The 56434-nt window shown below is 61.6% G+C and carries 54 protein-coding genes (2 of these 54 cut by a window edge); 21 read left to right on the top strand and 33 right to left on the bottom strand.

All coding sequences use genetic code 11. The features are described from left to right. The 3 genes from AC1DVE_RS15815 to AC1DVE_RS15805 all read left to right on the top strand — a co-directional run. Positions 1 to 745, top strand: the 3' end of a protein-coding gene (locus AC1DVE_RS15815) for an ABC transporter permease (RefSeq protein WP_477784029.1). Its footprint begins 1727 nt before the window's first position; 745 of the gene's 2472 nt are visible here — the last part of the coding sequence; its start codon lies off the left edge, out of view; its stop codon occupies positions 743 to 745. After that, positions 735 to 1808: a lipocalin-like domain-containing protein gene (locus tag AC1DVE_RS15810; RefSeq protein WP_223537705.1), complete on the top strand. Its 1074-nt coding sequence runs from the start codon at positions 735 to 737 to the stop codon at positions 1806 to 1808. Before AC1DVE_RS15815 ends, AC1DVE_RS15810 begins: the two co-directional genes overlap by 11 nt. A gap of 132 nt (positions 1809 to 1940) precedes the next feature. After that, complete coding sequence (locus AC1DVE_RS15805) at positions 1941 to 2519, top strand: hypothetical protein (RefSeq protein ID WP_223533724.1); 579 nt, start codon at positions 1941 to 1943, stop codon at positions 2517 to 2519. Positions 2520 to 2870: 351 nt separating this feature from the next. On the opposite strand, the gene hglS is transcribed toward AC1DVE_RS15805, so the two are convergent. The 3 genes from hglS to AC1DVE_RS15790 all read right to left on the bottom strand — a co-directional run bounded on the left by hglS (position 2871) and on the right by AC1DVE_RS15790 (position 6821). Beyond that, on the bottom strand, positions 2871 to 4277 hold the full coding sequence (gene hglS, locus AC1DVE_RS15800) for a 2-oxoadipate dioxygenase/decarboxylase HglS (RefSeq protein WP_223459860.1): 1407 nt from the start codon (positions 4275 to 4277) through the stop codon (positions 2871 to 2873). Between the two features lie 110 nt (positions 4278 to 4387). Beyond that, positions 4388 to 5344: an alpha/beta fold hydrolase gene (locus AC1DVE_RS15795; RefSeq protein WP_223459858.1), complete on the bottom strand. Its 957-nt coding sequence runs from the start codon at positions 5342 to 5344 to the stop codon at positions 4388 to 4390. Positions 5345 to 5366: 22 nt separating this feature from the next. Then, entirely contained in the window at positions 5367 to 6821 is a 1455-nt protein-coding gene (locus AC1DVE_RS15790) for a flavin-containing monooxygenase (RefSeq protein ID WP_223533725.1), read from the bottom strand. Positions 6822 to 7019: 198 nt separating this feature from the next. Between AC1DVE_RS15790 and AC1DVE_RS15785 the strand changes: the two genes are divergently transcribed. After that, complete coding sequence (locus AC1DVE_RS15785; RefSeq protein WP_223533726.1) at positions 7020 to 8093, top strand: diguanylate cyclase; 1074 nt, start codon at positions 7020 to 7022, stop codon at positions 8091 to 8093. 56 nt (positions 8094 to 8149) lie between these two features. On the opposite strand, the gene AC1DVE_RS15780 is transcribed toward AC1DVE_RS15785, so the two are convergent. The 3 genes from AC1DVE_RS15780 to AC1DVE_RS15770 all read right to left on the bottom strand — a co-directional run bounded on the left by AC1DVE_RS15780 (position 8150) and on the right by AC1DVE_RS15770 (position 11262). After that, a complete protein-coding gene (locus AC1DVE_RS15780; RefSeq protein ID WP_223533727.1) occupies positions 8150 to 9019 on the bottom strand; it encodes an isocitrate lyase/PEP mutase family protein in 870 nt (289 codons plus the stop codon). A 142-nt stretch (positions 9020 to 9161) separates the two neighbouring features. After that, positions 9162 to 10196 (bottom strand): arginine N-succinyltransferase, encoded by a 1035-nt coding sequence (gene astA, locus AC1DVE_RS15775; RefSeq protein WP_223533728.1) that lies wholly within the window; start codon positions 10194 to 10196, stop codon positions 9162 to 9164. 49 nt (positions 10197 to 10245) lie between these two features. Next, a complete protein-coding gene (locus tag AC1DVE_RS15770; RefSeq protein ID WP_223533729.1) occupies positions 10246 to 11262 on the bottom strand; it encodes an arginine N-succinyltransferase in 1017 nt (338 codons plus the stop codon). A 563-nt stretch (positions 11263 to 11825) separates the two neighbouring features. On the opposite strand from AC1DVE_RS15770, the gene AC1DVE_RS15765 reads away from it, so the two are divergent. Together AC1DVE_RS15765 and cobF are read left to right on the top strand one after the other, a co-directional pair. After that, the gene (locus AC1DVE_RS15765) at positions 11826 to 12398 is read left to right on the top strand and encodes a histidine phosphatase family protein (RefSeq protein ID WP_223533730.1); all 573 of its coding nucleotides are present in this window, start codon (positions 11826 to 11828) and stop codon (positions 12396 to 12398) included. After that, complete coding sequence (gene cobF / locus AC1DVE_RS15760; RefSeq protein ID WP_223533731.1) at positions 12398 to 13153, top strand: precorrin-6A synthase (deacetylating); 756 nt, start codon at positions 12398 to 12400, stop codon at positions 13151 to 13153. Before AC1DVE_RS15765 ends, cobF begins: the two co-directional genes overlap by 1 nt. Before the next feature lie 133 nt (positions 13154 to 13286). On the opposite strand, the gene ftrA is transcribed toward cobF, so the two are convergent. Next, positions 13287 to 14261, bottom strand: coding sequence for a transcriptional regulator FtrA (gene ftrA / locus AC1DVE_RS15755; protein ID WP_223533732.1), 975 nt, complete (start codon positions 14259 to 14261; stop codon positions 13287 to 13289). 101 nt (positions 14262 to 14362) lie between these two features. Here ftrA and AC1DVE_RS15750 point away from each other — a divergent pair, with 101 nt between their 5' ends. After that, positions 14363 to 14797 (top strand): rhodanese-like domain-containing protein, encoded by a 435-nt coding sequence (locus AC1DVE_RS15750; RefSeq protein ID WP_477784028.1) that lies wholly within the window; start codon positions 14363 to 14365, stop codon positions 14795 to 14797. A gap of 152 nt (positions 14798 to 14949) precedes the next feature. Here AC1DVE_RS15750 and AC1DVE_RS15745 read toward each other — a convergent pair whose 3' ends face one another. Further along, the gene (locus tag AC1DVE_RS15745) at positions 14950 to 15591 is read right to left on the bottom strand and encodes a type 1 glutamine amidotransferase (protein WP_477784027.1); all 642 of its coding nucleotides are present in this window, start codon (positions 15589 to 15591) and stop codon (positions 14950 to 14952) included. A 330-nt stretch (positions 15592 to 15921) separates the two neighbouring features. Between AC1DVE_RS15745 and AC1DVE_RS15740 the strand changes: the two genes are divergently transcribed. The 3 genes from AC1DVE_RS15740 (at position 15922) to AC1DVE_RS15730 (ending at position 18848) form a co-directional block, all read left to right on the top strand. Then, positions 15922 to 16701, top strand: a complete 780-nt coding sequence (locus AC1DVE_RS15740; protein ID WP_150752940.1) for an ABC transporter substrate-binding protein — start codon at positions 15922 to 15924, stop codon at positions 16699 to 16701. A gap of 107 nt (positions 16702 to 16808) precedes the next feature. After that, the gene (locus AC1DVE_RS15735; protein WP_477784026.1) at positions 16809 to 17921 is read left to right on the top strand and encodes a succinylglutamate desuccinylase/aspartoacylase family protein; all 1113 of its coding nucleotides are present in this window, start codon (positions 16809 to 16811) and stop codon (positions 17919 to 17921) included. 210 nt (positions 17922 to 18131) lie between these two features. Beyond that, complete coding sequence (locus AC1DVE_RS15730; RefSeq protein WP_223459838.1) at positions 18132 to 18848, top strand: alpha/beta hydrolase; 717 nt, start codon at positions 18132 to 18134, stop codon at positions 18846 to 18848. Positions 18849 to 18851: 3 nt separating this feature from the next. On the opposite strand, the gene AC1DVE_RS15725 is transcribed toward AC1DVE_RS15730, so the two are convergent. From AC1DVE_RS15725 to AC1DVE_RS15715, 3 genes are all read right to left on the bottom strand, one after another. Beyond that, positions 18852 to 19418 (bottom strand): DcrB/PsbP domain-containing protein, encoded by a 567-nt coding sequence (locus tag AC1DVE_RS15725; protein ID WP_223459836.1) that lies wholly within the window; start codon positions 19416 to 19418, stop codon positions 18852 to 18854. A gap of 320 nt (positions 19419 to 19738) precedes the next feature. After that, the gene (locus AC1DVE_RS15720) at positions 19739 to 20410 is read right to left on the bottom strand and encodes a glutathione S-transferase family protein (RefSeq protein ID WP_223533735.1); all 672 of its coding nucleotides are present in this window, start codon (positions 20408 to 20410) and stop codon (positions 19739 to 19741) included. A gap of 97 nt (positions 20411 to 20507) precedes the next feature. Beyond that, entirely contained in the window at positions 20508 to 21314 is an 807-nt protein-coding gene (locus AC1DVE_RS15715; RefSeq protein ID WP_223533736.1) for a hypothetical protein, read from the bottom strand. Between the two features lie 167 nt (positions 21315 to 21481). On the opposite strand from AC1DVE_RS15715, the gene AC1DVE_RS15710 reads away from it, so the two are divergent. Continuing rightward, positions 21482 to 22012 carry a chalcone isomerase family protein gene (locus AC1DVE_RS15710; protein WP_223533737.1) on the top strand — a complete coding sequence of 177 codons (531 nt, stop codon included), beginning with the start codon at positions 21482 to 21484 and terminating at the stop codon, positions 22010 to 22012. 185 nt (positions 22013 to 22197) lie between these two features. Here AC1DVE_RS15710 and AC1DVE_RS15705 read toward each other — a convergent pair whose 3' ends face one another. Genes AC1DVE_RS15705 through AC1DVE_RS15695 form a run of 3 tightly spaced genes read right to left on the bottom strand, consistent with a single transcriptional unit; the run spans position 22198 to position 24791 of the window. Then, complete coding sequence (locus tag AC1DVE_RS15705; protein WP_477784025.1) at positions 22198 to 23379, bottom strand: acetyl-CoA C-acetyltransferase; 1182 nt, start codon at positions 23377 to 23379, stop codon at positions 22198 to 22200. Between the two features lie 11 nt (positions 23380 to 23390). Continuing rightward, positions 23391 to 24056, bottom strand: a complete 666-nt coding sequence (locus AC1DVE_RS15700) for a CoA transferase subunit B (RefSeq protein ID WP_223537749.1) — start codon at positions 24054 to 24056, stop codon at positions 23391 to 23393. 36 nt (positions 24057 to 24092) lie between these two features. Further along, a complete protein-coding gene (locus tag AC1DVE_RS15695) occupies positions 24093 to 24791 on the bottom strand; it encodes a CoA transferase subunit A (RefSeq protein ID WP_046043267.1) in 699 nt (232 codons plus the stop codon). 175 nt (positions 24792 to 24966) lie between these two features. Here AC1DVE_RS15695 and AC1DVE_RS15690 point away from each other — a divergent pair, with 175 nt between their 5' ends. Further along, a complete protein-coding gene (locus tag AC1DVE_RS15690; RefSeq protein ID WP_223459828.1) occupies positions 24967 to 25869 on the top strand; it encodes a LysR family transcriptional regulator in 903 nt (300 codons plus the stop codon). Between the two features lie 18 nt (positions 25870 to 25887). Here the strand turns inward: AC1DVE_RS15690 and AC1DVE_RS15685 are convergent, their stop codons facing one another. Then, positions 25888 to 26730, bottom strand: a complete 843-nt coding sequence (locus AC1DVE_RS15685) for an NAD-dependent protein deacetylase (protein ID WP_223533740.1) — start codon at positions 26728 to 26730, stop codon at positions 25888 to 25890. A 103-nt stretch (positions 26731 to 26833) separates the two neighbouring features. Further along, positions 26834 to 27880 carry a class I SAM-dependent methyltransferase gene (locus AC1DVE_RS15680; protein WP_223459869.1) on the bottom strand — a complete coding sequence of 349 codons (1047 nt, stop codon included), beginning with the start codon at positions 27878 to 27880 and terminating at the stop codon, positions 26834 to 26836. 414 nt (positions 27881 to 28294) lie between these two features. Here AC1DVE_RS15680 and AC1DVE_RS15675 point away from each other — a divergent pair, with 414 nt between their 5' ends. The 3 genes from AC1DVE_RS15675 (at position 28295) to AC1DVE_RS15665 (ending at position 31390) form a co-directional block, all read left to right on the top strand. Then, positions 28295 to 29629: an acetamidase/formamidase family protein gene (locus AC1DVE_RS15675; RefSeq protein ID WP_223459824.1), complete on the top strand. Its 1335-nt coding sequence runs from the start codon at positions 28295 to 28297 to the stop codon at positions 29627 to 29629. A 171-nt stretch (positions 29630 to 29800) separates the two neighbouring features. Then, on the top strand, positions 29801 to 30631 hold the full coding sequence (locus tag AC1DVE_RS15670; protein ID WP_223459823.1) for an HvfB family MNIO-type RiPP peptide maturase: 831 nt from the start codon (positions 29801 to 29803) through the stop codon (positions 30629 to 30631). Between the two features lie 3 nt (positions 30632 to 30634). Beyond that, positions 30635 to 31390 carry an HvfC family RiPP maturation protein gene (locus tag AC1DVE_RS15665; RefSeq protein ID WP_223543321.1) on the top strand — a complete coding sequence of 252 codons (756 nt, stop codon included), beginning with the start codon at positions 30635 to 30637 and terminating at the stop codon, positions 31388 to 31390. An 865-nt stretch (positions 31391 to 32255) separates the two neighbouring features. On the opposite strand, the gene AC1DVE_RS15660 is transcribed toward AC1DVE_RS15665, so the two are convergent. From AC1DVE_RS15660 to AC1DVE_RS15585, 16 genes are all read right to left on the bottom strand, one after another. Beyond that, entirely contained in the window at positions 32256 to 33050 is a 795-nt protein-coding gene (locus tag AC1DVE_RS15660; protein ID WP_223460086.1) for a ChbG/HpnK family deacetylase, read from the bottom strand. Next, entirely contained in the window at positions 33022 to 34239 is a 1218-nt protein-coding gene (locus tag AC1DVE_RS15655; protein ID WP_223460084.1) for a GNAT family N-acetyltransferase, read from the bottom strand. Before AC1DVE_RS15655 ends, AC1DVE_RS15660 begins: the two co-directional genes overlap by 29 nt. A 4-nt stretch (positions 34240 to 34243) precedes the next feature. After that, on the bottom strand, positions 34244 to 34930 hold the full coding sequence (locus tag AC1DVE_RS15650) for an N-acetyltransferase (RefSeq protein WP_223460082.1): 687 nt from the start codon (positions 34928 to 34930) through the stop codon (positions 34244 to 34246). An 84-nt stretch (positions 34931 to 35014) separates the two neighbouring features. Beyond that, the gene (locus tag AC1DVE_RS15645; protein WP_223537919.1) at positions 35015 to 36934 is read right to left on the bottom strand and encodes a hypothetical protein; all 1920 of its coding nucleotides are present in this window, start codon (positions 36932 to 36934) and stop codon (positions 35015 to 35017) included. Further along, a complete protein-coding gene (locus AC1DVE_RS15640) occupies positions 36931 to 38235 on the bottom strand; it encodes a lipopolysaccharide biosynthesis protein (protein ID WP_223533773.1) in 1305 nt (434 codons plus the stop codon). Before AC1DVE_RS15640 ends, AC1DVE_RS15645 begins: the two co-directional genes overlap by 4 nt. Further along, positions 38232 to 39230, bottom strand: coding sequence for a polysaccharide deacetylase family protein (locus AC1DVE_RS15635; RefSeq protein ID WP_223460076.1), 999 nt, complete (start codon positions 39228 to 39230; stop codon positions 38232 to 38234). Before AC1DVE_RS15635 ends, AC1DVE_RS15640 begins: the two co-directional genes overlap by 4 nt. A gap of 12 nt (positions 39231 to 39242) precedes the next feature. Further along, on the bottom strand, positions 39243 to 40379 hold the full coding sequence (locus AC1DVE_RS15630; RefSeq protein ID WP_223460074.1) for a glycosyltransferase: 1137 nt from the start codon (positions 40377 to 40379) through the stop codon (positions 39243 to 39245). Continuing rightward, on the bottom strand, positions 40372 to 41340 hold the full coding sequence (locus AC1DVE_RS15625) for a glycosyltransferase (RefSeq protein WP_223460072.1): 969 nt from the start codon (positions 41338 to 41340) through the stop codon (positions 40372 to 40374). Before AC1DVE_RS15625 ends, AC1DVE_RS15630 begins: the two co-directional genes overlap by 8 nt. Further along, a complete protein-coding gene (locus AC1DVE_RS15620) occupies positions 41337 to 42704 on the bottom strand; it encodes an O-antigen ligase family protein (RefSeq protein WP_223460071.1) in 1368 nt (455 codons plus the stop codon). Before AC1DVE_RS15620 ends, AC1DVE_RS15625 begins: the two co-directional genes overlap by 4 nt. Continuing rightward, positions 42701 to 43795 carry a glycosyltransferase family 4 protein gene (locus AC1DVE_RS15615; RefSeq protein WP_223533769.1) on the bottom strand — a complete coding sequence of 365 codons (1095 nt, stop codon included), beginning with the start codon at positions 43793 to 43795 and terminating at the stop codon, positions 42701 to 42703. The genes AC1DVE_RS15620 and AC1DVE_RS15615 overlap by 4 nt, the downstream gene beginning before the upstream one ends. After that, positions 43792 to 45384: a GumC family protein gene (locus AC1DVE_RS15610; RefSeq protein ID WP_223533768.1), complete on the bottom strand. Its 1593-nt coding sequence runs from the start codon at positions 45382 to 45384 to the stop codon at positions 43792 to 43794. The genes AC1DVE_RS15615 and AC1DVE_RS15610 overlap by 4 nt, the downstream gene beginning before the upstream one ends. A gap of 15 nt (positions 45385 to 45399) precedes the next feature. Continuing rightward, positions 45400 to 46431 (bottom strand): polysaccharide biosynthesis/export family protein, encoded by a 1032-nt coding sequence (locus tag AC1DVE_RS15605; RefSeq protein WP_223460066.1) that lies wholly within the window; start codon positions 46429 to 46431, stop codon positions 45400 to 45402. Between the two features lie 22 nt (positions 46432 to 46453). Beyond that, positions 46454 to 47101 (bottom strand): CpsD/CapB family tyrosine-protein kinase, encoded by a 648-nt coding sequence (locus AC1DVE_RS15600; protein WP_223460064.1) that lies wholly within the window; start codon positions 47099 to 47101, stop codon positions 46454 to 46456. After that, entirely contained in the window at positions 47102 to 47848 is a 747-nt protein-coding gene (locus AC1DVE_RS15595; RefSeq protein WP_223460062.1) for a sugar transferase, read from the bottom strand. A 131-nt stretch (positions 47849 to 47979) separates the two neighbouring features. After that, the gene (locus AC1DVE_RS15590; RefSeq protein ID WP_223460060.1) at positions 47980 to 49332 is read right to left on the bottom strand and encodes a UDP-glucose dehydrogenase family protein; all 1353 of its coding nucleotides are present in this window, start codon (positions 49330 to 49332) and stop codon (positions 47980 to 47982) included. Between the two features lie 491 nt (positions 49333 to 49823). Continuing rightward, positions 49824 to 50864, bottom strand: coding sequence for an AraC family transcriptional regulator ligand-binding domain-containing protein (locus AC1DVE_RS15585; RefSeq protein WP_477784024.1), 1041 nt, complete (start codon positions 50862 to 50864; stop codon positions 49824 to 49826). Between the two features lie 71 nt (positions 50865 to 50935). On the opposite strand from AC1DVE_RS15585, the gene AC1DVE_RS15580 reads away from it, so the two are divergent. Next, positions 50936 to 51850, top strand: a complete 915-nt coding sequence (locus AC1DVE_RS15580; protein WP_223533767.1) for a LysR family transcriptional regulator — start codon at positions 50936 to 50938, stop codon at positions 51848 to 51850. 49 nt (positions 51851 to 51899) lie between these two features. Here the strand turns inward: AC1DVE_RS15580 and AC1DVE_RS15575 are convergent, their stop codons facing one another. Further along, entirely contained in the window at positions 51900 to 52820 is a 921-nt protein-coding gene (locus AC1DVE_RS15575; RefSeq protein ID WP_223543319.1) for a LysR family transcriptional regulator, read from the bottom strand. A 94-nt stretch (positions 52821 to 52914) separates the two neighbouring features. On the opposite strand from AC1DVE_RS15575, the gene AC1DVE_RS15570 reads away from it, so the two are divergent. The 5 genes from AC1DVE_RS15570 to AC1DVE_RS15550 all read left to right on the top strand — a co-directional run. Then, complete coding sequence (locus AC1DVE_RS15570; RefSeq protein WP_223543318.1) at positions 52915 to 53754, top strand: AraC family transcriptional regulator; 840 nt, start codon at positions 52915 to 52917, stop codon at positions 53752 to 53754. 860 nt (positions 53755 to 54614) lie between these two features. After that, on the top strand, positions 54615 to 54974 hold the full coding sequence (locus tag AC1DVE_RS15565; protein ID WP_477784023.1) for a DUF6124 family protein: 360 nt from the start codon (positions 54615 to 54617) through the stop codon (positions 54972 to 54974). Between the two features lie 258 nt (positions 54975 to 55232). After that, complete coding sequence (locus tag AC1DVE_RS15560) at positions 55233 to 55649, top strand: DoxX family protein (RefSeq protein ID WP_477784022.1); 417 nt, start codon at positions 55233 to 55235, stop codon at positions 55647 to 55649. Further along, the gene (locus AC1DVE_RS15555) at positions 55642 to 56250 is read left to right on the top strand and encodes an antibiotic biosynthesis monooxygenase (protein ID WP_223533764.1); all 609 of its coding nucleotides are present in this window, start codon (positions 55642 to 55644) and stop codon (positions 56248 to 56250) included. The genes AC1DVE_RS15560 and AC1DVE_RS15555 overlap by 8 nt, the downstream gene beginning before the upstream one ends. Continuing rightward, on the top strand, positions 56250 to 56434 hold the 5' portion of the coding sequence (locus AC1DVE_RS15550; RefSeq protein ID WP_477784021.1) for an amidohydrolase. It continues 1654 nt past the right edge of the window; only the first 185 of its 1839 coding nucleotides appear in the window; its start codon is at positions 56250 to 56252; the stop codon falls past the right edge of the window. Before AC1DVE_RS15555 ends, AC1DVE_RS15550 begins: the two co-directional genes overlap by 1 nt.

The raw sequence follows: 56434 nt of genomic DNA, 5'->3' as shown, positions 1-56434 counted from the left end.
TGCGGTGATGCTCAGCGAACAACTGGCCCGGCGCCTGCAAGTGCAACTGGGCGATCACCTGACGCTGCCGACACCCACTGGCCCGTGGTCGCCGCGGATCGTCGGGATCTATGCCGACTACGGCAATCCCAAGGGCCACATTCTGGTGAACATCGGCCACCTGTTGCACGGCTGGCCGCAACTGACACCGAGCCGCTTCAACCTGCGCATCGAACCGGCGTCGATCCCTGCGTTCGTCGCGGCGTTACAGGCGCGTTTTGCCCTGGACGACAGCCGCATCGTCGATCAGGCGCGGCTCAAGGGCTGGTCCACGCAAATCTTCGAACGCACCTTCGCCGCCACCGCCGCGCTCAACAGCCTGACGCTGTGCGTGGCCGGGGTGGCGCTGTTCATCAGCCTGTTGACCCAAAGCCAGAGCCGTCTCGGGCAACTGGCACCGTTGTGGGCGCTGGGGGTGACGCGTCGGCATTTGATGTTGCTCAACCTCGGGCAAACCTGGTTGCTGGCGCTGCTGACCCTGGTGCTGGCGTTGCCGCTGGGCATCGCCCTGGCGTGGTGCCTGGACACGGTGATCAACGTGCAGGCATTTGGCTGGCGCCTGCCGTTGCGGGTGTTTCCATGGCAACTGTTGCAATTGATGGGGCTGGCGCTGGTGGCGACGCTGCTGGCCTCGGCCTGGCCGTTGTACCGTTTGTACCGCACGCAACCGGCGGACCTGCTGCGGACGTTTGCCCATGAAGATTAAAGTCGGCGTGTTGCTCCTGGCGCTGCTGGCGAGCGGTTGCGATCAACCGGCACCGGTAGAAAAAGGCTTTGCCGGGCTTGGCAGCCAGGCCGCTGCGTTCACCCCAGTGGTGCCCGGTCGGGTGTTCAGCTTTCCGGCGGATCACGGCCCGCACGATGGCTTTCGCATCGAATGGTGGTATGTCACGGCCAACCTGAAGGACGATCAGGGGCATGAGTTTGGCGCGCAATGGACCTTGTTTCGCAGCGCGTTGAAATCCAGCCCTGAGGTGGCGGGTTGGCAGAATCAGACGATCTGGCTCGGCCACGCAGCGGTGACGTCGGCGACGGTGCATCACGCGGCCGAACGTTATGCCCGTGGCGGCGTCGGTCAGGCCGGTGTCAGCGTTGCGCCGTTCAACGCGTGGATCGACGACTGGCAATTGCGCAGCCAGGCGACTGCCGACGCCCCGTTGGCCGACCTGCAACTCAGTGCCCGCGACCAGCGTTTCAGCTACCGGCTGCGGTTGACCTCGACAGGTCCGCTGGTGCTTCAGGGGGACCGGGGGTTCAGCCAGAAATCCGAACAGGGCCAGGCTTCTTACTACTACAGCCAGCCGTTTTTCCAGGCCAGCGGCACCCTCGACATCGACGGCAAGACCTTTCAGGTCAGTGGCCCGGCCTGGCTCGACCGGGAGTGGAGCAGCCAGCCCCTGACGAGCAACCAGACCGGATGGGACTGGTTCTCCCTGCACCTGGACAGCGGCGAGCAGGTGATGCTGTATCGCATGCGACAAAAGGACGGCGAGCCTTACCTCACCGGCACCTGGATCGACGCCCGGGGCCAGACACAATTGTTGCACGCCGGCGACATCATCCTCACGCCGCAAGACACCGCCCGGGTTGCCGGGCGCGTGATGCCCATTCGCTGGTCGATCAAAATCCCCGCCAGACACCTCGATATCGTCATTACCGCGCTCAATCCCCAGGCCTGGATGGACTTGCGCATTCCCTACTGGGAAGGCCCGGTGCGCCTCAGCGGCAGCCATGCAGGGCAGGGCTATCTGGAAATGACCGGGTACTAGACGCTCGTGTAACGAAAATCACCGCTGCGGCGCGACCACTCGCAGAACAGCGTCTATGCTCACTCGCACACATGGCGTTGAGCCCGGTTTCAACGCCGTCTGTTGCCATCTATCACAGGGAAAGTTCTGCCTATGAAACGCCATGCACTGACCAAAGCCATCACCCTCGCTACCATGCTGTCTGCCGCCAGTTTTGGCGCGGTTGCCGCCGATATCCCGTTGTCCGAAGTCGTGGTGGCTGATCAGGTCTCCACCAAAGTCGTTTCGGTTGATGCCGCGAACCATTCCGTGGTCCTTAAAGGCCCGCAGGGTAATGAGTTCCCTGTGCAATTGACCGACAAGGCGAAAAACCTCAATAACCTCAAGGCCGGCGATACGGTCGACATCAGGGTCACCAGCGCCGTTGCAGCCTACCTCGACACCGATGTCGACAAAGGCCTGCCCGGCACCGCCGAAGCCACCGGCGAAGTGCGTGCTGCGCCAGGTAGCGCCAACCCTGGCGGCGAAGCTTATCGTCAGGTGAAAGTGCAGTTGAAAATCACCCACATCGACCTGAAGAAACACCAGGTGACCTTCGAAAACCCGGAAGGCCAGTCCAAGACCGTCGACGTCAAACGACCTGAAGTCCAGGCCAAACTCAAGGATTTGAAAGTCGGGCAAAGCGTCAACGTGGTTTATACCGATATATTGACGGTAACCAGCAAGCACTAATATTGAGTAATGGCTCTATATGGGCTGATTATTTTTGTGCAAGTTTTGTATAGGAATAATCAGCTTGTATGGTCGAACTGGTGAGTTTGTGGCGAGGTGCGGGATTGGATTTAAGTCGACATTTTATTAAATATGATGTCGATAAATTTCATCTTTAGCGCACGGAAATATTTAGCCACTTCTACTAAAATACTTTCCGTTCGCCCAGTGTCAGGGCTCTTTACCAGTGCATGGATTGCCGAGGCCATTGCACTGGGCGAACACTTTGTTTGCTGTATTGAAAGTTTTGGATATAAAAAACCGGGCGACCTGTAGGTCGCCCGATTTTTTTATTGAGTTATGAGAAATCGTTCAGTCATGCTTTTTATTGACTTGAACAACATCGGCCAATGCGGCGAAACACTGTTCGATCGAACGCCGCTGGCTCTCGGCATACAGGCCCAACTCATCGATCGTCGAACGCCCCAGGGCCTGTTCGAACGCCTGCTGGTTGGCATGGGCGCCGTAACGGGTTTGCGCCGCATCCCCCAGGTTTGACTGAAAAATCCCCGCTGCGCTCACCGGCAGGAAATCTTCGTACACCAGCGGTTCAACCCGCAGGCAAGCGCTGCTGATCAGGTCTTCCAGGGGCGCGTTTTTCAGGTCACCCGCCGCCAGGCCTTTTTCCGTCACGAAGTAGCGGAAGTAAGCCAGGCCCTGTTGGCGCATGCCTTCCCAGGTGTCAGGGAACTCGCTGAAATGCTGCGTCATCAGGGCGTTATAGCGTGCGGCGTTGGCTTCGTTGGGGAAGTCCTTGAGTTCGTCCCGTGCGGCATTGAGCAAGCGGTCGTAGAGTGCCCGGCCTTTGGGTGTGAGAGCGGCACCGCGCTGTTCGATCTCGCCGAAACGGGCACTGTGGCTGCCGCGAGCCTCGCTTTGATCGGTGAAGGCAATCGGCTCGTCCAGGGCCTTGAAGCTGGTCTGGCGCAGCAGGATCGGGCACTGGCGGCGAGGCGGGCCTTCGATCACCGCTTTGGGGGTGATGCCATGGGCCGGCATTTGCGCCTGGACGATGTCGATGTCCAGGGTCCGCGGTGTCAGGTGGTTGATGTGCGGGCCCTTGAACGCCACCACATCGGCAATCAGGCGATGCTGGGCGCTGAGCTGTTGATACTGTTCGGCGGTGACGGTGGCGCTGTGGTGCCAGCGAAACGTTTCCAGTGCCTGTTCGATGAACTCCAGGGCTTCCTGCTCGGTCAGGCCACCCCGGGATTCGGCACGTTCGATGAGCGTGAGGGCCGTGGGGGTGAAGATCGAGCGCTGGTCGAGCATCGATTGGGCAAAGGCGCGCAGCGCCAGGTCTTCGATCAATTCCAGGCGCAACAGCGAGGTGAATACCCGGAACGGGCTGACCTGCAGCGAGGCTTCATGCACCGCGCGAAACGCCGTGGAATGCACTGGCACGCCGGCCGGTGTCAGGTCGTAGTAACCCACCGGCTGCATGCCCATCACCGCGAACAGGCGGGCGAGGGTCGCCAGTTCATCGGCCGTACCGACGCGGATCGCCCCATGACGTTCCAGGTCCAGGCGCTCGATTTCGCCGGTGCTGGTGAGCTGCCGCAGGATTTGCGCATCGCTGTCCAGCACGTGACGGTTAGTCTGTTCCACCAACTCCATCAACGCGCCGTACAACGGCACTTCCTCGCGGTACATGTCGGACATCGCTTTGGAGAAGCGTTGGCGGATCAGGTCAGGGCTGACGAAGTTCGGGTGGTTCATGAACAGGATTCCTGGCGCGGTGACGTAAAGGATGGACAAAAGATCGCAGCCTTGCGCGACGCCGACAAACGAAGTTTCTGACGAACTTCATTCTGCAAAGGACTGCATGCCTAATGCAGTCGTTGATCCTGTGGGCTCTCCGAACGCAGCGATGCCAAAAACTCGCGATACAGGCGCGCCGAACCGTATGGCGCTTCTACCATGGGCATGTGCCCGATGGCGTCCCAGATATGCACGCGCAGGTCGGCGATGCCCTTGCTCCAGACCGCCACGCTGCTGACATCGATCAGCCGGTCCTTGCGCCCCCACAGCAACAGCGCCGGGGCGGTGATGTCGGGCAGGTGCGGTTCCATCGGCGGGCTGGCGCGAAATTCGCGGAAGATTTCTTCCAGCTCATCGCGGGACTGTTCATAGCGTTGGGCGACGGCATCGAGCACGAGTTTCGGTACCCAGGGTGGCGAAGCCATGGTCATGGCGTAGAAGCGCTGGAATTCTTCGCGCGAGTGAATCAGAAACGGGTTGTGGCCCTTGGCCAAATGTCGCTCGAGGTCACTGGGCTCGGGCGCGGTGACACCCGCCGGGTCGATCAGGGCCACGGACACAATGCGCTCCGGGTAAGTGGCCGCGAGCCACGCCGCCATGTAGCCGCCCATGGAGTTGCCGATGACATGGACTTTTTCCACTCCGCACACGTCCAGCAGCTGGATCATGCGCTTGGCCTGCAGCGGGATGTCGTAGCCGCCGCCCGCCTTGAAGCCGGTTTCGCCATGGCCGGCGATGTCCGGGATGATCACCCGATGGCTGCCGACAAAGTGTCGGGCGAAACGCAGCCAGAGGTTCTTGTCGGCGCTGAAGCCATGGAGCATCAGCACATTGCTGGTGGCTTCGTACGGTCCGCCTTGCCAGGTCGAGACGGTCATCTCGGGGATGGGCACGACGATTTTGTGCAGCCGGTACAGCTTGGCCTCGGCCGCCATGTTCAAGTCATAGAGCCAGTAGCCGATGGCCGGGTAGGTCAGCCAGCTCCAGGTGACGAACACTGCGAGAACGACGAACAACAAAAGCATCACGCGTCTCCCTTGTATCTGCTCAGGACAAAATGTGATCGGCGGGTTTCAGCGCTCGGGTCAAGCGATGAAAGCTGAAGCTGAATCCCGGAAACATCGCAATCACATGACCGCTCTTGCTTTGATACCAACTGTGGCAACCACCGGACTTCCACACGGTGCGTTCCATTTCCCGGTGGATCATTTCAGTGTAGGTACGTTCCGCCTCATGGCGAACTTCGATGCTACGTAAACCTTGATTCTTCAAGGTGCGAATGCAATCGAGGATGTAGTTCATCTGGGATTCGATGATGAACAGCGCCGAGGTGTGGCCGATGCCGGTGTTCGGCCCGGTGACGATGAACAGGTTGGGAAAATCGGGCAGGGCGGTGCCGAGGTAGGCCCGCGGGTATTGCGCCCAGACCTCCTTGAGACGGGTGCCGTTTTTGCCCGTTACCGGGTAGGAGATCACCCCGTCGGTGGCGTCGTAGCCGGTGGACCAGACGATCAAGTCCAGGACAATGTGCTGGCCATCGAGGGTAACGATGCCGGTTTCGTCGATGGCCGCGATGCCTTGCTCGCTGCTGTGCAGGGTCACATTGCGGCGGGCCAGTGCCGGGTACAGCGTGCTGGACAGAATCACCCGTTTGCAGCCAATGGTGTAGTCCGGCGTCAGTTTGCGCCGCAGTTCGGCGTCCGGCACCTGGTGTTTGAGAAAACGCAGGGCCTGGCGCTGGACCCTGTGCACGGCCGGTTTCGAGTACTTGAAGCCAATCACCCGGGTTTCGAATTGCCAGTAGATCCCCCAGCGCAACAGCTTGTAGGCGGGTTTGAGGCCCAGCAGCCAGCGTTGGAAGCGGCCGAAGCTGCGGTCAGCTCGGGGCAATACCCAGTGGGGCGTGCGCTGGAACACATGCAAGTGCCCGACGTCCGGGGCAATGGCCGGAATGACCTGGGCCGCACTGGCGCCGCTGCCGACGATGGCCACGCGTTTTTGCCGATAGTCGTAGCTGTGATCCCAGTTGTTGGTGTGAAACGTCTTGCCCTGAAAGCGTTCCTGTCCGTCGAAGTGCGGCACCACCGGCTGACTCAACGGCCCGGTCGCGTTGATCAGGAACTGCGCGCAAAACGTGCCTTTGCCGGCGGTGTATACCGTCCAGCGCTTATTGGCGTCGTCCCATTCGACGCGCTCGACATTCGCGCCCAGTTCCACTTTGTCCTGCAGGCCGAAGTGTTCCACCACGTGGCGGGTGTAGCGGTGCAATTCGGCTTGTTCGGCGAACATTTGCGTCCAGCGATACGGGGCGAAAGACAAGGAGTACAGCGGCGAGGGCACGTCGACTGCCGCGCCGGGGTAGGTGTTCTGGCACCAGGTGCCGCCGAAGAAATCCCGCCGCTCCAGCAGGCGGAAATCGTCGATTCCGGCCTTGAGCAAATTAATTGCGGCACACTGGCCGCCAAACCCGCTGCCGATGATCAATACTTGAAAGGTCTGCATGGGCCTCCTCTTATGGTCATTGATCAACCCTTCTTTCATGTATAGCCGTTTCTGGAGACGAGGCTTTTGCTTTTATGCGAGCGTGATGTCGCGATATTCAGCCTGTCAGTCGGTGATGGCTATTTGATTTCACCCTGATAGACTCCAGCACACAGGCACAGGCTGTTATCGCATTCCGTCGAGTGGCACAGAGGCCCTATGGCAAAAACGGGAGGAAACGGATTTTCATTGGCCAGGAGGCTCTATACATCGCGAATCCTGGGGGTGGCCCTTGGGTTGGTATGCGTGAGCGCGGCGATGTATCCACTCGATCCGGCGCCCTGGGTCTGGGGGTTCATGTGGTTCAATGGCCTGGTCTGGCCACACCTGGCCTACCAATGGGCGCGTCGGGCCAGAAAGCCTTATCACGCCGAACACCGCAATCTGCTGATCGATGCCTTTCTCGGCGGCTTCTGGATTGCCGCCATGCATTTCAATCCACTGCCCAGCGCGACCACCATTTCCATGATGGCCATGCACAACGTGGCCATCGGTGGCATGCGCTTCCTGCTCGCCGGGACGGCCGCGCAAGTATTGGGCGTGGGCGTTGGCCTGCTGATTTTCGCCCCGGCGTTCATTCCTGCCACCAGCCCGTTGCAGCTCTATGCCTGTTTGCCGTTGCTGTGCCTGTATCCACTGGCGCTGGGCTGGATCTGCTTCCGCCAGGCCCATACCCTCGGCCGTCAGAAGCGTGAACTGCTGGCACTGAGCCGCACCGACAGCCTGACGGGCCTGCTGAACCATGGCACTTGGAAGGACCAACTGGAGGTCGAGTTCCAGCGTTGCAAACGCCAGCAAAAAGGCGGGGCGATCGCGCTGATCGACATCGACCATTTCAAGACCATCAACGACACCTACGGCCATGTTGCCGGCGACATCGTCCTGCGTCGGTTGAGTAAAATGCTCAGGCAGAGCCTGCGAGCGGCCGATATGGCAGGGCGCTACGGCGGTGACGAGTTTTGCGTGATCCTTCCGGACCTGCCCCTGAACCGCGCCGCCGCCGTCATGGATGCCCTGCGCGATCGCTTCGCCACCTTGGGGTACGAGCAGAACCCGGCGCTGAAAGTCAGCCTGAGCATTGGAATGGCGTCATTCAACCCGGCCCATGGCGACGCGACGCTTTGGCTCAACGACGCCGATCATGCGTTGTACGAAGCCAAGACTACCGGGCGCAATCGAGTGATCTGCTGCGGTAACGGGAAACCCTATCGCGAACTGCTCGACTCGGTGTGACTTTCCCGCGATAAACTGCGGACGCTCTCGCGATGGCGGCGCGTCGGTTTAAACCGTCATTCCTTCACGCTCATGAACTCCTCCGCGTAGCGGATGTATTCCTCGGGTTGCGTGTAGGTGTGCGTCAGCTCTGTAGCGTTCAGGTCCGAGGTCTGGGTGAGGATCTGGCGTTGTTCGCGCAGGCTGTCGTAGGTCGCCTTGATCGCGGCGAAGTACGCGCCATGGCCGTCGATGGTCACGCGCACACCCAGTTCGGCCAGGCGCTTGTCATCGCGTAGCAGCGGGTTGCCGTAGGTCACCAGCATCAGTGGCACGTTCAGGTGCTCGGCGATCTGCTCCAGATGGTCGAAGTCCTTTACGCCCACCATGCAGATCCCGTCGGCCCCGGCACGCTGGTATTGCCGGGTGCGGCTGATGATTTCCTGCACCGGCAGAATCCCGGCATGGGTGCGGGCGATGATCGCCATTTCCGTATCGCAGCGGGCTTCCAGTGCCGCGCGGATCTTGCCGACGCCTTCGGCGACCGTGATCAGGTCGGTGGATTTGCGGCCAAACTGCGCCGGCAGCAAAGTGTCTTCGATGGTCAGCGCAGCGACGCCGGCCCGTTCGAGTTCGACGATGGTGCGCATGACGTTGAGCGCGTTGCCGTAGCCGTGGTCGGCGTCGGCAATCACCGGCAACTGGGCGACACGGCCGATGCGGGTGGCCTGTTCAGCGAACTCGCTGAGGGTGATCAAGGCAAAGTCAGGGGCGCCCAGCACTTGCAACGAGGCGACCGAACCACCGAGGATCCCGACTTCGAAGCCCAGGTCGGCGGCGATACGGGCCGACATCGGGTCGAAAACCGAGGCCGTGTGGTAGCAGGTGTCGGAGGCGAACAGTTGGCGAAAACTGCGGCGCAAATCTTGATGGGAAAGCCTGGACATATGAGTTCCACCAATGGAATGGAGGGGCTTGAGCAAAAGTGTCAACGCCAAAGAAATAAAAGGCTATCACGCGCGCCGCAGAACGAAGATGACGAATTTGCTGGGTAAGGCCGATTGACGTCGCAACGATGGAACTGATAAGTCACGCCGCCTCGGCCTGTTGCCGTTGGTCAAGCAGTGGCACGGCGCGCACCGAGTCGCCGGGTTGCAGCTGCAAGCGCTTGGCGGTCAGGCGATCAACCACCAGGCTGGTGCCCACCTGTCGGGCCGGGGCGCAGGTAATGCGACAGTTTTCCAGACGGCGGTTGTGAATCAGCCAGAGGGGCGCTTTATCGTCCGGCGAGTCGATGGCCAGTATCAGCGGTTGGCTGTCGCGCACGGTGCGGATCCCGGAAACCGGGGCTTCGATGACCGGTCCGCCGTCGAAGATATCGATGTAGCCTTTGTGGGCAAACCCTTCGCCGCTGAGGATTTTCAGGGCCGGCTCGGTATTCGGGTGGGCCTTGCCGATCACTGCCTGGGCCTGTTCGGTGAGCAGGCAGGTGTACAGCGGCTGGCGCGGCATCAGTTCGGCGATGAACGATTTGTTGCCCAGCCCGGACAAGTGATCGGCGTAGCTGAAATCCATCTTGAAAAAGTGCCGGCCGAGGCTGTCCCAGAACGGCGAGCCACCTCGTTCGTCGGCGCTGCCGCGTAATTCGGCGATGAGCCGGTTGCCGAACAGCTGCGTAAACTCGGCCACAAACAACAAACGCCCGAGCGAAAGCAAACGGCCGTTGCTGCCCTGGCGCTGATCGGGGCGCAGGTACAACGAGCTGACTTCCGATTGCCCGGTCAATTCATTGCTCAGGAACAGGGTCGGGATCTGGCGCTGGATACCCAGGTCCGCTGAAGCGCTGACCGTCAGTCCGACCCGGTAGTTGTACCAGGGCTCGCGCAGACCGACGGCACCCGTCAGGGCGCTGACGCCCACCACTTGCTGCTCGTCATCCTCGAGCACGAACAGGTAATCGGCATCTGCCCGATCGACCTGCCCGGCAAATGTGCGTTGGGCCCAGCGAATCCGGTGGGCCAGGCGTTCTTCGTCGGCCGGCAGGCTGGTAAGCCCAGGAACTGCCTGACGCACCAGCTTGAACAGGGCGGGCAGGTCGGTGATCTGCACCGGACGGACAATCATGCGGCGGCTCCTTGTTCGCGTGTGCTCGGGTGTTGAATCTGGCGGGTATTCACAGGGCGATCAGCCTGATCGGGCTGCCCTCGGTCACCTTCAGCGCCTCGCACATGGCGGCATCCAGCGTCACAGGTTGTCCGGCGATGTAATCAAGATCGGCGACGATGGCCCGATAATCCGTCAAGGACTCGTTGCTCACCAGAAAGCTGCCACGGGCATCGATCACCGGGCCAGGCTGCGTTACGCCGCACTGGCTGTGGGTGATGGAACGAATGCCTGAAGTGCGCGCATAGAGCGTCGGGCCTCCATCGAACAGATCGATGTAACTGTTGGTTTCGAAGCCTTCACGTTCGAGGATATCGAAGGCTTCCTGGCCATCGGGGTGGATGCTGCCGATGCAGTCCTGTGCCGCCTGGGGCAGCATGGGCACGTAAATCGGATACTGCGGCATCAGTTCGGCGAGAAAGGTGCGGCTCTGCAGGCCGCAAAGCCGTTCGGCCTCGACGTAGGGCAAGTCGAAGAAATGCTTGCCCACGGCGTCCCAAAAAGGCGAGTGGCCTTCATCACTGCTGTAGCCGACGATTTCGGTGATCACTGTTTCGGAAAAACGCCGGGCGTGGGCGGCGATAAACAACAGGCGCGCCCGCGACAGCAGTTCGGAGTGCGCGCTGCGTACCCGCGCGGCATCGATATGGAAGCCCCGCAGCAAGGTGTGGCCACTGAGGTCGTGACACAACGACAAGGCCGGTACGCCGTGCTCGATGTTCAGTTCCCGCGAGGCACTGGTGAAGTGCCGGTTGCGCAAGCTGTAGAACGGCTCGTTGTGTCCCGCCGTGGCGAGGATTTCCGAGCAGCCGACCAGGTGCTGTGTCGTCAGGTCTTCGAGTACAAAGAAATAGTTTTCCGGGCCATGACCCTCGACGTCCTTTTCGAACGAGGCACAGGAATCGAGGATTTTTCCGCGTAACCGTTCGCTATCGTCGGGCAGGGACGTGACGCCCACGAGGCTTTCACGAGCCAGCCTCTGCAACTGGAGCAGGTCGGCCAACTCGACTGGACGCAAGACCAGCATGGAGACACTCCTGTATCAAACGATTCGGCGATTTGAGCCGAACCTGACTATCACTGTCGGTTTTCCCCCACATTAAATCGGTGGTTATCTGAACGTTGTCAGGCGCCACTCTTTTTCTTGTCAGATGTTTCTTGGGATGGACCGCATTAAACAAGGAACGGGCAATTCGGCCGGATGCGATGCCTGGCCAGGCGCATTGATGGGGAGTTTGAGAAAGAGCATCCGGGCTCCTGCTGGATGAGCGTGGTACATGTTTTAACAGTCCGTTGAAAGGAGTATTTAATTATCGTGTACTGCCTGTCTAGTGAATTTTTGCGTGGTTTGACCGTGTCCGAAAAGGGGCGAAGTGCCTGTGCCAAGGGGCTACGCCGATGTCGTAAAGTCTTGTAGGTGATTGCCTGTATTGCGGTCAGCCATGACAGAAAATCTGGCAGGAAATGACTGAAGGAATCCGTTTCAAGCAGGAAAATTAAACACCACCCGGGCCTGCTTTGTTGCGGCACAATTGCGCAATGGCGGTCACCTGACGCCGTCGTTCCTTTCCATCTTTAGAGTGATTGCTGGTGCAGGCAACCCGTTTAACCCTGATTTGCCACGCTCGAACCGTCGCACAGAAATTGGCGCGTTTTCCTCTGGACGAACCTCTGGAGGTGGATTGGCAAGCGCTCAGGCTTTCCCGTTGCAAGCAGTTCAAGGGCGCTACACGCCTTGTCTGCGGCCCGGAGTTGCGCACCCGGCAAACCGCTGAACTGTTTGGCAATGCGTCGCAGATTGTCGACGCACTGAGGGACTGCGACTTCGGGCGCTGGGGCGGTGTGCGCATCGGCGATCTGCAAAAAACCGAAGCCCTGGCACTCGAGCATTGGCTGGGCGACTCGGCTTCGGCGCCCCACGGTGGTGAGTCGCTGGTGCAACTGGGCGAGCGGGTGGGCGCGTGGTTGACAACGTTGCAATCGACGCCGGGGCACATCGTGGCCATTACCCATCCCTTTGTCATTCGCGCCGCGCTGACGCAGGTGTTGCAGGGGGCAGCGTCCAGCCTGATCGACGTCGAACCCCTGTCGGCTGTCGAGTTGCGGTTCCATGGCCGCTGGCGGCTGCGCTTGCCAGGCACCGACCCCGAGGACCTGCTGTGATGAAAAAACTCCTGGTCATCGGGATCGGTGCCGGCAACCCCGACTACATCACGATGCAGGCGGTGAAGGCGCTGAATCAGGTCGATGTTTTTTTTCTCATGGACAAGGGTGAGAGCAAAGACAAACTCATCGAATTGCGGCGCGAAATCTGTGAACGCTACATCACCGGCCACGATTACCGTTTTGTCGAAGCCCACAGCCCGGAGCGTGAGCGCGGTGAGGTGGACTACAAGACCAGTGTCAACGACTTGAACCTGGCCAGGCAGCAGGTCTTCGAACGGCTGATCGACGAGGAAATGTCCGACGGTCAGTGTGGTGGTTTTCTGGTGTGGGGCGACCCGGCGCTTTACGACAGCACCATCCGTATCCTTCAGGCGATCCAGGCCTCGGGCGCCTGCGCGTTCGAGTTCGAGGTGATCCCTGGCATTACCAGCGTTCAGGCGTTGGCGGCCCGGCACAAGGTGGCGCTCAACCAGATTGGCCGCTCCGTTGAAATCACCACCGGCCGGCGTCTGGCGGCAGGCCAGGTGAGCGATGCCGACAGCCTGGTGGTGATGCTCGATGCCCAGGATGCTTACCAGCAGGTGGTGGATCAGGACACCGAGATTTACTGGGGGGCCTATTTGGGGACGCCGGATGAAATCCTGATCAGCGGCAGGCTCAAGGATGTGGCGGATGAAATCGAACGGGTGCGCAAGGCTGCAAGGCTGGCCAATGGCTGGATCATGGATACCTATCTGCTGCGCAAGCCTTGAGAGTTGAGGTGACCGGGCTGACGCCTTCGCGAGCAAGCCCGCTCCCACAGGTTGCGTGTCGTGCCCGGATCATGTGGCAAGCACAAAACCTTGTGGGAGCGGGCTTGCCCGCGAAGAGGCCCTTGAGAACACCTCAAAAAACCGCATTGCCTCCACGCCCAAACCGCTCCCGATACACCGAAGGCGGCACGCCAACCACCGTTCGAAAGGCCACCCGGAAGCTTTCCACCGAGCGATAACCACAACGTTCGGCTATCTGCTCGGTGTTCTGCTCGCTGCTTTCCAGCAGTTCGCGGGCGCGGCCCAGACGTTCGTGCTGCAACCAGGTTTTCGGTGACTGGCCACTGGCTTCGGTAAAGCGGCGCAGGAAGGTGCGTTCGCTCATGGCGGCTTCGCTGGCCAGGTCGCGTACCTCCAGCGGTTCGTGCAAACGCTCACGCGCCCACTGCATGACGCGGGAAAGATCGCTGCGCGGTGTAGGACTGACCGGCGTCGGAATGAATTGCGCCTGGCCACCGCTGCGTTGCGGCGACATGACCAGGCGTCGCGCCACACAATTGGCCACCTGGGTGCCGAAATCCCGTGCCACCAGGTGCAGGCAGGCATCGATGCCCGCCGCGCTGCCGGCGGATGTGATCAATTGGCCGGAATCGACATACAGCACGTCCGGGTCCACCAGGATGCCGGGAAACCGTTCGGCCAGTTCCGAGGTATAGCGCCAGTGCGTGGTCGCACCGTGGCCGTCGAGCAACCCGGTGGCGGCGAGGACGAAAACACCGGAGCAGATCGACAGCAACCGCGCCTCCCGCGCATGGGCCTGGCGCAGGGCGGCGATCAGTTCTGCGGGCACTGCGGCGCTGCGGTCGCGCCAGCCGGGAATGATGATGGTGCGGACATCGGCGAGCAATTCCATGCCGCCATCGGCCAGGACCTGGATGCCGCCCATGGCACGCATCGGACCTTGATCGACCGCGACGATACGATGCTCGTACCACGGAAAATCGAATTCAGGCCGTGGCAGGCCGAAGATCTCCACGGCAATGCCGAACTCGAAGGTGCACAGGCCGTCGTAGGCCAGAATCGCGACCATTCCTGGAGTGGGGTTCATTTGGCGGAAAGTTCCCGGTGGGTGTCTTGTACGCCACTGTAGCCGCAGGCGGCTGGCGGATAAAGTCTTCCCACACCCACCGCTTCTTTGGAGTACAGCCCATGACCAGCCTGGTTCGCGAAATTCCCGCCGCCCCATCGGCCATCGCCCTGATGCATTTCAGCAACCGTCTGACCTTCGAAACCGATTGTTCCGACGTCCACGCCAGCCAGCAGGACGGTGAAGTCGATTTCGTTCTGGTGGATGTTCGTGGCCCGCTGGCGTTCGAGCGCGGACATGTGCCGGGAGCGATCAACCTTCCCGGGCGCTTGCTGAGCGCCGAAGGCTTGGCGGGTTATCCAAAGAACAGCCTGTTCGTGGTGTATTGCGCCGGGCCTCACTGCAACGGCGCGAACAAGGCGGCGGTGAAACTGGCGGCCCTGGGGTATCCGGTCAAGGAGATGATCGGCGGCGTGATCGGGTGGCTGGATGAAGGGTTTGAGTTGAGTGTCGGGGTGCAGCGGCCGGTGAATGCTGTGATCGGTTGTGAATGCTGATACCCAAACACCATTGATCATTGTGGTGAGGGGGCTTGCCTGTGGCGAGGGAGCTTGCTCCCGCTGGGTCGCGAAGCGGCCTCAAAAAAAGCGTCTGCTGCGCAGCCGAGCGGGAGCAAGCTCCCTCGCCACAAGAGTGGGGTCCCCACGGATCAGTGTTCGTTAGCGGCCGCCCACCACTCATCCAGTGTCGCCTGCAACCACGCCAACACATCGGCGTAGGCCGCATCGTCCTGCGGCCCTCGTGGCAACGGCGACTCATCGCCAAAATGCGCATTGAGCATGGCCACCGACTCGGCATTCCACTCCGGATGAAACTGCAACCCCAGCCGCGCCGGCCCGGCGCGGTACATCTGCTGCACACAGTGCTCGCTGCTGGCCAATAGCTGCGCGGCAGGCGGCAGGTCGATGGCGTCTTCGTGCCACTCCAGCACCTTCAGCGTTTGCCCATCGATAAAGCTCACGGTGGTCCATCCGGTTTCGGTCCGGTCCATCCGCCGTACATTCCCGCCCAGGCTCAACGCCAGCAACTGTGCCCCCAGGCATATGGCGAACACAGCCGCGTCCTGATCGAGACTGCCTCTGAGCCATTGCCGTTCGGCTTCCAGCCAGGCCGGACCGGCATTGGATTCGTAAGGCCCGCCCAACAGGACCACGGGATCGGCGCTGACGGGCGGCAATTGGCCGAGGTCGGCGCGAAACACCTTCAGCGTCAGCCCTCGGGATTCGGCCCAGATGGCGATGGCGCCCGGACCTTCGGCGGGGTGGTGCTGGATCAGGTTCAACGTGGGCATCACGCTACTCTCGATGGGACGCAAGGGCGCTCAATGTGCCGTAAAACACCCGGTATCGCCAGTCGTCCCATTCTGTCGGATGGAGCCGGAAAACCTGTAGGTCTGGTCTGAAAACGCGGTATGTCTGACAGACTTTGCACCGTCAAGGCGCGTTCACCTCTATGCCTCCCTCCGGGTGCCACTTTTCTATAAATATTTGTCGCCTTGGCGTAATTTGCCCTCCTGTAGCCGCTCTAGACTGCCGGCCACTTCGGTTCCCGCTCACGAATCGATGACCGAACGCTGCCAATCGAAGCTGCCAATAAAAGCCTCCGCACACAGGAGTTATAAATGAAGAAGCTAGTGATGTTCGGTGCCCTGGCACTGTCGATGTTGTCCCTGACCGCCGTGGCCGAAGACGCCAAGCCGATCCGCATCGGTATCGAAGCTGGCTACCCGCCATTCTCGATGAAAACCCCTGACGGCAAACTCACCGGTTTCGACGTGGACATCGGCGACGCGCTGTGTGAGCAGATGAAAGTCAAATGCACCTGGGTCGAGCAAGAGTTCGACGGCCTGATCCCTGCGCTGAAGGTCAAGAAAATCGATGCCATCCTGTCGTCCATGACCATCACTGACGACCGCAAGAAGAACGTCGATTTCACCATCAAGTACTACCACACCCCGGCGCGCTTCGTGATGAAGGAAGGCAGCGACGTCAAGGATCCGCTGACCGAACTCAAGGGCAAGAAAGTCGGTGTCCTGCGCGCCAGTACCCACGACCGCTTCGCCACTGAAGTGCTGCAACCGGCAGGGATTGTCCTGGTGCGCTACGGCTCCCAGCAGGAAGCCAACCTGGACATGGTGTCCGGCCGCATTGATGCGCTGCTGGCCGACTCGGTCAACCTGGACGACGGTTTCCTGAAAACCGACGCCGGTAAAGGTTTTGCCTTCGTCGGCCCTGAGTACAACGATCCGAAATACTTCGGTGGCGGCGCCGGCATTGCCGTGCGTAAGGGCGATACCGCCCTGGCCGAGAAATTCAACACAGCGATCACCGAAATCCGCGCCAACGGCAAGTACAAGCAAGTGCAAGACAAGTACTTCAAGTTTGACGTTTACGGCGAGTAATCCAGCCGTTTGGAAAAGTGGCAACCGTCAGACGCGGTTGCCATTTTTTTTGTGCAATCATTTTCAGCACAGGTGATCTCGCCGTTCTGACATCAGGAGTTCCCCCCATGCAACGCATCGATCACAAACTGCCCTGGAGCCACCTGGGCAGCGAGCGCACCCTCAGCGTGTTTCGTTATGGCGCGGGCACGCGCAAGGTCTACATCCAGGCCAGCCTGCACGCCGACGAATTGCCGGGCATGCGTACGGCCTGGGAGTTGAAGAAACGCCTGGCCGAACTTGAACAACAGGGGCAATTGAACGGTGTGATCGAACTGGTGCCGGTGGCCAATCCCATTGGCCTCGACCAGCACTTGCAAGGCAGCCACATGGGGCGTTTCGAGCTGGGCAGCGGCAAGAACTTCAACCGCTCGTTCGTCGAACTCAGTGCGCCGGTGGCCGCGTTGATCGGTGATCGCCTTGGCAGCGACGCCCAGGCCAACATCGTGCTGATTCGCCAGGCCATGGGCCAGGTCCTCGACGGCTTGCCGCCAGCGGCATCGCAGCTGGAAGCGATGCACCGCCTGTTGCTGCGCCATGCCTGCGACGCCGACATCACCCTCGACCTGCATTGCGACTTCGACGCCGCGATCCACATCTACGCTTTGCCGCAGCACTGGCCACAATGGCAATCCTTGGCGGCGCGCTTGAAGGCCGGCGTGGCGTTGTTGTGTGAAGACTCCGGCGGCAGCTCGTTCGATGAATCCTGTTCTTCGCCATGGTTGCGTCTGGCCAGGGCGTTCCCGGCGGCGGCGATTCCACCGGCCAACCTGGCGACCACCCTGGAACTGGGCAGCATGGGCGACACCCGGGTCGACCAGGCCCAGGCCAATTGCGAGGCCATCCTCGGGTTCCTCGCCGAGCAGGGTTTGATCTCCGGCACCTGGCCGGCGGCACCGGCCGAATGCTGTGAAGGCATGCCATTCGAAGGCACCCAGTACCTGTTCGCCCCGCATCACGGCGTGGTCAGTTTCCTGCGTGAGGCCGGGGAATGGGTGGAGAAGGGCGATGCGCTGTTCGAGGTGGTCGACCCGTTGAACGACAAGGTCACCACCGTGCAGGCCGGCACCAGCGGTGTGCTGTTCGCCATTGACCGTGGACGCTACACCCAGCCAGGCAGCTGGCAGGCGAAGGTGGCGGGGCGTGAGCCGATTCGGGTGGGTAAGTTGATCAACGACTGAGCCAGGAATTTCTTTGTCTGTACTGGCCTCTTCGCGAGCAAGCCCGCTCCCACACTGGATTTTCAGTGAACACATAATCGGTGAGCCACGGCGATCCAGTGTGGGAGCGGGCTTGCTCGCGAAGGCGGCATCAGCCACGCCCGAGATGTTCCTGCCTACTGACCAGTGTTAGGCTCTTCCCCGAATCCTGCATTCCGTGAAGGAAGACCCATGTTGAAGATTCTCGCGCTGCTCACGCTCCTGGTATCCACTGCCGTTCACGCCCAAACCCCTCTGCAAACCGACTTGCCGCTCAAGTACCTGGAGCAGGCCAGCACCGATTCGAACCATCAACCCCTGGTGATTTTCCTCCACGGTTACGGCAGTAACGAACAGGACCTGTTCGGCATCAAGGATGACTTGCCTGCGTCCTACACCTACCTGTCGGTGCGGGCGCCGTTGGTGATGGAGGCGGGCAGCTATCAGTGGTTCCGCAAGAAGGGCGAAGGGGCCTACAACGGCGAGACCGATGATCTGAAGTCCAGCGGCCAGTTGCTGCTGGATTTCGTCGCACAGGCCACGAAGAAATATCACACCGAACCCGAGAAGGTGTTCCTGGTCGGCTTCAGTCAGGGCGCGATCATGTCCTACGAAACAGGTCTGCGGCATCCCGAGGCGCTCGGTGGGATCGCTGCGTTGAGCGGGCGGATTCTGCCGGTGCTCAAGTCTGAGCTTCAACCGGATGAAAAACGCCAGTCGCTGGCGATATTCATCGGTCATGGCGAGCAGGACAAACGCCTGCCATTCAGCGACGGCACCGAAGCCAACAGCCTGTTGCAGAGCGTGTCACTCGAACCGGAGTTTCACGGCTACCCCGGTGTCGGTCACAGCATCAGCGCCGACGAGATACAGGATTTGAGCGCCTGGTTGCAGCGTCTCAACCCCTGAGCCTCATTTTCCGCTGACGATCTGTTTGATCAGGGTTTCGTGGGCCGCCATGTCGCCTGGGCGGGAAATCACCTGGATCACCGCCATGCGAGTGCCGGATGCGGCCATCAGCGTGGTGGTGAGGGTCATGCCACCGCCTTGCGTGGCAGTGCCGTCGACCTGGCGCAGGCCCAGACCGGTTTTCCGGGTCAGGGCTTTCTCGCTGAGCTTGTTGTAGTCGGGCAGGGATTTGTGTTGCGCAGCTTCGAAATCGGCCACGGTGCCGTCGAGGAACCCGCCGTCGTTGTCCTTGACGCTGACACCGTTGGGCAGGGTGTTTTCAGCGGCGATCACCACGGTCTTGGTGGTTTCATTGCTGTACAGGGTGCCGCTGGCGCCTTCAGGGCTGGCCGGCAGCGGGTTGGCGATGAAACCCTTGGGCAGGTTGAAGGTGAACTTGCCGCTGAGCATCGAGACTTTCTGGGCGGGTGCATCGCTGGAAGTGGCCTTGGCGGCCTGCGCATTCAAAGCCCCAAGGCCGGTAGCGGCTGCCAGCAGCAGGACAACGGCTTTTTTACTCAACAATGACATCGGAATCTCCAGGGATGGGCGCGCGGTGGGGCGCGATCATCCCATGGAGGTTGTGATGCATTCCAGTGTGCTCTACCGAGTGGTCATGTGAGCACTTGTGGCGAGGGAGCTTGCTCCCGCTCGGCTGCGAAGCAGTCGCTAAGCCGCCTGCCTGTGCGGTACATCTGAAAGTGTGCAGGGGGCCGCTTCGCGACCCAGCGGGAGCAAGCTCCCTCGCCACAGGCAAGCCCCGCACCTCAGTCAAACTTCCCGCTGCGACGGATAACTCTGGATCACGTCGAGAAACTCGATCCGCCGCTCGCTGGCCAACAACCGGCGGGTTACGCCTGGTTTTGCGGGAACAGGTTGCGACGGGTTTCTTCGTCGAATTCGGCCTTGAGCACCAGTTGCTCTTTCAGGCCGTGGGCACGCTGGGCGGCCGGGCGGGCGCTGACTTCATCGTACAGGCGCTTGACGTTCGGGTACGCCGCCAGACCACTCTCGCCGAGGATGTAGGGTGCGTAGTTGGCCCAGCCCCACAATGCAATGTCGGCGATGCTGTAGGTGTCGCCCGCCAGATACTGATGTTGGGCCAGGCGCTCGTCGAGGATGCGGTAGTGGCGTTCGACTTCCTTGAAATAGCGGTTTTTCGCGTAGGGCAGATCTTCCGGTGCGTGGTGCAGGAAGTGCACCGCCTGGCCGGAGAACGGCGACAGACCGGTGCCGATGAACATCAACCACGACAGCATCTCGGCCTGGCCGGCAGCGGAGGTCGGCAGGAAACGCTGATGTTTGTACGCCAGGTGCAGCAGGATCGCCTGGGAGTCGAACACGGTGGCATCACCATCCACCAGCGCGGGTACCTTGGCGTTTGGGTTGATCGCCAAAAAGGCTGGCTGGTGTTGCTCGCCCTTGAAGGTGTCGACGCCGATCAACTCGTATGGGGTTTGCAGCTCTTCGAGCAGCAGGGCAACTTTCATCGGGTTCGGCGAAGGGTGGAAAAAGAATTTCATGGTGCAGGCCTCAGTCGGGTAGGGGGTGGAACTGAGGCTGATGTTGAAGCAAACCCGTTCGATTGACGTGCAACGTTGTTGTTCTACTCGTGCGAAATCATCGAATGGGTTTCGTTGCTTTGACGGTTCCTTCAGTGTCCGTCGCCGGGCTGGCTGGCCGCGCCAGCAGGCGTTTGGTCACGCCCAGCATGGCCACCGACACCGCGATGCCCAGCACAAAAGCGTTCATCCCCATCGTCGGCAGGGCCAGGGCCAACACCAGGCAGAAGGCGGCGAACGAGTACATGCCGGTGGCGGTGGCGCGCAACAGTGCGGCGGTGAAGGCCGGGCCACGGGTTTGCTGGGAGAATACCGCCATTACGCTGCCCAATACCGGGAACACTGCCAGCAGGCCGCTCCAGCGGTCGCCGACAGTGCTGGCCAATAGTGTCACAACCAAGGTGAGCAATGCACCGGCCACCATGCGCAGCAAGAGCTTGTCGGATTTCGGCGCAGGGCCACTGAGCACCGGTTGCACGGTGGGGAACAGGTACGGTGCGGCGAGCAGCGCGGTGGCGGCGGCGCACACCGAAAACACCAGGGATGCAGGGATCAGCGACAGGACAACCGCCACCAGCGCCCAGACCGACAGCGAGATCAACAGCGCCAGCGGCCATCCGGCCCGTTGTGCGGCCTGGGCGTAGGTCACGCAAAACGCAATCATCGCGAACATGGCTGACAGCGCGGCGGTGGCCGATTGCGCGGCGAACGCCTGGCCTTGTTCGAGGGCGAGGAACAACAGGATCGGCCCGACCACCACCGGCAACCCCGACAACCAACCGGCCACGCTCGGCCCCCAGCGTTTGCCAGCCAGGGAAATCAGTAGCAGGAAGCCTGGGATCACCAGCAATTTGAGGATCAACACGCGCACGTCTCCGACCTGTGTGAGGTGGCAACGGTAACATTGCATCGGATAGATTGCTTTATGTGTATGTGCATTTTGTATACAAAAATAGAGGCCTTTGGAAATTGTACGAAAGGGTCTATTACGCGTACGTTTTTTTGGGCATCCCGCGATGAGGCCAATCTGCCATGAACCGCCAACGAACACCGCTGCGCCATGGTCTGTGGCTGCTTGTCTTGCTGAGCTGCCAGGCCCTGGCCAATTGGCAGGATTCGCTGCCTGGTGCGCAAATCCTCGGCAGCGGTGAGTTTCGCAAGTACGGCTTCGATGTCTACAGCGCACGGCTCTGGAGTACTTCGCGGCCCCTGGCGGGCGATCAGCCGTTCGCCCTGGAGCTGATCTACCAGCGCAGCATTTCCCGTGATGACCTGGTGAACGCCAGCGTCAGGGAAATCAAGCGACTCGCCGGCACCTCGGTCAGTGCCGAGCAATTAGCGTCCTGGCAGGCGCAGATGCAACAGTCGTTCGTCGACGTGCAGGCCGGCACGCGGCTGACCGGGGTCTATCTGCCGGGGCAGGGCGCGCGGTTTTTTCTCGGTCAGCAGTTACTGCGTGATGTGAAGGACCTGCAATTCGCCAAGGCGTTTTTTGCCATCTGGCTCGATCCGCGCACCAACAACCCCGAGTTGCGCCAGCAGTTGCTGGGCGCGGCCCCGTAGACTTTGCGTTTTGCCGGGTCTGGCCCGAGGTTTGTGGTGATCAGTGGGGCGAAGAACGATGACTCGGTCTAACTGAAAAAAACCAGGCAAAAAAGAACCCGGTGCGACTTGCATCGCACCGGGTGTTTTTCCAGACGGTCACGGATCTTCGTGGGTCCCCGCACCCCCTGTTGAACGCTGTTGGCTTACGCCCGCTCGAGCGCCAGCGCCACGCCCTGACCACCACCGATACACAGGGTGGCGAGGCCTTTCTTGGCGTCACGCTTGAGCATTTCATGCAGCAGGGTCACCAGCACCCGGCAACCCGAGGCACCGATCGGGTGGCCCAGGGCGATGGCGCCGCCGTTGACGTTGACCTTGTTCAAGTCCCATTCCAGGTCCTTGGCCACCGCCAGGGATTGCGCGGCGAAGGCTTCGTTGGCTTCGATCAGGTCCAGTTGGTCGATGTTCCAGCCGGCCTTGTCCAGGCAGCGGCGGGTGGCCGATACCGGGCCGATGCCCATGATCGCCGGATCGACGCCTGCGTTGGCGTAAGCCGCGATTTTCGCCAGAACCGGCAGACCCAGGGCCTTGGCCTTTTCGGCGCTCATCAGGATCACGGCCGCGGCACCGTCGTTCAGCGACGAAGCGTTGCCGGCGGTCACCGAACCGTCCTTCTTGAAGGCTGGCTTGAGCTTGCCCAGGGATTCGGCGGTGGTGCCGGCCCGTGGCTGTTCGTCGGTGGCGAAGGACAGCGGATCGCCCTTGCGCTGCGGGATCAGGATCGGGGTGATTTCATCGACGAAGCGCCCGGCTTCGATGGCGGCCACGGCTTTCTGCTGCGAAGCGGCGGCGAACGCGTCCTGCTGCTCACGAGTCAGGCTGTACTTCTCGGCCAGGTTCTCGGCGGTGATGCCCATGTGGAAATCATTGAACGCATCCCACAGGCCATCGCTGATCATGGTGTCGACGATTTGCCCGTTGCCCATGCGCAGGCCGGTACGGGCACCGGGCATGACGTAGTTGGCCAGGCTCATGTTTTCCTGGCCACCGGCGATGATCACCTCGGCGTCGCCGCAGCGAATCGCCTGGGCGCCCAGGTGCAGGGCCTTGAGGCCGGAGCCGCAGACCTTGTTCAAAGTCATGGCCGGCACGGCGAATGGCAGCCCGGCCTTGATCGCGGCCTGGCGCGCAGGGTTTTGCCCGGCGCCGGCGGTCAGCACCTGGCCCATGATCACTTCATCGACTTGCGCAGGGTCCAGGCCGGTTTGTGCCAGCAGCTGACGGATCACCGCAGCGCCCAAGTCAACCGCGGACACATTGGCCAGGGACCCCTGGAAGCTGCCGATCGCGGTGCGCGTGGCGGCAACAATGACGACTTCTTGCATGGAATGATTCCTCACTGGGCAGCGAACTGCATTTCCGGCACGTGGTCCGGCACGATCATTTTACCGGCAGTCTTGGCAACGATCTCTTCGACGCTGACGCCCGGTGCACGCTCTTTGAGAATGAACGCGCCGTTTTCGATTTCCAGGTAGGCCAGGTCGGTCAGTACGCGCTTGATGCAACCGGCGCCGGTCAGCGGCAGGCTGCATTGGGACAGCAGCTTGGACTCACCGTCCTTGGACGCGTGGGTCATGATGACGATGATGTTGTCGGCGCCGGCCACCAGGTCCATCGCGCCGCCCATGCCCTTGACCAGTTTGCCGGGGATCATCCACGAGGCGATGTTGCCTTGCACGTCCACTTCAAAGGCACCCAGCACGGTCAGGTCGACATGACCACCGCGGATCATCGCAAAGGACTCGGCGGAGGAGAAAATCGACGCGCCGGTACGTGCGGTCACGGTTTGCTTGCCGGCGTTGATCATGTCGGCATCGATGGTTTCTTCAGTAGGAAAAGGACCCATGCCCAGCAGGCCGTTTTCCGACTGCAGCATGACTTCCATGCCTTCGGGGATGTAGTTGGCGACCAGGGTCGGAATGCCGATGCCCAGGTTCACGTAGAAGCCGTCCTGCATTTCGCGGGCGACGCGTTGAGCCATTTGTTCGCGGGAAAGTGCCATTGTCGTTATTCCTTCATTCGGTCCGGGGGCAGGGGATCACTTACGCACGGTGCGCTGTTCGATGCGTTTCTCGAACGTGCCGCAGATGATCCGGTCGACGTAGATGCCAGGGGTGTGGATCTGCGCCGGGTCCAGTTCGCCGGGTTCGACGATTTCTTCGACTTCGACCACGGTGATCTTGCCGGCGGTGGCCGCCAGCGGGTTGAAGTTCTGGGCGGTATGGCGATAGATCACGTTACCGAAATGGTCGGCTTTCCAGCCTTTGACGATGGCGAAGTCGCCGGTGATGGATTCTTCCATCAGGTACTTGCGGCCATGGAATTCGCGCACTTCCTTGCCTTCGGCGACAGGCGTGCCAACGCCGGTGGCGGTGAAGAAGGCCGGGATGCCGGCGCCGCCTGCGCGCATTTTTTCGGCGAGGGTGCCTTGCGGGGTCAGGGTGACTTCGATTTCGCCCTTGAGCAGTTGCTCTTCGAACAGCTTGTTTTCGCCGACGTAGGACGCCACCACTTTGCTGATCTGGCGGTCGGTCAGCAGTACGCCGAGGCCAAAACCGTCGACGCCGCAGTTGTTGGAGACCACGGTGAGGTCGCGAGTACCTTTGCGCTTGATCTCGTTGATCAGGTTCTCCGGAATCCCGCACAGGCCGAAGCCGCCAGCGATCACGGTCATGCCGTCTTCAAGACCTGCCAAAGCTTCCTCATAGGAACTCACGCGCTTGTCGAAACCTGCCATATGCACCTCTTTTATTCTTTGTGGGCGGCTGGCTAGCCGAATGGGAAGGAGTGTCTCGCTGCAAGATTCATTTGTTAAGTTGTTTTTTAGAGCTGATTGATTGATAAAGCTCAATAATGTGCTGCCCCGTCCCTTGCAGCTTAGAACCTGTAGCTTACAACTGGAGCATTGCCCCATGACCGTCAAGCAGATCCGCGCCTTTCTGGCCGTGGCCCAGAGCCTGAGCTTTGCCGTGGCCTGCGAGCGCTTGCACCTGTCGCAGTCGGCCCTGAGCCTGACCATCAAGGCGCTGGAGGAGGGCCTCGGCGGGCGCTTGTTCACCCGCAATACACGCAACGTGGCGCTCACCGCCGAAGGCGAATCCCTGCTGCCGCTGGCGCGCCGGTTGATCGCCGACTGGGACAATGTCGAGGATGAAATGCGCCAACGCTTCACCCTGCAGCGTGGTCGCGTGACCCTGGCGGCGATGCCGTCGTTCGCCGGCAACCTGCTGCCGCCGATCCTCAAGACCTTCCGCGCCCGTTATCCGAATGTCAACGTGACGGTCAATGACGTGATCAACGAGCAAGTGCTGGAAATGGTCCGTGACCGCCAGGTGGAACTGGGGGTGGCGTTCGAGCCGACCCAGAGTTCGTCGCTGCAATTCACGCCGTTGTACATCGACCGATTCGTTGCGGTGGTGCCCCTGGATTCGGCGCTGGCCGAACTCGATGACATCGACTGGCAGACCTTGCTCAAGGAGCCGTTCATTACCTTGCAGCGTCCGTCGACGGTGCGGGTGATGCTCGAAGAACACTTGCAGGCCCGCGGGATGAAGCTGCCGGTGGAGTTTGAAAGCCATCAACTGGCGACGGTCGGGCGCATGGTCGCCAGTGGCCTGGGCGTGAGCGCGGTGCCGGCCTTGTGTGCCGGGCAAATGCGTGAACTGGGGGCGCGTTGCATTACCTTGCGCGACCCGGTGGTGGAGCGGGCGCTTGGGGTGCTGACGTTGCCTGGGGGCGAGTTGTCGGCGGCGGCGCAGGCGTTGTTTGATGTGCTGAAAGAGGAAAATCTTGGGCAACGAGTAGCCATGCACTGAACACAATTCCTGTGTTGATCAGGAAGAGAGGCGCTCGGCCAACAACGGCAACAACCGCTCGCACGACCCCTCGATCTTCAAATCCAGCATCTCATCGGCCCGGGTCTTGCCCAGGTTGATCGCAATCAACGGCTTGCCCTGATCCACCACCGCCCGGCACAAGCGAAACGCCGAATAGGCCATCAGCGACGAGCCAATCACCAAAAGCCCCGCAGCCTGTTCGACGGCCGACATCGCCCTGGCCTCTGTGGCCTGTGCGACGTTCTCGCCAAAAAACACCACGTCCGGCTTCATCCGTTCCCCGGCGCAATGCGGGCAGTGAGGGACCTGGAAGCGCGCCTCGAAGGCCGGGTCGAGCAAGGTATCGCCATCCGGCGCCTGCACCGCGTCGACGCCAGCCAGGTACGGGTTCTGTGTTTCCATCAAGTGCTGGATCGAATCGCGCTCACTACGCTGGCCGCAATCGAGGCACAACACCCGGTGCAAACTGCCGTGGAGTTCAATTACGTCATGGCTGCCGGCCTGGTCGTGCAGGGTGTCGACGTTCTGGGTGATCAACCCGCTGATCTGCCGCGTGCCTTGCAAACGGGCCAGGGTGTCGTGGGCCACGTTCGGCTGCGCCAGACGCACCCTCGGCCAACCGAGCATCGCCCGCGCCCAATAGCGACGCCGGGACTCCGGGGCGGAGAGAAACTCCTGGTACATCATCGGCTGCCGGCCCCGGCGCACGCCCTGGTTGTCGCGATAATCCGGGATGCCCGAGGGCGTGCTGATACCGGCACCGGTCAGCACGGCAAACGGCTGATCCGCCATGAGCTGATGGAGGCGATCGAGTTGGTCACGGGTTTGGCGGTCGAGCATGGTCAGCACTGCGCAGGACACTTGAATGTGTGCAGCGTAGCATTTGCCGCCGCGCCTGCAGGAGCAGCCTGCGGCAGCTCCTGCACAGAGCGGGCGGCGGTGTTTACTTACGCGCCTCCAGAATCAGGTTGAACGGCGTTTCCGTGGCCCGGCGAAAACGGGTGAATCCGGCCTCGCTGAACACCTTGCGCAACCGCGCTTCACCGGCCTGCGCACCGAGGCCCAGGCCGACTTCCTGGGACAGCGAGTTCGGCGTGCAAATAAAGGTCGAGGCGGCGTAGAACAGACGTCCGACCGGGTTGACGTTGTCGTCGAGCAAGTCGTTGGCGTAGGGCTCGACCAGCAGCACCGTGCCGTCGTCCTTCAGCGATTCATAGGCATGTTTGGCCGCACCCACCGGGTCGCCCATGTCGTGCAGGCAGTCGAAGTAGCAGATCAGGTCGTAGTCGCTGCCGGGGTAGCTTTTGGCCGTGCCCTGGAAGAACCTGGCCCGGTCGGATACACCCCCTTCTTCGGCCCGTTGGGTGGCAACGGTAATGGATGGCGCGTGGTAGTCGAAACCGACGAAGCGCGAATCCGGAAACGCCTGGGCCATGATCACCGTCGAGGCGCCATGGCCGCAGCCGATGTCCGCCACTTTGGCCCCGGCTTCCAGTTTGGCCACCACGCCGTCGAGGGCCGGCAACCATTCGGCGACCAAATGGGCTTTGTAGCCGGGGCGGAAGAAGCGTTCGGTGCCGCTGAACATGCATGGATGGTGATCGCCCCAGGGCAGGGCGCCGTTGCCGCGCATGGCGTTGACCAGTTTGTCCTTGTCATGGAAAAACGACGCGACCACGCTGATTCCGCCCGCCACATAAACCGGTGAGTCTTCGTTTGCCAAAGCCATGGCTTGCTCCTCGGGCAGACGGAACTGGCCGTCGCGGTGTTCCATGTAGCCGGAGGCGGCATGGGCACTGAGCCATTCGCGCAGCAGGCGGGTGTTGCAGCCGGTTTTGGCGGCGAGTGCTTCCGGGGTCATTGGCTGACTGTCGGCCATCGCCCGGTACAGGCCGAGCTCTTCGCCGAGGATGACGTTGGCGAGCATCGCCGCGCCGCCCATGTCATTCACCAGTTTGCCCATGAAATCGTTGAGTCTGGCCTCGTCCATCATGTGTGCTCCTTCAGCAGGATCACGGTCCAGGGGCAGTGTTTGGCGAGGCGTTCGCCGCTGGGCGGTGGTCGTGGGAATGTACAGGGCACCAAGCGGGTCCTGTGTGCAGTAAGTTTAGTTCGGGCCTTGTACCGCGCGGCCTGGCGCGACGAAAGCTACATGTTCCTGACGGACACCGCTCCCTCAGGGGATTTGTGCTGTGTATCTCACTGTATCTCACCGGCCTTTCGATACAGTCCCGCGCAACTTCAGACCCCAGCCGAACACAGAACCGATACAAACCTGCGATGAACTGTGAAGGCCGTTTTGGCGCCGTTAAACCGTGGCGGCCAAGACGCTCTCCCTGGCCGTCGCGACCGGCGGCCGTACGCTCGACTCTGTTCCGCGCCTGATGCGGTCAAGGGGACTTCCATGACAACGCTTGTGTCTCAACCCGATCCCAACGTCACACCCGTGGATCGACTGCGGGTCGATCACTACACCAACGGCATCATTGGCCCGAGCCAGCCAATGCTCGGGCCGTTGGTCGACGGCGGTACGCTGATCACCGGTACGCCACCGGGCTGTTGGGGACCGATGATCACGCCCGCCTTCGAGGGCGGGCATGAAGTGACGCAACCGGTGGCGATCGCCGGGGCGCAAATCGGTGATGCCGTGGCCATCAAGATCAAAAGCATGCGCGTGACGTCGCTGGCGACTTCATCCGGGGTGATGAGCTTTGTTGAGGGGCGGTACAACGGCGATCCGTTCGTTTCTAAATTCTGCTCCATGTGCGGCACCGATCATCCCGCCAGCCATGTCGAAGGCATCGGCGCCGAGGCTATTCGCTGCAACCACTGTGGTGCCGAAGTCAGCGCGTTTTGTTTCAGCCACGGCTATGTGATTGTGTTCGATGCGCAGAACCAGGTCAGCCTGACGGTCAATCAGGACATCGCCAATCGGCTGGCAGGTAACGCCTCAGAAATGTCGGCGCTGCCGGAATTCGCCGCCCAGCATTCGATACTGTCCCTGGCCCGTGCCGACATTCCAGGTGTTGCGGCTCACATGCGGCCGTTTCTCGGCAACATCGGCACCCTGCCATCCCGGGACTTGCCCGATTCCCACAACTGCGCCGACTTCGGCCAGTACCTGATCAATGCACCGCACCGTTTCGGCATGACTCGCGAAGAGCTGCACGCGGCGAAAACCGACGGCCACATGGACACCAACTCGATTCGCGAAGGCTGCGTGCTGATTTGCCCGGTTAAAGTTCCCGGTGCCGGGGTGTACATGGGTGACATGCATGCCCAACAGGGCAATGGCGAAATCGCCGGGCACGCCACCGATTGTTCCGGGGAAACCGAAGTGGTGGTGCAAGTGGTGAAGAACCTGACCCTGGAAGGGCCGATCCTGTTGCAAAATCTCGATGACTTGCCGCCGATGGCCCGGCCAATGAACGCCGAACAACGGGCAAGAGTCCGTGAGCTGGGTGAGCGTTGGGGCCAGCACGAGATCGAACAGAGTGGGCCGATCACCTTCATCGGCAGCGGCGAGAACCTCAACCTGGCGGTGGAAAACGGCCTGCAACGAGCCGCTTCCGTTACCGGCCTGCCTTATGACGAAGTCCTCAACCGCGCCACCATCACCGGATCGATCGACATCAGTCGCCTGCCGGGCACCGTGCGTGTGACGTTCCTGTGCCCGATGAATGTGCTCGATCGCATGGGCATCGGCCATCTGGTGCGTGAGAAATACGACCTGGCCTGATAGCCAGTGGCGGGTCTGTACCGCAGTGTGTATGGACTTGCTGGCGATACACACGCTGGCATTTTCCGGCACAAGTGAACACAGGCCCGATACACCGCTTCGATTAACTGTGTCTGACGGCGGGCATCGATTCGGTGCCCGTACCCCCAGCCATCGTCTGAGATCGACATCATGCAAACCCCCGTCACTCCCGTAGCGAAGGCCAGCGTCGGCCTGGGCCTGCGCCGCGGTTTAATGAAAGACCTCCAGGCCGCACCGGCAGGCGATTTCGACTTTCTGGAAGTCGCCCCGGAAAACTGGATCGGTATCGGCGGTGCCCACGGCGCGGCATTGCGCGCCCTGGCTGAACGCTATCCATTGTCCTGTCACGGCTTGTCCCTGTCCCTGGGCGGGCCGTCGGCGCTGGACGTCGATTTTCTGCATGAGGTTCGCAGCTTCCTCGATCACTACAACGTGCCGCTGTACAGCGAGCACCTGAGCTATTGCAGCGATGACGGCCACCTGTACGACCTGTTGCCGTTGCCGTTTACCGAAGAAGCGGTGCACCACGTCGCGGCGCGTATCCGTCAGGCCCAGGACATTCTCGGGCGACGTCTGGCGGTGGAAAACGTCTCTTATTACGCCGCGCCTCAACAGGACATGGACGAGGTGACATTCACCAATGCCGTGCTGCGCGAGGCCGATTGCGACCTGTTGCTGGACGTCAATAACGTCTACGTCAATTCGATCAACCACGGCTTCGATCCGCAGGCGTTTCTGGCTGGCATCGATTCGGGCCGGGTGGTGGCGATGCACATTGCCGGGCATTTCGACGAGTCCGACACCTTGAAGATCGACACCCACGGCGCTTCGGTCAAACCGGCGGTTTGGTCGTTGCTGGCCCAGGCTTATGCCCGGTTTGGCGCACAACCGACCTTGCTGGAGCGGGATTTCAACTTTCCGGCATTCGCCGAACTGGTGGCGGAATTGCAGACCATTCGCCGTTTGCAACAGGAGGTTTGAACCGTGGAGAAGTCGAGTCTTTTGCATCAACAAACCACCATGGGCCTGTACCTGCGCGACCCTGAACACAACGCGCCACCCAGCGAAATGGACCCGGTGCGGGCACAGGTTTATCGCGATCTGGTGTTCGCCAACCTGTCTTCGCTGCTCAGTGGCACTTTTCCGGTGCTGGTGAAGATTCTGGGTGATGAACGCTGGCGGTCGCTGGTGCGGATCTTTCTGCGGGACTACCGCGCCTGCACGCCGAAATTTGGTGAGATTGCTCAAGAGTTTGTCGAGTTTCTCTCGGCCGGGCCTCAGACGTTGAGCGATGGGCCGTGGCCGCCGTTCATGGTGGAGCTGGCGCATTACGAGTGGGTGGAAATGGCGCTGCAACAGTCTGATGCCGAGCCTCTGGTTGGCGGTGATTCCGCGTTGCTGCTGGATCGGCACTTGCGGGTGTCGCCGCTGGCCTGGCCGTTGGCGTATGCCTGGCCGGTGCAACGGGTGGGGCCGGATTATCAGCCGGACGTTTTACCTGCTCAGCCGACCTTGTTGCTGGTACGGCGGGCGGAGGACTGGAGTGTGAGGTTTTCCGAATTGAGTCCGTTGGCGTGGCGGTTGTTGCAGAGGATTGGCGAGTTTCCCGAGTTGACCGGGCGTGAGCAGTTGCAAGGATTGGCGGTGGAGGCGGGGCAGGTTGGCTCTTCGGCGTTTTTCGAGGGTGGTCTGGGGTTGTTGCGGCAGATGCATGGGGAGGGGGTTGTTGGGGGCGGTTGATCTTCTTTGACCTTGGCGGTCTTTGGGCTGACCAGGTTCTTGGTCGATTGAGTACATATCCGTTTCTGCGGTAATGGCCTCTAATGGTTTCGCCCTTACGGCGAGTCACTTTTTTTACAAGCGCCTAAAAAAAGTAACCCAAAAAACGCTCGCCCCGAACGTACGGCCCCTCGCCTGGGCTCGGGGTTCCTTCGCTCCGGCATTCATCCGGGGGCATCGCCTCCGGTCGGCTTCGCTCGACCTCCTCTCGATGTGTTCGGCTGCGCCGAACGGCGCTGCGCGCCCACCCCCGGATGAACGCCTCCACTCAGCCTGCCGAGGGGGCGGGTGGATCAAGATCAAGAGCTGCAGGCGAGCTAACGCTCGGCCTGATGAGTGGTGAAGAGCGTGGGTGTACGCGGCACTGCTTTTGCTCTTCTGTGGGGGCGGCGGTGCGGCGATCCGACCTGCTCGCGATGACGACCTGACAGCCGATCGAAACTTTTCGGATGTACTGAGTACCTGTGGGAGAGGGCTTGCTCGCGAAGACGGTCTGTCAGCCGACTCAATTCTCACAGGCGAACGAACCCCGCGATCAGGCCGGCCGGTAGGCCGCCTCGCTTTTGCTTTGGCTTTAGCTTTTGATCTTCTTGCCCCCTCGTGAGCCCACGGAGCAGGACCGGAGCGAGGGCATGCCGAGACTTGGCGAGGCACCGAACGTCAGGGGCAAAGCGCTTTGGTTACTTTCGCGCTTTTCGAAAGTGACCCGCCGTAAGGGCGGAACCAATAGCGGCCGTTACCGCAGAAACGGATATGTACACCCGCAAAAAACCACGCCGCCTGCTAGGCAGCCATCGCGGGGCCACGCTCCCACAGGAATTGCGGATTACTCCAGAACGCCCTGTGCGCGGTGAGGCGCAGCATCGCCCGCAGCGGCATAGGCCACCCGCGGCACACCCGGCAAGCGCTGTTCCAGCAGTACACTCAAGGACTCGCCCGGTTCCAGGTAGGCATCGCCGAAGTCGGCGCCGAGCTGGTTCGGGTGGGCGACGATTTCCAGCAGTCCGTCGGGTGGCGGCTCGGCGTTGCGCAGATCCACCGGGGTGCACACGTAGTCGGCGGTGGCGCCGGCCAGGTTGCTCAGGCGACGGTTGAGCAGGTCCTTGAACACGCGCTTGGGCAGGCTGAGGTTTTGTCCCAGGTTGCGTGCCAGACGCACCGGCACCCCCTGGCGGGCGGCGAAGCGCGCGACGATCTCGCCGATCGGCCAGATGTTGTGCACGTGTTGATGGGAGTCCAGGTGGCTGGGGCGCAGGCCGTTGTCCAGGCAACGCTGCCACTGGGCTTCGAGTTCTTCGAGCACGGCGTGGCGATCCCGGCGCCCGAGCCATAGGCGGGTGCGGGGCAGTTTGAGGTCGAACACGCCGGCACCGTCGCAAAACGTCGGACGCTGCACAATGCTCTGGCTCAACGGCCGGCCGTAGGTCAGGTTGAAGTGCAGGCCGATGCGGCCTTCGAGCAACGGATGCCGGGCCAGGACGCAGGCCGCTTCGAAAGCCGGCATGTTGGCCATGGCGGTGGCGGAGCTGATGAGCCCGGCCTGGAACGCGCCCAGGATCACCGCGTTTTCGCAGGCACTGAGGCCGAAATCGTCAGCGTTGACTATCACTTGCCGAGGCATGTTTACCCTCCTTGAGGTTTTCCGTAGGCGCAGGCGCTTTGACAGCAGGTGCCGCGCCGGGCGCCGGGGTGGCGACTGCGGCCGCGGCGCGTCTGGCGCGCCATTGCTGCAATCGGGGTTTGAAGCGTTGCCAGATCCGCAAGGCCAGCCCCAGCAGCAGACCGCTGGGGCGCCCGGAGTAAAAACTCCAGCGCCAGTGTTCCAGTTGCCCGGTCATGCGTTCGTGCAGTTGATGGCTGGAGTTTTCCAGGCTGACCCGTGACGCATCGATCCACTGCCAGTTGTCTTCGAGGCCCCAGCGAATCCACTCTTCGAGCAGCACCCGGCCGCTGCCCAGGTCGGCATATTGCGGCAGGAACGCCAGGTTGTAGTCGTACAGTCGGCCCTGTTCCAGCAAGCCGAGTCGATAGCTGATGCAGCGCCCCTCCAGCTCCAGCACTACCACGCGCACCAGGCCTCGGGCCGCCAGGGCGGTGAAGGCGCGGTCCATCCACTGGCGATGGCGGGCATCGGAAAAGATCCCGACCCCTTCATCGCCTTTCCAGCTCACGGCTTCGACTTCACTGATTTCCTGCAATAGCGGCCCCATGGTCAGGGAGTCGGGGGTAATCCGCCGCACCTGGGCACCACACGCGGCGATGCGTTTGCGCGCGCGGCGCAGTTTGTAGCGCGGGTCGCCGGAGACTTCCTGATGGTCGGCCTCGCTGATCAGGTGCACCGGCACTCGACAGCTGAGGCGTTGTTCGGCGGTCGAACTCAATGCCTGCCACGGCGCCAGGGCCTGTGCCTGGGCCGTGGAACCGGCCAGTTCGTTGAGTTGCAGCACGGCATGGGGCAGGCGTTGCCGGATCTGCGTCAGCGCCTTGCGTAAATTGTCGTCGTCCAGCCTCGTCAGCAGTGCGAGGCGGTCGGCGAGGGGATAGCCCAAATGATGCAGGACCCGAAACGGCAAACGCGCAAAGCGCTCCACGGACGCCACCAGCGGCAGGCACAGCGCCAGTTCTTCACCCTGCCAGCCAAGCAGTACGTGCAACTGCTCGCCCGGATTGAGTGCCAGTTCCGAGGCGTACAGCCAGGCCAGGGTGTTGAACGGTGTGTGGTCCGTTACGCGCAGGCGCAACGCTTCGTAAGCCGCTATCGGAAAGTCGTCGGTGCACAGCGAAGTGCGCCATTCGAATCGTGCAGACATAAGATCAGCTCGCCTCGGCCGGAACAGGAGAGGGTGCCGGTTTGCGCAAGGCATTCAGGCGGGAACCGCTGTAGCGGGTTTCGCGGAAGAAGCGCCAGCCGAACAGGTGGTAGATGTTCATGATCCGTCCCTGCTCGCGATACCCCATGCGCATGTGCATCTTGAGCGCGGGAATGTTGTGGGACTCGCAGATATCCACCACTTTGTTGCAACCCTGATCAGCCATGGCTTTCCACAGGTTCAGTTGGAAATCGACCGACAGCGTGGTGCCCCGGTAGGCAGGAATCTGCTCGATGGCGAACTCGAAGAACTCACCTGGCTTCACCGGGAACATGCAGCCGTAGTAATGACGGTCGAGATAATCGCGTGTGCTGCCCCAGATAAAGGCCACGGTATCGCCGTTTTCATCCAGATACATGTGCCCGGTGTAGCCTTCGGACGCCAATTCGGCCATGGTGCCCACGCGATCGCCGAAGTGTTTGGCGAACGCCACGGCGTTCTGTGGGGTGATGGTTTCCAGCCGCAGCGGTGAATAGGGCCGAAGGTTGTGTGGTGGTACCGGGCTCACCAGATCACGCTCCATCCACAACAGTTCTTCGTGGAAAAATACGTAGTGTTTCCACACTTTGCCGACGGTGGCGCGCAAGCCTTTTTGCTTGATGTGATCGCTGAGTTTTTTCAGAACATTCATGTTTTCGACTCCTGACGGTGTTGGCCGTGAGTGGATTGACTCAAGGCGCGACGAATCGTCCACGCGGTAAAAAATCAATGACGTTCATGAGGTGCTCCAGCTGAGGGCAAACAGGGTTTCTCCTGGTAAATCGAAGTTGATGTGACCCTCCAGGCATTTGAAAGATGCGTCGCGACTGCGGTTGTCGGCGCCGAAATAACGCAATGATCCCTGGGCCAATGGGCATTGCGTGCCGGCCAGGCTCACACGCTGCAAGCGTGAGCCTTTGTTGACGCCCAGCAGGCTGCGTTGGTGCCCGGCAGACATGGCCAACACGTCAACCTCGAAGGCGTCGTTCTCCAGGCGCATGACATCGTGTAGCCAATGCTGGCGGATAAATTGCTGCGCCAGGCCCACGGGCTTGAGCTCGAATTCATCCTCGCCGAGCACGCGCAACATGCCCTTGGGATACTCAGGTTCGTCGGCGGCCTGGAACCAGCCGAGCATGTCGAGCAAGCCGTCCTGGGAAGCATTGATGATGACCGAGGCCCACCATAACGAGGCGTAGTGGGTTTCCTGATCGTAAGGGCTGAGGCTGGCCCCGCTGGACATGTTGGTCTGGTCCAGCAACAGGGCTTTGCGCGGTCGTCCCTGGGCGTCGAGCCCCACCAGCTCTGCCGCTTTGCGTACGCTATCGCGGTAGACACGGGTCGCCAGCAGGTCGCGGACCATCCATTCGTGCCAGGCCAGCGCATCGATCTTGTCGCCGGACTCGGCCAGCAAGCGTCGGGCCCAGTCGATGCCGCGCTTGTCGGCGGCATGGTCGACGAACGGGCCATTGACGAACCGGGAACTGGCCGGCATGGCGATGCGTACGCCGGCTTTGGCGTTGTCCGGGTTGCTGCGCACTTGCCAGGCCATGCTGTTGAAGATGCGCTGGTAGCTGGCGTAGTCCGGGTAGTTGAGGTTCGGTTCGTCGGCAAAGCCGATGTAGTGCGTGCCCTTGCCGCCAAGTGCGCGTGTGGCGGCGAGCCAGGCGTCGAGGCCGGCGTTGCTGGTGGTGTCGGCGCGCAGGTAGGCCTGGCGCTGTCTGCCGGCCAGCAGGGTGATGTCCTGGGTGATGCCCAAGCGATCCTGATACAGCCGGCGGAACACGTCTTCGTAATGCGGCCGCGTCGCCATGATGTCGACCAGGCTGTAATAGGTTCCGGCCTGTGGTTGCAGGGCATCGAGCACGGCGAAACTGGAATCCGGCAGTCGCGCATAGGGCAGGGCGATCCCCAGGTTCGGGGTCTTGCCGAGCACGTCGTTGTGCAGCGTCAGCCGGGTCTGGCCTTCGTCTTCGCGCAAGGGTTTGAGCTGTTGCGGGTTCTGGGCGAACAGGTTGGCCGTGCCGTCGAGCCAGAATGCGACCTTGCCGCTACCGCGCAGGTGCAGGCGCCAGACTTGATCGGTGGTTGCAACGGGCAACTCGATTTTGTCGAACTGCCAATAGGCGGGGTAAGGCTTTAGAGACAGTGAAAGTTGTTGGCCGTCACTCACGCGCTGCGCTTGCAACGCGCCGACGCCGCCGTGGAATTTTCCGGCCAGCACCGCGTGCTCACCGGCCGCGACCTTGAAATACAACTCGTCACCGTCCCGGGGCTCGGCGCTGAAATGCACCTTGGCCGGGGCGAACAGTGCGACGGTGTGGTCGTCGTGCTCAACCGTATAACGGCGGAAGCTGTAGCCGGGAATTTCCAGTCGATAACTGGCGGCTGCCGGCGCCAGGTTCCAGCGTTGACTACCGCGGGGCTCATTGGCGGCAATCAGTCGTTCGCTCTGGAGTTTGCCCTGGCCGTCGAGCAAGTAGAGGTGCTCTTCGTTGGCTTCAGCCTGCCACACCGGGGCCCAGAGCACGGTCAGGCTGTCGGGGCGGTCCGTTTGCAGGTACAGGCTGCCGTCGCGGATATCGGCCCAACGCATGGTTGCGGCTTCGGCGCTCAGCCCGAGGCCAAGACTCACCAGCAATAACAGGTGTTTCATGCCGATTTCCGTTGCAGCATCAGCAGCATCGGCGCGATGTCGCCGGGCAGGACGATGAGCGTTTGCCAGACCGGCACGTGGCTCAACCGGCAATACACCACCAACAGCGCCAGGGTCACGGCCAGGTACGCGATAGAGGATGCGGCTGCTGCGCCGACGATGCCGTAGGTCGGGATCAGCAGCACATTGAGCGCCAGGTTGAGCAGGGCGCTGAGGCCCATCAACAACGAAATCGTGCCGGGCCGGTTCTTGCCCAGCAGGTCCAGGCGCAGAATGCTCATGTAGCACAGACCCAACAGGCCCGGCAGCAGCGCCAGTAACGCAGGATATGCAGGCTGATAGGCCTCGCCAAACAGCGTCACGATCAACCATTCACCGACCACTGCCATGGTCAGGCAAGCGCCGAGCATCACCGTAGCGGTCAAGCGCAAGGCCAGTGGCGTGACTTTTTCGATGCCTTCTTCCTGTTGCAGCAGGCGCTTCATCAGCGGTGTGGTCACTGCTTCCGGAACGATCAGCAGCAACTCGGCGGCCGCGCTGGCCATGGCGTAGTGACCCAGCGCCGTGGTGCCGAGCAGGGCACCGATGAACAGGTAGTCGGAGCGCAGAATCACTTGCTGGAACAGCAGGTCTGGATGACTGCGGGCGCTGTAGCGCAGCAGTTCGTTCTGGCTGGCGCGGTCCCATTGCAGGTTCAGCGGATGCTCGCGCCTGAGCCACACCGAACCGGCCAGCACCACCAGGCTGATCCCCGTCAGCCAACTGATCAGCGCCGCTTCCAGGGCCGCGCTTTTCCACATCCAGAACAGGGCAAGGAACACCAGCAGCGGCGCCAGCGACTCGATCAGGCGCAAGGCATTGAAGGCGACCACGCCGCCCGAGGCGTTGTGCAGGGTCAGCAAACCGCTTTTGAGCACGGTCAGCGGCACCGCCAACAGCAACAGCCAGGCGAGTAGGCCCAATTGCGTGGTGATGCCCAGTTCACTGCCGAACTCGCGGGTCAGCGCCACCACCAGCAAGGTCAGCAACGCCGCCGGCAGACAACCGAACAGCAGCACCTGACTGAGCAGCAAGCCCATCGGTCGCTGCTTGGCCGCCTGGTAGCCCACCGCTGAATTCAAGCCGCCGCTGGTGGCAGCGCTGATCAGGTCGGGCAGGGCGCTGAGCAAGGCAAACAAGCCCCGTTCGCTGGGGCCGAGAATCCGCGCCAGCAACACGTTGCGCAGCAAGCGCAGGGCGATCATCACCAGTTTGGTGCCCATGCTCAGGGCCAGGTGCCTGAGGTAGTTGTTGCGGCTCATGGACGCGCCCCACGGTAGATGCGCCAGGACAGCAACCCGGGATTGCGCGCGGTGCGCTGGCTGACGCCGAAGCGTGGCAGGGCCAGTGGATCTTCGGTTCCTCGATAAATGCCGGTGTCGGTGCCCAGGGCAAACGGGAAGTGATGCCTGGCCACCTGTTGGCGCACCCGCGCATCGTTGTCGCCATTGGGGTAGCAGTAAACCGGCAACGGCCGGTTGCAACCGTGGAGCAGCGCCTCGCGACTGCGGTTCAGTTCTTCATCCAGGCGTTGATCGTCGAGACCGGTGAGGATGGCGTGGCTGGCGCCGTGGGGGCCGAAGCGCACCAGGCCGGACGCTTCCAGGTGGCGCACTTGCTGCCAGTCCAGCGCCTGGGGCAACGACTCTTGCGGGCAGTCGTCGGTCAGGCGATTGAGGTCCAGGGGTGACAGGGTTTTCAGGCTCTGCAAAAAGTTCAGCAACGCCAGGCTGCGGCGTTGCTGATCCGGGTCGTCGCACAATGCCGGCAACGGACGCCCAAGTTGCTGCAAGCGTTCGATCAGCTGCAGGCGTGCCTGTTCGCCATGGCTGTTCCACAGGGTTTCGCCAATGCTTTCCCACCAGAAGCGCTGGCGGCTGCCGATGAAATCGGTGGACAGAAAGATGCTCGCCGGCACCTGGTGTTTTTGCAGCAGCGGGAACGCGTTCAGCGCGTTGTCGCGCCAGCCGTCGTCGAAGGTCAGCGCCACTTTTGGCCGCTCCGAGCGCGCACCCGGTTGCAGAATGTCCATCAGCGGCACGCAGTCGAAGTGTTTTTTCAACCACGCCAGCAGATGTTCAAACGCCTTTGGCCCGACGCACAGTTCATTGCGATGGGGCAGTTCGGCGGCCTGGTCGCTGGCCAGCACCCGGTGCAGCATCAGGATCACCCCGGCGCCGTGCAGTTGATTGCGCCCGACCGGAGAGTTGAGGTACAGCCAGCCACTGGTGCGTTTTAACAGTTGTTTGATCGCCACGGCACGCGCCTCTCATCGATTTTGCTCGGGGTTCCATTGGGCGTAACGCTGACCGCGCAGGAACTGCCACAGGCCGATGCTCATCCCGGCAAGGGTCACCAGGAGGAACGCGGCGAGGCGAAAGGGTTTGGGCAAGCGGTGTTGCGAATCCAGCAGGCCGGCAATGGCCGCCGTGTAACCGAGCAGTTGAGCGATCAGGCTCAGGCGATAAAAGCCGTGATCCTCCCACAGCCAGAAATTGCTCAGCAGCAACGGCAGCAACAGGATCGGCGCCAGCCGCCGGATCAGCTTGTGGCTGATCAACGCAATCGCATACAGGCCATGGGTCCGCGGATTAAGCAGCTCCCGGCGCTGGGCCAGGCTTTGCAAGCCACCCACCGTGACCCGCTGACGGCGACGGAATTGCTTGTCGGCTTCGTCCACACCCTGGTCGATTACCCGGGCCTGGGGCACGTAGACAATCCGCTTGAACGCCACCGGCGCGCAGGTGCTGATAAAGAAATCGTCGTTGACCTCCGCCGGCACGCTCTGGAACAACTCGCGGCGCAGGGCGAGCAATGCGCCATCGGCGGAGACCATGCAGCCGGTGCGATTTTCCACGTAGCGCAGCCAGCCTTCGTAATGCCGATACAGGCTGTCGCCCACGCTCAACCCCTTGCCGGTCACCGGGATCACCATATGCCCGGCGCAGCCACCGACCTGCGGGTCGTTGAGCGGCGCGAGCAAATGGCCGAGGGTGTCGGTGGACCATTGGTTGTCGGCGTCGGTGAACACCAGGATCGCGCCGCTGCTGATCGCGACCCCGGCATTGAGCGTCGCCGCCTTGCCCTGGCGGGGCAGGTCAAGCACGGTGATGCGCGGGTCATTGACCTTGTGTGCACAGGCCACGGTGTCGTCGGTCGAGCCGTCACTGGCGAGGATAATGTGCAGCGAGCGGGCCTGATAATCCTGGGCCAGCACAGTGCGCAGTTTTTCTTCGATATGCCGCGCTTCGTTGTGCGCGGCAATCACGATGCTTACGTCCATCGGTTGGGCCGGTCCGTGGCGCGGTGCCGGGTAAAACGGCGCCAGCAAGGTCAGCAACAGGGGGTAGCCGAGGTAGGCGTAAACCGGTAGCAACAGGCACAACCAGTAAATGAATTCAGCCACGGGCGGGCCTCCTGGCATTCCAATGACAAAGGCTGAGGATGAATCCGGCGCCCGCCAGGTGCAGGCGCACCCAGTGCAGGCCCCAGAGTTGCAGGGTCAGGAGCGGGTCGCGGTGCCTGGCACTCTGACGCAGGCTCAGTGCCAGGGCGGGCAGGACGGTCAGCAGCAGCATCAGCAACGAATGATGGGGGAAACCGTCGAACAGGGCGGAAATAGCCATGAAATCGATCACCCAGGCGGCAATCGACAGCAGCGGAAAGCGCAGCAACCGCAGGCTCGGGCCATGGGTGCGCAGCAGTTGCAGATGACTGCCCTGGCGCCACAGTTCCTTGCCCATCCACTCCCGCCAACTGCATTCGTAACCCCAATGCAGCGCCACGCTTTGGTTGACCGAGAGCAGCTTGGCACCGGCGTCGACCAGGCGCATGGTCAGTTCCTTGTCCTCGCCGGTGCGCAGTTGTTCATTGAAACCACCGACCTTGTCGAACCAGCGACGGCGCATCAGCAGGTTGCAAGTGGGCAGCCATTGCGCGACATGCAGCGGCTGCGTATCGGGGCGCAAGGTGCGGCGCTGCCAGGCGTCGGCGTACCACGGCGCTTCGGCCGGGGTGTGCAGGTCCAGGCCGATGACATCGGCCTGGCCGCCGGACTCGAGGTCGAACAACAGCTTGAGCCAGTTCTCGGGCATCTCGACGTCGGCATCGATAAAGGCCAGCCATTCACCACTGGCAATCGCCGCTCCGCGATTGCGTAATGCGCCGATGAGCAGGCCGGGCAGGACCAGAACCTGGGCGCCGAACTGCCGGGCAATGTCCGGGCCCTGGTCGTCGGAGCCGTTGTCGAGCACGATCAACTCGCATTCGACGTTGGCCGCCTCGGCGGCATGTCGTGCCGCGAGCAGGGTCCGGGCGATGTGCTGCTCCTCGTTGTACATTGGAATGATGATGCTGATGCAATTCATGCCTTGACCTCTTTCAGCGGGGCTTCTTCGGCTTTCGTGCGCAGCACGCCGGTCAACGCGAGCATGATCCACAGATACTTATGGTTCGGCGCGCTGAGGAACATCAGGAACAACGTCAACGACAGAAAGCTCATGCTCAGGTGGGTCATCAGATCGGCCTGATGCCCGTCTCCTCGCAACAGCCAGGCCCGGCGGGCGCGAATCAGGTTGTACAACCCCAGGGCCAGCATGCCGACGAACATCAGGCCGGCGGGAATCCCCAGTTCACTGAAGATTTCCAGGTAGGTGTTGTGGGCGCGGCGGTACAGGTCGTCGGTCTTGCCGCTGACGGAAAAGGTCTTGGCATAACCGGTGGTGGCGTAGTGCAGCGGGAACGTGCCGGGGCCGGTGCCGAGCAAGGGGTTCTCGGCGATCATGGCGCTGCCGACCACAATGTAGGAGGCGCGACGGCCCAGGGACGCGTCCTGACTCTTGGCCCCAGAGCTGAGGATGCTCAGCGACTGGATGCGCGCCACGTAACTTGCCGGCATCGCATAGAGCCCAAGCGTAATCACAATCGTCAGGCCGAGCATGGCAAAGCCCAGGTGGCGTGGACGAATATGTGGTAACTGCGCGCGATAGTGCCACGTGCCGATCAACAGGCTGAGGAGCAACACCACCAGCCCCGAACGGGATTCAGTCTTGGTCATGCCGGCCAGCAGCACGAGGGCACAGGCCCCCCAGAACAACCGGTGCAACCGGTTCGGGCTGCGGACCACCAGCAACAGCGCCATGGGCACGGCGAAGGCGATCATCAGGGCAAATTCGTTCGGGTCATTGAGCATGCCGGACGCACGGCCTTCGTCCTGGTATTTGGCAGAGAACATCGCCATGGCGCAGGTCATCGCGACACTGACGGCAACCAGTTTGGCGAACATGTCGAGGTTCAACTCACGTCCGACCAGCAGGGTGATGACAAACAGAATCAGGCCAACGCTCAATTCGCGCAGGTGGCCCAGGGAGAAGCCCATGTCGTCGGTGTTCAACAGGCTCAGCAGGTACAGCACCATGAACCCGACCAGGAAACGCCAGATATTGCTGCGCAGGCGCTCGGACGGCAGTTGGTGAATCGCCAGTTGCAGCATCAGGATCAGCGCCAGCGAAGCCCCGAGGAACTTGGAGCCCGACAGCGCGCTGTCCTTGAACAGCCCCTCGAAAGGCAGGATGGCGACAATCCCCAGCAGGCCCCAGGCAGGCTTGCGGTACAGCACCGCGACACCCACCAGGCCCAGCACCGCTCCCGGCGCCAGATACGGATAGGGGCTGGCCAGCAATCCGAGGCAGACCAGGCCGAGCAAACTGACGATCGAGAGCGGAACAATCACGCACGTGCCTCCCGTGCAGTGCGGATGTAAAGCTGCGACCAGCGTTCGGCCAGGGCCTTGAGGTCGTAGCGGTCCCGTTGCGTACGTTTTGCGTTGTCGATCAACTCGCCGGCCAGGGCCGGGTCACCCAGCAGCGCGCCGATCTGGCGGGCGAGGGCGGTGCTGTCGGTGGGCGCGGCGAGCAGGCCGTTGTGGCGGTCCTGCAAAACATCGGGAATCCCGCCGACGCCGAAGGCCACCACCGGCACCCCGGCCTGCATCGCTTCGAGCAGAATCATGGGCGTGCCTTCGGTGCGCGAACTGATCACCAGCGCATCGAGTTGTCGCCACCAGGTGCGCATGTCGGTCTGGTAACCCGGTAATGTGATGCGCGCCTGCAAGCCTGCCTCGTCGATCCGCGCCTGCAGGCTTTCGCGCTCCGGCCCGTCGCCGAGCATCACCGCGTCCAGTTGCGGGTACTGCTGACACAACGGGATCAGCGCATCGAGAAACAGGTCAGGGCCTTTTTCGCTGCTCAGGCGCCCGACGTAGCCAGCCAGCCAGCGTTGTCGCTCGCCACTGTGCGGCAGCAAGTCGTCGGCCTCCGGCAGGCCGTTGGGGATTACCTGCAACTTGTCCGTGCGCACATTGGCCTGACGGTGCAGCGCCGCAATGCTTTCGGCGACACACACCACCCGGTTCACCGAGGCTGTGCGGCACAATTGCAGGCTCAGCCAGGTGTAGAACTTCTGCTTGCGACTGCGCGGGGTGAAGCCGTGCTGGGTGATCACCAGTGGCAGGCGCAACAGCGTGGCGCCGAGCCAGCCGAACAACAGGCCCTTGAAGTTGTGCGTATTGATCAGTGGCCGCCGGTCCCGTCGCTGGCGCAAATGCCCAAGCAATGCGCCCAGGCCTGCACAGCCGAGGCAATCGACACCGGCCTGGCGAAATCGCGTGATCAGCTCTGGCGGCGCATCGAGAAACAGCACCTGGTGCTGCCCCGGCGTCGCCAGGCAATGATCCAGCAGCATCCGCTCGGCGCCATAGAAGCCGCCGCTGCTGAGCAAATGAATGATCGGCAGGTCGTGGGCGGTGCCGAGCGGCGCGTTCAATTGCGCACCCAATGCACGAGGGCCGGTACGCTCCAGTTCTTGTGCGGGTTGTTCGGCTGGGTGCTGTGATCATTGATCACCAGCAGCACCGGCAAGCCCAGTTCATGGGTGATTTGCGCAGGGTGCTTGAAGCGGTGGTCGAAGAATTCACGCACATAGACCAGGGCAATCGCCAGCAGCAAACCGGTGAACAGCCCGAACGGAATGATCAGCATCGGCTTGGGGAACGCCGCTTCGGTCGGTTCGAACGGCGGGCTGAGTATCCGTGCGTTGGACAGGTCGTTGTCCAGTGCGCGCGCGGTGCTGCTTTCAGCGAAGCGCTGGGCATAGGTGGCGAACGCCTTGTGCAGCGCGTTGATCTCGGTGTCCATCTGCCGCAGCTTGCTACGGGTTTCCTGCAATTGATGGATGCGATTCTTGAACTCGGCAATGCGCGCGTTTTTCTGGTCGATGACCGAGCTGATCGTCACCAGGTCGCTGGTGCGCTCCTGAATCCGGTTGCTGACGATCTTCAGGAATTGCCCACGGGCCCGGATGATTTGCTCGCGGGCCATTTGCATCGGATCACTGCCAGGCTGCAAGACCGCCAGGTCGTCCATGTAGCGGCTGACCAGGGTCGTCAGTCGCTCACCCAGTTGCTTGATCTCGCGGTCTTCGAACGCGACGCTGTCGACCGTGGTGGTGAAGGTGTAGGGGAAGGTGTAGTCGTTGAATCTGGCATTGTTGGCGGTCGCCAGGCTGGCTTTCAGGTAATCGAGCCAGCGCTGGCTTTGCAGCAGTCGGTCCTGATACAGGTTGAGTGCCTGCTCCTCGGTGTTGATCGCGTTGAGGCGGAATGTGATTTCTTCCTTGGGGTCGGACGAACCGATGCTTTCGAGCAAGGCCAGGCGATTGGCTTCCAGGCCATCGAGACGCACCTGGTACTGCAATTTCTTGGTCTCGTAGAAACTCTGCGGCAGGTCGATCGATTGCATTTCCTGGCGGGTGACCAGGTAGTTTTGCAGCAGGGCAGTGACGAATCGGGTGCCCTGGGCCGGGTCAGGGAAGTGGTAGACGATCGAGATCACGTTGGAGCCCGGCAAGGTTTCAACCTTGAGGGCAGCGGACGCTTGTTGCGTGAGGGCATCGAGCAGGGTGTCGCGTACCGGATCGGTCTGCAGCCCGAGCAGGCTGCGAACCGGGTTGATCACGTGTTCGCGAACGGGATTGATCACAAACCGTTTGAGCGGCTGCACCAGCAGTTTGTTGAAGGCGCTCACGGGCTGCGTGTACTCACCCTTTTCGCGCAACTCGCTGATGGTCTGGCGGATCAAGGCCGGCGAACGCAGGATATTGCTCTCGGTCTCCATGTCGGCCAGCGACGGCGGGATGAAGGAAGCGTTTTCCTGAGTGAGGGTGCTGGTGGCATCCCCCTGGGAGATTTTCTTGGACTGCACGATCACCTGGGCGGTGATATCGAAACTCTGCTTGAGCAACAGCGGCAAGACCACGGCGATCACGGCAAAGATCAGGAAGACTCGCTTCACCAGCTGCTTGTTGGCGAAGAAGATCCTGAAGAACTCATGCAGGTAGTTTTCCTTTGGATTCATGTGGGTACCTGAGAGTTAGTTGCTGCTGTCGTCTTTGTTGTCGACGCGGTAGCTGAAGCTGAGGCCCATGCCCTGGAACAACACGACGTCCGCCAGTTGCCGCGCGAGCTCACCGGCGCTGGCCAGTTTGGTCTTGGGCACGTACAGCATGTCGTCCGCTTGCAGGTAGGCGATCTGGGTGGCGTCGCCGGACAAGGCTTTTTCCACGTCGTAACGATGCGCGACCACTTGGTTGCCGTTGCGCCGCATGATCATCACCGAGTCCAGGCGTGCCTTGGCGTTGGAACCGCGGGCCATGGTCAGGGCTTCGAGCACCGACACCGGGCGGCGGATCGGGTAGGAGCCCGGCTGGCCGACTTCACCCAGTACATAGATTTCGTTGCCGGCGGTGGACTTGAGCAGCACGTCCACGGTCATGCGCCCCGGCAGGGTGGCATAGCGTTTGTTGAGGTAGGCCTCCAGTTGGTTGACGGTCATGCCTTGCAGCGGCACGGCACCGATTTCCGGGAAGCTGGCGTAGCCGTCGGTGCCCACGGTGATTTCCCGGCTCATGCCGGTGGCGGGGTGGTTGAGCACGGACTTGAGGTTCCATTCATTGGCCAGCGGGTTCACCACCATCACTGACAGCTGATTGCGGTTGGGCTGGAACAGCTGTTTGCGATCGTAGGCGCGCTGAATCGCGTCCCGTGCTTCATCGCGGGTCAGGCCCTCGATTTTCACCGTGGTGTGGGCCCCCGGCAGTTCGATGGTGCCATCGGGCAGCACCAACTGGTTGCCGTTGAACTGGCTGGCGGCGGTGAAGTTCAGCGCGATCGTGTCCCCGGACTGCACGCGATAGGCGGCCGAGCCACTAGTGCTGATGTGGAAGATCACGTCTAGCACATCCTGTGGGCGCAGGGTCTGCTCGACCTTGGGCACGTCAGTGGCCTGGGCGTTGGCCGGTGGGGCCGTGAGGATTTGCACCGGCATGCTTTGTGATTCGTCGGAGGAAGTGCTGGAGCAACCTGCAAGGGGTAGCAACAGCAGGACAAGCATCTTGGCGTTCATGGCGTCATCCTTGTCTGACTGCTCACAGGTTTTTGTACAGCCATTCGGGCATGTAGTACTTGCGTCGGTTGAACACGCTGCCGACCAGCTTCGCTCCCGCCTGGCTCAAGCGCTGGGCCGCGGCCTGGGCCACTTCCCAGCGAGTGTCTTCCGCGCGCACGACCAGGACCACGCCGTCCACCTGGGTGCTGATGACCAGGGTGTCGGAGGCCGAATACACCGCGTCGCCGTCGATCACCACGAAGCGGTAGCGGATGCCGAGTTGATCGAGCAGCGGGCTCAGGAGTTCGGGTGTCAGGTGTTCATTGCCACGGAAGTATCGGCCGAATGGCAGAACGTGAAAGGGCAGGCTGGAGACGTCCACCACGCAGTCCTGCAACAAGGGCGGGCTCTGGGTGTTGAACATCAAGTCGCGAAACCCCCGTTCCTTGCTCAGCCCCAACTGTTGCGTAAGGTTGGTCGCCGACTGGCTGGCATCCACCAGCAGCACCAGGCCGCTGCTCATCTTCGCCAGTTGACTGGCCAGCGCCAGGGCGCTGGTGGTGGTGCCCGCGCCGGGGTTGGCGGCGGTCAGTAAAAGGATCCGCAGGTTCTGGTCGAGTACGGTTGATGTCAGGTTGGACTCGCTCGGGCTGGCAATGCTGAGGCTTTTAGCCGTTGAACCGTCCATTTAACTTGCTCCGTGGCCGCTGAAAACTTTGAACGGGGTTTTCAACAGAATCTTCAAATCAAGCAGCAGGCTCTGCTGGGCGATGTAGGTGAGGTCCAATTCAACGCGCTGGTCGAAGTCGATATTGCTGCGCCCGGAGATTTGCCACAGGCCGGTCATGCCGGGGTAGATGCTCAGGCGCGCGAGGTGCTTGTCCTTGTAGCGGTAGGCGTTGAACGAAGTCGGCCTGGGGCCTACCAGGCGCATGTCGCCGGTCACCACGTTGAACAGGTTCGGCAGCTCGTCGAGACTGGTGCGCCGCAGGAAACTGCCGATACCGGTGATGCGCGGATCCTTGTCGATCTTGAAATCGATGGCGTCGGCGCCGTGCTTGTTCAGGTGCCGCAGGGACTCCTTGAGCTCCTCGGCGTTGACGACCATGGTGCGGAATTTGTACATGCCGAACATGCGGCCGCGGTAGCCGGTGCGTTTCTGCACGAACATCACCGGCCCCGGGCTGGTGAATTTGACGGCCAGCGCCAGCCCCAGCAGCACCGGGGAAATCAGCACCAGGACCAGCAGCGCGCCGAAGCAGGCCAGGACGCGGTTGGTGCGCGACAGGGTCCACGGCCGGCCACCTTCGCGACCGGTTATCCAGCCACAACCCTGCATGTGGATGGCGGCATCCATGCGCTTGCGTTGCTCGGGGTCCAGGCGCTTGTCCCTGCGCATATTGCTAAGTGGCACACTTTTTTCGTGTTCAGACATAAATTCCCCGCAGAGTTCAGCCGTGTGCGGCATGGGCGACGCAGTCAGTAGTCAGTGCGGAACCAGGCAACGAAGCGCCCCAGTCCCTCATCGGGCACCCATAAAACCGGTCGCTCCGGTGACGAGAGTGTTCATGGATGGACGGCCTCGGGCACGATGTGGCGCAAGCCAATGCCGCTGTAGTGGAGGCCGGCGGCCGCCACCTGTTCCGGGCTGTAGAGATTGCGCCCGTCCACGATCACCCGATTACGCAGTTTGCTCGCCAGCCTGTCGAAGTCGACCACGCGGAAGTTCTTCCACTCGGTGCAGATCACCAGGGCATCGGCGTCTTCGAGTGTGTCATCGCGGGTGGCGCACAGATGCAGGTCGTCGCGGTAACCGTAAATGCGCCGGCATTCGGACATGGCTTCCGGGTCGTAGGCATGCACGCTCGCACCTTCGGCCCAGAGTGCCTCCATCAGGTAACGGCTCGGTGCTTCGCGCATGTCATCGGTGTTGGGTTTGAACGCCAGGCCCCACACGGCGATGGACTTGCCGGCCAGTCCACCGGGAAATTGCGCCTTGAGTTTGCTGAACAGGATATGCCGCTGGTGGTCGTTGACGTCGGTCACGCTACGCAGCAATTTCAGGGGCATTCCGGCGTGTTCGGCGGTGTGCAACAGGGCGCGCAGGTCCTTGGGGAAGCAGGAACCGCCGAAGCCGCAGCCGGGGTAGATGAAGTGGTAACCGATGCGCGGGTCCGAACCGATGCCTTTGCGCACCGCCTCGATGTCCGCGCCCAACAATTCGGTGAGGTTGGCCAGTTCGTTCATGAAACTGATGCGCGTGGCCAGCATCGCGTTCGCCGCGTACTTGGTCAGCTCGGCGCTGCGGTTGTCCATGAACATCAATTTGTCGTGGTTGCGGCAGAACGGCGCGTAGAGCTCGCTCATCTGGCTGCGGGCTTCATCGTCACCGGTGCCGACGATGATCCGGTCCGGGCGCATGCAATCGGCCAGGGCACTGCCTTCCTTGAGAAACTCCGGGTTGGACACCACCCGTACCTTCAGCGAACCTTTGCCGCGGCGCTGCAACTCTTCAAAGGCGGTGGCACTGACCTGGTCCGCCGTGCCGACCGGCACCGTGGACTTGATGATGAGGGTGCGGTCGGCCTCCATGAAGCCGGCAATCTGCCGAGCCACGTTCAGCACATGGCTGAGGTCGGCCGAACCGTCTTCGTCGGCGGGCGTACCGACGGCGATGAAGATCAGCTCGGCGTGCTCTACCGCATCGCTGGCCTGGGTGGTGAAGAGCAGGCGACCGGCCTTGATGTTTTCTTCAAGGGTGCCGGAAAGCCCCGGCTCACTGATCGGAGGCACGGCTTGTTGCAGTTGCCGGATCTTGTTCGGATCGATGTCGACACACAGGACGCGATGTCCGACATCGGCCAGCGCAACTGCTTGTATCAGGCCAACATAGCCCGTACCAAATACGCTCACGTCCATATTAGCGTGCCTCGTAAAACGGTGGAGAGTTGCGAAATAAGACTGTCAAAAGGGGTATAGACCAGCCTAGGCAAACCGTGTAAGCAAACCGGCATGTAAAAGAGGCGAGATACCCCCAAATGTGGGGGCTATTGCCATCAAAGTCGCACCACTATTGGGTTTCCCCTCCGACTTTGGCTGTTTGGCGAAAATCTCAAGAAAGCGACAAGCGGTCGTAAGCCTTGAAGTACAAGGGTTGTAGCTGCTTGATTGTGTCAGGTTTGAGTCGCCGAATTAATGACAATTTTTAACAGAATCCGACAGTTCTTACGCAAAGATGGCGCAATGCTAGTGTTAAAAATGTCCGACAACCTATGGGTCCAGTGCCTGTCGAGTCATAGCAAATTCAATGATGCCGTCTTTGTCAGCCAGCCGCCTGTGAGCGGCAACGGGCGTCAATTCAATGTGCTGGTTGCTCAGGATGACGATCACCTGGCCGCTGGTGTGGTTTTTTATCGACCTTGCCGGGTTCGCCAGGAGCCCGGCGCGCACCCCAGCCACCGCAGGCAAGCACGGTTGAAGCTTTGCACATCGCTGTAGCCCAGGCGGTCGGAAATCTCCACCAGCTCCAGGTCTGTCCCCTGCAAAAAGTCTTCGGCCCGGTAGCGGCGGTATTCGTCGAGCAATTCTGAAAAGCTCCAGCCCAACGCCTTCAAGCGTCGGGCGGCGGTGCGCTCGAGCAAATGCTGGGTGGTACAGAATTGCTGCCAGTTGGCCTCGGCGAGGTCGCCGATCAAATGGTCGCAGACTTGCTCCAGCAAGGTCGGTTCGCTGTTGCGTCGGGTCTGCTCCAGCAACTCGACCAGCGTGTGTTCCAGTTCATGATTGCCCGGCGTCAACGGGATGACGAACAGCTGTGGATCGAGGCGGATCGAGTGCTGCGCCTGCCCCCATTGCACCGGTGCGCGGAAGGCTTGTTGATGTTCCTGCGGATTGGCCGTGCAGACACCGGCCAGCCCGACGCCCAGAACCGGATCACGCTCCAGGCCGCTGGCGAGGAATTTGCGCCGCAACATGCTGCACAGGCTGATGAGGATGTAATCGGTGGTTGCCGCGCTGGTTTTCACGCTGCCGCGGTCGAGCAGGTGCAATTCGACGCTGTCGTCGCCGCGCACGATCTGTGCCTGGAAGTGCCCGTTGAAAAACGGAAAGAAGCGCACGAAGTACTGGCAGGCGCTGTCCAGTGAGTCGGCCACGTCGAACAGGTACGTCAGGCCATTGGTGGCGGTGGAAACGAAACGCCGACCGGCCGCCAAGCCGATCAGCGGATCGCCGCTCTGCTCCAGGGCAAACGCCCAGAAGCGCCGCGACATGAACAGCGGAATGCGCATGAATGGCGTGCGCAACTCGAACAGGCTGCGACGAAACAGGCCCTCGATACTGTCCCGGTCCACGCCACGGGCCAGCAATTCTTCGATGGCCGGCAACAGGGTCGGCGCGTAGAACGCATTGGGTATTGATCGATCGTGCAGTGGCTGATCGCTTTTTGTCATGTAGGGCTCACAGCTTGTTCCGGAACACTGGTTAGGCTGCCCGACGTTAAGCGATTTGCCGGAGCAAGACCATGCTTGATTTACGCCAGCTCGATTTGAACCTGTTGCTCGCCTTCGATGCGATTTACCAGCAGCGCAGCGTCACCCGTGCGGCCGAGGTGATGTGTCTGTCGCAACCGGCCATGAGCAATGCGTTGCGTCGCCTGCGCGAACTGTGCGGCGACCCGCTGTTCATCAAGAGTCGCCTGGGGGTGACGCCGACACTGGTCGCCCATCGTCTGGCCGACTACGTGCGTGCCGCGCTCGAGTCGTTGCGCGATGGCTTGCGCATGATTCCCGCCGCACGGCAGAACAATCCGCTGCTGCGCATCAGTTGTCTGGATTGCCTGCAACCGGTGCTGCTCGATGCCTTGCTCGAATCGCCCCAAGCCGATTGGCAGGTACGTTATTTCCAGCCCCGGCGCCGCGACGCCTTGCAGGACCTGGCCAGCGGCAAGCTGGATATCCTGATCGACCTCGACCAGCCGCTGGCCGGGCTTGCCGGCCTGCACAAACAGGCATTGCCCGCCGACCATTACGTGTTCGCCTATGGCGCCGCACTCAAGGAACCGCCGCGCACCCTGCAGGATTATCTGCAGCAGCCACAGATTCAGGTATCCAGCCGCCGTGACGGGCTCAGCCCGGTGGACTTGCAGCTTGGCTTGAAAGGCCTGCGCCGCAATGTGGCGATGAGCACCCAAAGCACCCTGGCCGCAAAGCTCATCGCCGACCGCCAGCCGTTCGGCATCAGTCTGCCAAGCCGGGTCGCCAGTGTGCTGGGCTTGCAACAGGTGCCGCTGCCCCTGGACGAACCGGTGGAATTGAAACTGGCGCTGTACATCGAGTCGCGCTATCGCTTCGAGCGCAGTCGCGAGGAGGCGATGCACTGCCTGCTGCGTGCCCTTGGTGAGCCCCGGGCATTGCAGGCGCTGGCGCGGCGTGCGTGATTTCGAGGTGACATCAAACCCTGTGGGGGCGTGTGTAGTTCAGATGCACCTAATTCGACGCCAGCAAGCGCCGGTCGACCGTCAGCACCGCATCGACCATCGCCAGCGCGGCCGGTGTCAGGGAATGGCCGGCGCGGCTGACGATGCCGTAGTGCAATTGCAGGCCGGGGTCCTCCTTGGGGACATCGGTAAATTCCAGAAGCCGGATCAGACCCTGGTCGACCAGTTCGGCCAAGGCCTCCACAGTGGCGATGCCCACCGCGTCGGAGCGCATCACCACGCGGCGGATGGCATCGAATTGCGCGCATTCCACGCTCGGGTTGAAGTCCGCCTCGCCCTGTACGTCGGCGAGGATCTTGCGGATCATCGGCGGTATTCGCGTGCCGACCACCGCGTAGTCGAGCAAGGCGCGCAGGGACAGGTTCTGCTGCTGCACCAAGGGATGACCGATACGGCAAAAGAACCGACCACGTCGAGGGCGCAGCAGTTGCACCTGATATTGCGGGTCACCGGTGAAGTACCGCGCGTCGGCCACGAGGAATTCGATCTGCTGTTCGCGAAGCCAGACCGCCAGTTGCTCCCAGTCGCCCTGGTGGAAGCTGATGCGGATCGCCGGATGAGCCTGGATGAATTCCGCCAGCGCCTCGGGTACCAGCACCTGGGCCGGGTACGGGCCGCAACCGAAGTGCAACTCGCCACCGGTCAGGCCGTTGTATTGCGTCAGTTCGTTGTGCAGGGCCTGGCTGCCGGCGAGCAGGCGCCGGGCGTGTTGCAGCACCAGTTCACCCTGGCCAGTCAGGCGGAATTCGCGGCTGCTGCGTTCTACCAGCGCGCAGTCGAGGTCGCGCTCCAGGGTCTGGATGCTGCGACTGAAGGCGGGCTGGCTGAGGTTGATCGCCTCGGCGGCACGGCCGAAGTTGCGGTAATCGGCCAGGGCGACAAGGTGGCGGAGTTGTCGTAGGTCCATCATGCGCCTCCTGCATTCTGCGGATACTTTTAATGCATTGGATCGATAGCATAGAGGCTGGCATAAGTACACGCCTGTCTTCTCGCCGTAACGTGCCATGACCCGTCAACTGTTCATTTCCAGCGCCTTCACCCGCACCATTCTCAGCCATGCCCGGCAGTCCGGCCTGTGTCAGGACCAACTGTTGCAACGGGCCGGCATCTGCCTGTCGTTGCTCGAAGGGCAGGACCTGCATGTGCCCGCGCACCTGGTTGAACGCCTGTGGAGTGAATGTGAACGTGCGGGCGCGGGGGGGGCGTTTGGCTGCGAACTGGTCAACGGCATGGCGACCACCACATTGCGGGGGTTGAACATTCTGCTGGACTCCGCCGCGACCCTGCGCGCGAGCCTGGCGTGTTTCACTGATTTCCTGCCACGGGTGACCAACTACGTAGTGGCGGAACTGGAGGAGGGTGACGGGCAGGCCCGCTTGCATTTGCGCAGTGTTGACCGGCAGCCGCATTTTTTCGGCCTCGATGCGGCGACCCTGACGTTGGTGCGTAACATTGCCCGGCGTTTGGGGCGAGCGCCGGCGCAGGTGTTTGTCGCGGTCCACTTGACTCCGCAACAGGCTGCCGGGCAGTGGTTGCGTAGCGTGGGTATCGAGGTGCTGGAGGGGGCACATCCGTGTTTGAGCCTGTCAGCGGCTAGCCTCGATGAGCCTTTGCTCGGGGCCAATGGGTTTTTGCATCAGAGCATGTTGCGGCACTGGCAGACTGCGGCGGCGCAGCATACCCGCAGTGACAGCCTGGAGTTGGCGCGGCACTGGTTGACGGCGGGGGATCAGCCGATTGAGCGGATTGCCGAGCGATTGGGGTATCGGCAGCCGAGTAATTTTATTCGGGCGTTTCGTAAGCAGTTCGGGATTACTCCGAAGCAGTTTCGTCTGGGGTTGTAGGGTGTGTACATATCCGTTGCTGCGGTAACGGCGGCTTATGGTTTCGCCCTTACGGCGACTTCCTTTTTTACAAGCGCCTAAAAAAGGAAGCGAAAAAACGCTCGCCCCGAACGTACGGCCCCTCGCTAAGGCTCGGGGTTCCTTCGCTCCGGCATTCATCCGGGGGCATCGCCTCCGGTCGGCTTCGCTCGACCTCCTCTCGATGTGTTCGGCTGCGCCGAACGGCGCTGCGCGCCCACCCCCGGATGAACGCCTCCACTCAGCCTTCCGAGGGGGCGGGTGGATCAAGATCAAAAGCTGCAGGCGAGCTAACGCTCGGCCTGATGAGTGGTGAGGAGCGACGCGGTGGTGTGGGCTGCTCTGCTTTTGCTTTTCTGTAGGAGCGACGGTGCGGCGATCCGACCTGCTCGCGATAGCGGCGTAGCAGTCAACACCAATGCCGGATGTAATGCCGCCATCGTGAGCAAGCTCGCTCCCACAGGGAATATGCAGTGTTCTGACAGCCCTGTTTAAAAGCCGTCAGCCACTATTCCTGAAAGCCACACCGCCTTGCGTCGTTGCCTACAACTACGCCAGAATCCGCCGGCTTGTGAGTCTTGTACCCGGTCTTTATCGTTTCCCTGTCGCTGCAAATTCAGCGGCCGGGTTTAGCGACCCGACCAGGTATAAGCGCAACAAGGCTCCAGTCTCTATTGCACATATTCGTGTGTTTGCAATTTTCGACATGGTGGCTGTGCGCGGGAGGCCTTCGGGTCTGCCGGGTCTTATACCTCCCGGTTCGCTAACCTGCGTACAGCTGCCACCCTTACTTGTTTAGCGACGGGTTTTGGTGGTTTCACCAGGTATAAAGGAGCTCCGCCATGTTCAAACCAACCCCGAATCCCCCGCAATCCGACGACGTTTCCCCCTACGATTCGCTCGACTCCAGAAAGCTCCACGAAGCCGCCGACCGCGCACTGGATCACTACCTAAACCCCGCAAAAGATCCGGCTCCATCGCACAAACCCAGCACGATGTTTGTCATCGCCCCCGACATCAATACCGAAACTCTATTGGCCCACGCCTGCGAATCCCTGGCCTCGGCCAGCATCATGGCCAGTGACCTTGCGGGATTTCTGCAAAGCCCTCATCGCAACGCGCTGCTGGGGATTGCGCAGATCATCATGCTCGGTGAGCTGGCGGTGAATCGCGCGCTGGATAATCTCGACCCGCAGGAATAACCCGGTAGAAACAACAAAAAATAAACCTGTGGGAGCGAGCTTGCTCGCGATTGCGGTGGGTCAGTCAACATCCATGCTGAATGTGATGCCGCCATCGCGAGCAAGCTCGCTCCCACAGGGATCTGTGTCGATGGGCAGTTCTCAGTCCACACCGCAAACAGAGCACGTACATTCAATTTTTCCTCCCCCCGTCCCGTCACTATCGAACCCGGTCCCGGCGCATCGACGCCGGTGGTTTTTCATTTGTGCGGGTGGGCCATGGACGCTTCGCGACGCGATGATCGGGCGCAAGACTGGGGGCTGCTGTTCCTGCGGGTCAGCGGCGGGTTGTTCCTGTTGTGGGTGCACGGTTTGCCCAAGCTGCTTCACTACAGTACCGAGCTGCAAAACATCGAAGACCCTTTCCACCTGGGCGCGAACCTGACGCTGGTGCTGGCGATTTTCGCCGAGGTCGTGTGTCCGCTGCTGATCGTCGCCGGGTTGCTGGCGCGTCTGGCGTGTTTGCCTATTCTGTTTTTGCTGTGGGTGTCGATGTTGGTCGTGCATCCGCAGTGGACCCTCTTCGAAGGCCAGTTCGGCTGGCTGTTGCTGATCGTGTTCACCAGCATTTTCATCGCCGGGCCGGGACGGCTGGCGCTCAATGTCCGTTTCGCCGGAGCCTTGCGTTATGTCTGAACTCAATCGCCGTGAGCCGGCCAGTCCGGGGCCTGATGAGGTGGTGACCCTGATCGTCAAGCACCGGGTCAAGGCCGGTTTTGAAGTGCCTTATGAAGCCTGGCTGCGCAACATCGTCAAGGTGGCCGCGCAGAACGTCGGGCATTTGGGCGTGGATGTGGTGCGCGGCAAGCACGCCGGCCTCGACACCTACACCAGTGTGCTGCGCTTTTGCTCGACCGAGGCGATGCAGCGCTGGCTCGATTCACCGCAACGCCAGGAACTGGTCAACGAAGCCGCGCCGATGCTGGCCGATGGCGACCAGACCGAAGTCAATCCGGTCAACGAGTTCTGGTTCTCACCCCAGGCCGAAGCCGGTACGCCACCGCCGCGCTGGAAGCAGGCCGTGGTGACGCTGCTGGTGATCCTGCCGCACACCTTGCTGGTGCCGCTGCTCTGGGGGCCGCTGCTTCAGCTCAATGCATTTCTCTCCAACTACGTGGTTGCCACGTTCCTGATCACTCTGACCATCGTGCTGTCGGTGGTTTACCTGTTCATGCCCATGGCGACGCGCCTGTTCGCGCCCTGGCTGTCTCCCTCCACATTGCATGAGGAACCGTGATGAACGCCGATCTGATTCTGTTCAATGGTCAATTTCATACCGTTGACCGCGAAAAACCGCTCGCCAGCGCCGTGGCGATCAGCGACGGTCGTTTTGTCGTGGTGGGCAGCGATGCCCAGGCCATGGCCCTGCGTGGCTCGAACACCCAGGTGATCGACCTCAAGGGTCGCTGCGTGATTCCCGG

The sequence above is a fragment of the Pseudomonas sp. P4_B4 genome (assembly GCF_056402255.1).
This window is presented reverse-complemented; position numbering and strand designations above follow the sequence as displayed.

Coding starts and splice junctions, on each gene's coding strand:
- AC1DVE_RS15735 (WP_477784026.1), top strand. CDS start 16,809: ATGCAACGCATCGATCACAAACTGCCCTGGAGCCACCTGGGCAGCGAG.
- AC1DVE_RS15710 (WP_223533737.1), top strand. CDS start 21,482: ATGAACCGCCAACGAACACCGCTGCGCCATGGTCTGTGGCTGCTTGTC.
- AC1DVE_RS15795 (WP_223459858.1), bottom strand. CDS start 5,344: ATGCTTTTGTTGTTCGTCGTTCTCGCAGTGTTCGTCACCTGGAGCTGG.
- AC1DVE_RS15595 (WP_223460062.1), bottom strand. CDS start 47,848: ATGTCTGAACACGAAAAAAGTGTGCCACTTAGCAATATGCGCAGGGAC.
- AC1DVE_RS15600 (WP_223460064.1), bottom strand. CDS start 47,101: ATGGACGGTTCAACGGCTAAAAGCCTCAGCATTGCCAGCCCGAGCGAG.
- AC1DVE_RS15565 (WP_477784023.1), top strand. CDS start 54,615: ATGTTCAAACCAACCCCGAATCCCCCGCAATCCGACGACGTTTCCCCC.
- AC1DVE_RS15730 (WP_223459838.1), top strand. CDS start 18,132: ATGTTGAAGATTCTCGCGCTGCTCACGCTCCTGGTATCCACTGCCGTT.
- AC1DVE_RS15675 (WP_223459824.1), top strand. CDS start 28,295: ATGACAACGCTTGTGTCTCAACCCGATCCCAACGTCACACCCGTGGAT.
- AC1DVE_RS15585 (WP_477784024.1), bottom strand. CDS start 50,864: ATGACAAAAAGCGATCAGCCACTGCACGATCGATCAATACCCAATGCG.
- AC1DVE_RS15695 (WP_046043267.1), bottom strand. CDS start 24,791: ATGGCAGGTTTCGACAAGCGCGTGAGTTCCTATGAGGAAGCTTTGGCA.
- AC1DVE_RS15680 (WP_223459869.1), bottom strand. CDS start 27,880: ATGGACGAGGCCAGACTCAACGATTTCATGGGCAAACTGGTGAATGAC.
- hglS (WP_223459860.1), bottom strand. CDS start 4,277: ATGAACCACCCGAACTTCGTCAGCCCTGACCTGATCCGCCAACGCTTC.
- cobF (WP_223533731.1), top strand. CDS start 12,398: ATGAAAAAACTCCTGGTCATCGGGATCGGTGCCGGCAACCCCGACTAC.
- AC1DVE_RS15740 (WP_150752940.1), top strand. CDS start 15,922: ATGAAGAAGCTAGTGATGTTCGGTGCCCTGGCACTGTCGATGTTGTCC.
- AC1DVE_RS15625 (WP_223460072.1), bottom strand. CDS start 41,340: ATGAATTGCATCAGCATCATCATTCCAATGTACAACGAGGAGCAGCAC.
- AC1DVE_RS15770 (WP_223533729.1), bottom strand. CDS start 11,262: ATGCTGGTCTTGCGTCCAGTCGAGTTGGCCGACCTGCTCCAGTTGCAG.
- AC1DVE_RS15790 (WP_223533725.1), bottom strand. CDS start 6,821: ATGCAGACCTTTCAAGTATTGATCATCGGCAGCGGGTTTGGCGGCCAG.
- AC1DVE_RS15805 (WP_223533724.1), top strand. CDS start 1,941: ATGAAACGCCATGCACTGACCAAAGCCATCACCCTCGCTACCATGCTG.
- AC1DVE_RS15590 (WP_223460060.1), bottom strand. CDS start 49,332: ATGGACGTGAGCGTATTTGGTACGGGCTATGTTGGCCTGATACAAGCA.
- AC1DVE_RS15575 (WP_223543319.1), bottom strand. CDS start 52,820: ATGATGGACCTACGACAACTCCGCCACCTTGTCGCCCTGGCCGATTAC.
- AC1DVE_RS15705 (WP_477784025.1), bottom strand. CDS start 23,379: ATGCAAGAAGTCGTCATTGTTGCCGCCACGCGCACCGCGATCGGCAGC.
- ftrA (WP_223533732.1), bottom strand. CDS start 14,261: ATGAACCCCACTCCAGGAATGGTCGCGATTCTGGCCTACGACGGCCTG.
- AC1DVE_RS15605 (WP_223460066.1), bottom strand. CDS start 46,431: ATGAACGCCAAGATGCTTGTCCTGCTGTTGCTACCCCTTGCAGGTTGC.
- AC1DVE_RS15780 (WP_223533727.1), bottom strand. CDS start 9,019: ATGTCCAGGCTTTCCCATCAAGATTTGCGCCGCAGTTTTCGCCAACTG.
- AC1DVE_RS15745 (WP_477784027.1), bottom strand. CDS start 15,591: ATGCCCACGTTGAACCTGATCCAGCACCACCCCGCCGAAGGTCCGGGC.
- AC1DVE_RS15560 (WP_477784022.1), top strand. CDS start 55,233: ATGGACGCTTCGCGACGCGATGATCGGGCGCAAGACTGGGGGCTGCTG.
- AC1DVE_RS15690 (WP_223459828.1), top strand. CDS start 24,967: ATGACCGTCAAGCAGATCCGCGCCTTTCTGGCCGTGGCCCAGAGCCTG.
- AC1DVE_RS15555 (WP_223533764.1), top strand. CDS start 55,642: ATGTCTGAACTCAATCGCCGTGAGCCGGCCAGTCCGGGGCCTGATGAG.
- AC1DVE_RS15725 (WP_223459836.1), bottom strand. CDS start 19,418: ATGTCATTGTTGAGTAAAAAAGCCGTTGTCCTGCTGCTGGCAGCCGCT.
- AC1DVE_RS15785 (WP_223533726.1), top strand. CDS start 7,020: ATGGCAAAAACGGGAGGAAACGGATTTTCATTGGCCAGGAGGCTCTAT.
- AC1DVE_RS15645 (WP_223537919.1), bottom strand. CDS start 36,934: ATGAAACACCTGTTATTGCTGGTGAGTCTTGGCCTCGGGCTGAGCGCC.
- AC1DVE_RS15700 (WP_223537749.1), bottom strand. CDS start 24,056: ATGGCACTTTCCCGCGAACAAATGGCTCAACGCGTCGCCCGCGAAATG.
- AC1DVE_RS15640 (WP_223533773.1), bottom strand. CDS start 38,235: ATGAGCCGCAACAACTACCTCAGGCACCTGGCCCTGAGCATGGGCACC.
- AC1DVE_RS15660 (WP_223460086.1), bottom strand. CDS start 33,050: ATGCCTCGGCAAGTGATAGTCAACGCTGACGATTTCGGCCTCAGTGCC.
- AC1DVE_RS15610 (WP_223533768.1), bottom strand. CDS start 45,384: ATGAATCCAAAGGAAAACTACCTGCATGAGTTCTTCAGGATCTTCTTC.
- AC1DVE_RS15570 (WP_223543318.1), top strand. CDS start 52,915: ATGACCCGTCAACTGTTCATTTCCAGCGCCTTCACCCGCACCATTCTC.
- AC1DVE_RS15580 (WP_223533767.1), top strand. CDS start 50,936: ATGCTTGATTTACGCCAGCTCGATTTGAACCTGTTGCTCGCCTTCGAT.
- AC1DVE_RS15650 (WP_223460082.1), bottom strand. CDS start 34,930: ATGAATGTTCTGAAAAAACTCAGCGATCACATCAAGCAAAAAGGCTTG.
- astA (WP_223533728.1), bottom strand. CDS start 10,196: ATGATTGTCCGTCCGGTGCAGATCACCGACCTGCCCGCCCTGTTCAAG.
- AC1DVE_RS15720 (WP_223533735.1), bottom strand. CDS start 20,410: ATGAAATTCTTTTTCCACCCTTCGCCGAACCCGATGAAAGTTGCCCTG.
- AC1DVE_RS15670 (WP_223459823.1), top strand. CDS start 29,801: ATGCAAACCCCCGTCACTCCCGTAGCGAAGGCCAGCGTCGGCCTGGGC.
- AC1DVE_RS15655 (WP_223460084.1), bottom strand. CDS start 34,239: ATGTCTGCACGATTCGAATGGCGCACTTCGCTGTGCACCGACGACTTT.
- AC1DVE_RS15685 (WP_223533740.1), bottom strand. CDS start 26,730: ATGCTCGACCGCCAAACCCGTGACCAACTCGATCGCCTCCATCAGCTC.
- AC1DVE_RS15750 (WP_477784028.1), top strand. CDS start 14,363: ATGACCAGCCTGGTTCGCGAAATTCCCGCCGCCCCATCGGCCATCGCC.
- AC1DVE_RS15810 (WP_223537705.1), top strand. CDS start 735: ATGAAGATTAAAGTCGGCGTGTTGCTCCTGGCGCTGCTGGCGAGCGGT.